The organism is Marinomonas transparens, from assembly GCF_016463975.1.
Lineage (GTDB): Bacteria > Pseudomonadota > Gammaproteobacteria > Pseudomonadales > Marinomonadaceae > Marinomonas > Marinomonas transparens.
The window spans coordinates 57,672-115,167 of record NZ_JAEMNX010000011.1; the positions used below are offsets into that span (position 1 = coordinate 57,672).

At 42.0% G+C, this 57,496-nt stretch carries 57 protein-coding genes and 2 tRNA genes (2 of these 59 only partly in view); 41 read left to right on the top strand and 18 right to left on the bottom strand.

The window, feature by feature from the left end; translation table 11 throughout:
- From I8J31_RS10795 to I8J31_RS10820, 6 genes are all read left to right on the top strand, one after another.
- Positions 1–364: the end of a DUF2797 domain-containing protein gene (locus I8J31_RS10795; RefSeq protein WP_199468572.1), read on the top strand. 461 nt of this gene lie to the left of the window's left edge; the window shows 364 of its 825 coding nt (coding positions 462–825); its start codon lies beyond the left edge, outside the window; the stop codon is at positions 362–364.
- 10 nt (positions 365–374) lie between these two features.
- Positions 375–3,008 carry an aminopeptidase N gene (gene pepN, locus I8J31_RS10800; protein WP_199468573.1) on the top strand — a complete coding sequence of 878 codons (2,634 nt, stop codon included), beginning with the start codon at positions 375–377 and terminating at the stop codon, positions 3,006–3,008.
- Positions 3,009–3,206: 198 nt separating this feature from the next.
- On the top strand, positions 3,207–4,862 hold the full coding sequence (locus tag I8J31_RS10805) for a coiled-coil domain-containing protein (protein ID WP_199468574.1): 1,656 nt from the start codon (positions 3,207–3,209) through the stop codon (positions 4,860–4,862).
- A gap of 146 nt (positions 4,863–5,008) precedes the next feature.
- Positions 5,009–8,743: a methionine synthase gene (gene metH, locus I8J31_RS10810; RefSeq protein WP_199468575.1), complete on the top strand. Its 3,735-nt coding sequence runs from the start codon at positions 5,009–5,011 to the stop codon at positions 8,741–8,743.
- A gap of 103 nt (positions 8,744–8,846) precedes the next feature.
- On the top strand, positions 8,847–9,455 hold the full coding sequence (gene cobO, locus I8J31_RS10815) for a cob(I)yrinic acid a,c-diamide adenosyltransferase (protein ID WP_199468576.1): 609 nt from the start codon (positions 8,847–8,849) through the stop codon (positions 9,453–9,455).
- A gap of 107 nt (positions 9,456–9,562) precedes the next feature.
- Positions 9,563–9,913: a RidA family protein gene (locus I8J31_RS10820; protein ID WP_199468577.1), complete on the top strand. Its 351-nt coding sequence runs from the start codon at positions 9,563–9,565 to the stop codon at positions 9,911–9,913.
- Between the two features lie 77 nt (positions 9,914–9,990).
- On the opposite strand, the gene I8J31_RS10825 is transcribed toward I8J31_RS10820, so the two are convergent.
- A complete protein-coding gene (locus tag I8J31_RS10825) occupies positions 9,991–10,479 on the bottom strand; it encodes a cyclic nucleotide-binding domain-containing protein (protein WP_199468578.1) in 489 nt (162 codons plus the stop codon).
- A 279-nt stretch (positions 10,480–10,758) separates the two neighbouring features.
- Between I8J31_RS10825 and I8J31_RS10830 the strand changes: the two genes are divergently transcribed.
- Positions 10,759–12,345 (top strand): ABC-F family ATPase, encoded by a 1,587-nt coding sequence (locus I8J31_RS10830; RefSeq protein ID WP_199468579.1) that lies wholly within the window; start codon positions 10,759–10,761, stop codon positions 12,343–12,345.
- Positions 12,346–12,445: 100 nt separating this feature from the next.
- Here the strand turns inward: I8J31_RS10830 and I8J31_RS10835 are convergent, their stop codons facing one another.
- From I8J31_RS10835 to I8J31_RS10850, 4 genes are all read right to left on the bottom strand, one after another.
- A complete protein-coding gene (locus I8J31_RS10835) occupies positions 12,446–13,279 on the bottom strand; it encodes an MOSC domain-containing protein (protein ID WP_199468580.1) in 834 nt (277 codons plus the stop codon).
- 110 nt (positions 13,280–13,389) lie between these two features.
- A complete protein-coding gene (locus I8J31_RS10840; protein WP_199468581.1) occupies positions 13,390–14,556 on the bottom strand; it encodes a type III PLP-dependent enzyme in 1,167 nt (388 codons plus the stop codon).
- A gap of 269 nt (positions 14,557–14,825) precedes the next feature.
- Positions 14,826–15,242 carry a DUF6691 family protein gene (locus I8J31_RS10845; RefSeq protein ID WP_199468582.1) on the bottom strand — a complete coding sequence of 139 codons (417 nt, stop codon included), beginning with the start codon at positions 15,240–15,242 and terminating at the stop codon, positions 14,826–14,828.
- Between the two features lie 13 nt (positions 15,243–15,255).
- Entirely contained in the window at positions 15,256–15,732 is a 477-nt protein-coding gene (locus I8J31_RS10850) for a YeeE/YedE family protein (protein WP_438941493.1), read from the bottom strand.
- 132 nt (positions 15,733–15,864) lie between these two features.
- Here I8J31_RS10850 and I8J31_RS10855 point away from each other — a divergent pair, with 132 nt between their 5' ends.
- Both I8J31_RS10855 and I8J31_RS10860 read left to right on the top strand, forming a co-directional pair.
- A complete protein-coding gene (locus I8J31_RS10855) occupies positions 15,865–16,320 on the top strand; it encodes a DUF6942 family protein (RefSeq protein WP_199468584.1) in 456 nt (151 codons plus the stop codon).
- Positions 16,321–16,338: 18 nt separating this feature from the next.
- Positions 16,339–16,782: a tellurite resistance TerB family protein gene (locus tag I8J31_RS10860; protein WP_199468585.1), complete on the top strand. Its 444-nt coding sequence runs from the start codon at positions 16,339–16,341 to the stop codon at positions 16,780–16,782.
- Between the two features lie 51 nt (positions 16,783–16,833).
- On the opposite strand, the gene I8J31_RS10865 is transcribed toward I8J31_RS10860, so the two are convergent.
- Complete coding sequence (locus tag I8J31_RS10865; RefSeq protein ID WP_199468586.1) at positions 16,834–17,418, bottom strand: Fe-Mn family superoxide dismutase; 585 nt, start codon at positions 17,416–17,418, stop codon at positions 16,834–16,836.
- A gap of 157 nt (positions 17,419–17,575) precedes the next feature.
- On the opposite strand from I8J31_RS10865, the gene I8J31_RS10870 reads away from it, so the two are divergent.
- From I8J31_RS10870 to cysN, 3 genes are all read left to right on the top strand, one after another.
- Entirely contained in the window at positions 17,576–18,526 is a 951-nt protein-coding gene (locus I8J31_RS10870) for a hypothetical protein (RefSeq protein WP_199468587.1), read from the top strand.
- Between the two features lie 212 nt (positions 18,527–18,738).
- Entirely contained in the window at positions 18,739–19,644 is a 906-nt protein-coding gene (gene cysD, locus I8J31_RS10875; RefSeq protein WP_199468588.1) for a sulfate adenylyltransferase subunit CysD, read from the top strand.
- A gap of 14 nt (positions 19,645–19,658) precedes the next feature.
- The gene (cysN, locus tag I8J31_RS10880) at positions 19,659–21,272 is read left to right on the top strand and encodes a sulfate adenylyltransferase subunit CysN (protein ID WP_199468589.1); all 1,614 of its coding nucleotides are present in this window, start codon (positions 19,659–19,661) and stop codon (positions 21,270–21,272) included.
- 72 nt (positions 21,273–21,344) lie between these two features.
- Here the strand turns inward: cysN and I8J31_RS10885 are convergent, their stop codons facing one another.
- Both I8J31_RS10885 and I8J31_RS10890 read right to left on the bottom strand, forming a co-directional pair.
- Positions 21,345–22,085, bottom strand: coding sequence for a siderophore-interacting protein (locus I8J31_RS10885; protein WP_199468590.1), 741 nt, complete (start codon positions 22,083–22,085; stop codon positions 21,345–21,347).
- Positions 22,086–22,095: 10 nt separating this feature from the next.
- Complete coding sequence (locus I8J31_RS10890) at positions 22,096–22,533, bottom strand: MarR family winged helix-turn-helix transcriptional regulator (protein WP_199468591.1); 438 nt, start codon at positions 22,531–22,533, stop codon at positions 22,096–22,098.
- Between the two features lie 197 nt (positions 22,534–22,730).
- Between I8J31_RS10890 and I8J31_RS10895 the strand changes: the two genes are divergently transcribed.
- The 13 genes from I8J31_RS10895 (at position 22,731) to nadA (ending at position 33,550) form a co-directional block, all read left to right on the top strand.
- The gene (locus I8J31_RS10895) at positions 22,731–23,222 is read left to right on the top strand and encodes a GreA/GreB family elongation factor (RefSeq protein ID WP_199468592.1); all 492 of its coding nucleotides are present in this window, start codon (positions 22,731–22,733) and stop codon (positions 23,220–23,222) included.
- A 176-nt stretch (positions 23,223–23,398) separates the two neighbouring features.
- Positions 23,399–25,171 carry an aspartate--tRNA ligase gene (gene aspS / locus I8J31_RS10900; protein ID WP_199468593.1) on the top strand — a complete coding sequence of 591 codons (1,773 nt, stop codon included), beginning with the start codon at positions 23,399–23,401 and terminating at the stop codon, positions 25,169–25,171.
- Positions 25,172–25,377: 206 nt separating this feature from the next.
- Entirely contained in the window at positions 25,378–25,956 is a 579-nt protein-coding gene (ruvC, locus tag I8J31_RS10905) for a crossover junction endodeoxyribonuclease RuvC (RefSeq protein WP_199468674.1), read from the top strand.
- Positions 25,953–26,552 carry a Holliday junction branch migration protein RuvA gene (ruvA, locus tag I8J31_RS10910; protein ID WP_199468594.1) on the top strand — a complete coding sequence of 200 codons (600 nt, stop codon included), beginning with the start codon at positions 25,953–25,955 and terminating at the stop codon, positions 26,550–26,552. The genes ruvC and ruvA overlap by 4 nt, the downstream gene beginning before the upstream one ends.
- Positions 26,553–26,558: 6 nt before the next feature.
- A complete protein-coding gene (gene ruvB / locus I8J31_RS10915; RefSeq protein ID WP_199468595.1) occupies positions 26,559–27,572 on the top strand; it encodes a Holliday junction branch migration DNA helicase RuvB in 1,014 nt (337 codons plus the stop codon).
- A 9-nt stretch (positions 27,573–27,581) separates the two neighbouring features.
- The gene (gene tolQ / locus I8J31_RS10920; RefSeq protein ID WP_199468596.1) at positions 27,582–28,262 is read left to right on the top strand and encodes a protein TolQ; all 681 of its coding nucleotides are present in this window, start codon (positions 27,582–27,584) and stop codon (positions 28,260–28,262) included.
- A complete protein-coding gene (tolR, locus tag I8J31_RS10925) occupies positions 28,262–28,690 on the top strand; it encodes a protein TolR (protein ID WP_199468597.1) in 429 nt (142 codons plus the stop codon). Before tolQ ends, tolR begins: the two co-directional genes overlap by 1 nt.
- The gene (gene tolA / locus I8J31_RS10930; protein WP_199468598.1) at positions 28,690–29,652 is read left to right on the top strand and encodes a cell envelope integrity protein TolA; all 963 of its coding nucleotides are present in this window, start codon (positions 28,690–28,692) and stop codon (positions 29,650–29,652) included. The genes tolR and tolA overlap by 1 nt, the downstream gene beginning before the upstream one ends.
- Positions 29,652–30,950: a Tol-Pal system beta propeller repeat protein TolB gene (tolB, locus tag I8J31_RS10935; RefSeq protein ID WP_199468599.1), complete on the top strand. Its 1,299-nt coding sequence runs from the start codon at positions 29,652–29,654 to the stop codon at positions 30,948–30,950. The genes tolA and tolB overlap by 1 nt, the downstream gene beginning before the upstream one ends.
- A 19-nt stretch (positions 30,951–30,969) precedes the next feature.
- The gene (gene pal, locus I8J31_RS10940; protein WP_199468600.1) at positions 30,970–31,554 is read left to right on the top strand and encodes a peptidoglycan-associated lipoprotein Pal; all 585 of its coding nucleotides are present in this window, start codon (positions 30,970–30,972) and stop codon (positions 31,552–31,554) included.
- Positions 31,555–31,568: 14 nt separating this feature from the next.
- Positions 31,569–32,345 carry a tol-pal system protein YbgF gene (gene ybgF / locus I8J31_RS10945; RefSeq protein ID WP_233402711.1) on the top strand — a complete coding sequence of 259 codons (777 nt, stop codon included), beginning with the start codon at positions 31,569–31,571 and terminating at the stop codon, positions 32,343–32,345.
- A 41-nt stretch (positions 32,346–32,386) separates the two neighbouring features.
- Positions 32,387–32,462: transfer RNA gene (locus I8J31_RS10950), tRNA-Lys, on the top strand.
- Positions 32,463–32,503: 41 nt separating this feature from the next.
- Positions 32,504–33,550 (top strand): quinolinate synthase NadA, encoded by a 1,047-nt coding sequence (nadA, locus tag I8J31_RS10955; RefSeq protein WP_199468602.1) that lies wholly within the window; start codon positions 32,504–32,506, stop codon positions 33,548–33,550.
- 32 nt (positions 33,551–33,582) lie between these two features.
- Here nadA and I8J31_RS10960 read toward each other — a convergent pair whose 3' ends face one another.
- On the bottom strand, positions 33,583–35,118 hold the full coding sequence (locus tag I8J31_RS10960) for a coiled-coil domain-containing protein (protein ID WP_199468603.1): 1,536 nt from the start codon (positions 35,116–35,118) through the stop codon (positions 33,583–33,585).
- 109 nt (positions 35,119–35,227) lie between these two features.
- On the opposite strand from I8J31_RS10960, the gene I8J31_RS10965 reads away from it, so the two are divergent.
- On the top strand, positions 35,228–35,794 hold the full coding sequence (locus I8J31_RS10965; RefSeq protein WP_199468604.1) for a nitroreductase family protein: 567 nt from the start codon (positions 35,228–35,230) through the stop codon (positions 35,792–35,794).
- Between the two features lie 92 nt (positions 35,795–35,886).
- Positions 35,887–35,974, top strand: a tRNA-Ser gene (locus I8J31_RS10970).
- Positions 35,975–36,062: 88 nt separating this feature from the next.
- On the opposite strand, the gene I8J31_RS10975 is transcribed toward I8J31_RS10970, so the two are convergent.
- The 3 genes from I8J31_RS10975 to I8J31_RS10985 form a co-directional block, all read right to left on the bottom strand.
- Positions 36,063–36,470: an acyl-CoA thioesterase gene (locus tag I8J31_RS10975; protein WP_199468605.1), complete on the bottom strand. Its 408-nt coding sequence runs from the start codon at positions 36,468–36,470 to the stop codon at positions 36,063–36,065.
- Between the two features lie 43 nt (positions 36,471–36,513).
- The gene (locus I8J31_RS10980; protein WP_233402712.1) at positions 36,514–37,464 is read right to left on the bottom strand and encodes a GGDEF domain-containing protein; all 951 of its coding nucleotides are present in this window, start codon (positions 37,462–37,464) and stop codon (positions 36,514–36,516) included.
- 255 nt (positions 37,465–37,719) lie between these two features.
- On the bottom strand, positions 37,720–38,151 hold the full coding sequence (locus I8J31_RS10985) for a translation initiation factor (RefSeq protein WP_325101197.1): 432 nt from the start codon (positions 38,149–38,151) through the stop codon (positions 37,720–37,722).
- A 50-nt stretch (positions 38,152–38,201) separates the two neighbouring features.
- Here I8J31_RS10985 and I8J31_RS10990 point away from each other — a divergent pair, with 50 nt between their 5' ends.
- Entirely contained in the window at positions 38,202–38,708 is a 507-nt protein-coding gene (locus I8J31_RS10990) for a GNAT family N-acetyltransferase (RefSeq protein ID WP_199468607.1), read from the top strand.
- Here the strand turns inward: I8J31_RS10990 and I8J31_RS10995 are convergent.
- The 3 genes from I8J31_RS10995 to I8J31_RS11005 are packed head-to-tail and all read right to left on the bottom strand — an operon-like array spanning position 38,705 to position 41,021.
- Complete coding sequence (locus I8J31_RS10995; protein WP_199468608.1) at positions 38,705–39,442, bottom strand: pseudouridine synthase; 738 nt, start codon at positions 39,440–39,442, stop codon at positions 38,705–38,707. The genes I8J31_RS10990 and I8J31_RS10995 overlap by 4 nt on opposite strands.
- The gene (locus I8J31_RS11000) at positions 39,439–40,392 is read right to left on the bottom strand and encodes a D-2-hydroxyacid dehydrogenase (RefSeq protein WP_199468609.1); all 954 of its coding nucleotides are present in this window, start codon (positions 40,390–40,392) and stop codon (positions 39,439–39,441) included. The genes I8J31_RS10995 and I8J31_RS11000 overlap by 4 nt, the downstream gene beginning before the upstream one ends.
- Positions 40,389–41,021, bottom strand: coding sequence for an arylesterase (locus tag I8J31_RS11005; RefSeq protein ID WP_199468610.1), 633 nt, complete (start codon positions 41,019–41,021; stop codon positions 40,389–40,391). Before I8J31_RS11005 ends, I8J31_RS11000 begins: the two co-directional genes overlap by 4 nt.
- Positions 41,022–41,047: 26 nt before the next feature.
- Between I8J31_RS11005 and I8J31_RS11010 the strand changes: the two genes are divergently transcribed.
- The 3 genes from I8J31_RS11010 to I8J31_RS11020 are packed head-to-tail and all read left to right on the top strand — an operon-like array spanning position 41,048 to position 46,556.
- A complete protein-coding gene (locus I8J31_RS11010; RefSeq protein WP_199468611.1) occupies positions 41,048–41,731 on the top strand; it encodes an ABC transporter ATP-binding protein in 684 nt (227 codons plus the stop codon).
- Entirely contained in the window at positions 41,728–44,187 is a 2,460-nt protein-coding gene (locus tag I8J31_RS11015) for an ABC transporter permease (protein ID WP_199468612.1), read from the top strand. Before I8J31_RS11010 ends, I8J31_RS11015 begins: the two co-directional genes overlap by 4 nt.
- Before the next feature lie 26 nt (positions 44,188–44,213).
- Positions 44,214–46,556 carry a DNA polymerase II gene (locus I8J31_RS11020; protein WP_199468613.1) on the top strand — a complete coding sequence of 781 codons (2,343 nt, stop codon included), beginning with the start codon at positions 44,214–44,216 and terminating at the stop codon, positions 46,554–46,556.
- Between the two features lie 10 nt (positions 46,557–46,566).
- Here I8J31_RS11020 and I8J31_RS11025 read toward each other — a convergent pair whose 3' ends face one another.
- Positions 46,567–47,337, bottom strand: coding sequence for a TatD family hydrolase (locus I8J31_RS11025; RefSeq protein WP_199468614.1), 771 nt, complete (start codon positions 47,335–47,337; stop codon positions 46,567–46,569).
- Positions 47,334–48,521: an EAL and HDOD domain-containing protein gene (locus tag I8J31_RS11030; RefSeq protein WP_199468615.1), complete on the bottom strand. Its 1,188-nt coding sequence runs from the start codon at positions 48,519–48,521 to the stop codon at positions 47,334–47,336. Before I8J31_RS11030 ends, I8J31_RS11025 begins: the two co-directional genes overlap by 4 nt.
- Before the next feature lie 117 nt (positions 48,522–48,638).
- Here I8J31_RS11030 and I8J31_RS11035 point away from each other — a divergent pair, with 117 nt between their 5' ends.
- From I8J31_RS11035 to I8J31_RS21105, 6 genes are all read left to right on the top strand, one after another.
- Complete coding sequence (locus I8J31_RS11035) at positions 48,639–49,574, top strand: chemotaxis protein CheV (RefSeq protein ID WP_199468616.1); 936 nt, start codon at positions 48,639–48,641, stop codon at positions 49,572–49,574.
- A gap of 90 nt (positions 49,575–49,664) precedes the next feature.
- Positions 49,665–50,465, top strand: a complete 801-nt coding sequence (locus I8J31_RS11040; RefSeq protein WP_199468617.1) for a sulfite exporter TauE/SafE family protein — start codon at positions 49,665–49,667, stop codon at positions 50,463–50,465.
- Positions 50,466–50,604: 139 nt separating this feature from the next.
- Positions 50,605–51,600: a ferrochelatase gene (gene hemH, locus I8J31_RS11045; protein ID WP_199468618.1), complete on the top strand. Its 996-nt coding sequence runs from the start codon at positions 50,605–50,607 to the stop codon at positions 51,598–51,600.
- A gap of 1 nt (position 51,601) precedes the next feature.
- Complete coding sequence (locus I8J31_RS11050; protein WP_199468619.1) at positions 51,602–52,327, top strand: HAD family hydrolase; 726 nt, start codon at positions 51,602–51,604, stop codon at positions 52,325–52,327.
- A gap of 9 nt (positions 52,328–52,336) precedes the next feature.
- Entirely contained in the window at positions 52,337–52,717 is a 381-nt protein-coding gene (locus tag I8J31_RS11055) for a hypothetical protein (protein WP_199468620.1), read from the top strand.
- A gap of 6 nt (positions 52,718–52,723) precedes the next feature.
- A complete protein-coding gene (locus tag I8J31_RS21105; protein ID WP_199468621.1) occupies positions 52,724–53,233 on the top strand; it encodes a DNA topoisomerase family protein in 510 nt (169 codons plus the stop codon).
- Here the strand turns inward: I8J31_RS21105 and I8J31_RS11065 are convergent.
- On the bottom strand, positions 53,230–54,120 hold the full coding sequence (locus I8J31_RS11065) for a TIGR01777 family oxidoreductase (RefSeq protein WP_199468622.1): 891 nt from the start codon (positions 54,118–54,120) through the stop codon (positions 53,230–53,232). The genes I8J31_RS21105 and I8J31_RS11065 overlap by 4 nt on opposite strands.
- A 198-nt stretch (positions 54,121–54,318) precedes the next feature.
- Here I8J31_RS11065 and I8J31_RS11070 point away from each other — a divergent pair, with 198 nt between their 5' ends.
- The 4 genes in view from I8J31_RS11070 to I8J31_RS11085 are tightly spaced (at most 9 nt apart) and all read left to right on the top strand, a layout consistent with a single transcriptional unit that may run on beyond the window.
- The gene (locus I8J31_RS11070; protein WP_199468623.1) at positions 54,319–54,699 is read left to right on the top strand and encodes a sirohydrochlorin chelatase; all 381 of its coding nucleotides are present in this window, start codon (positions 54,319–54,321) and stop codon (positions 54,697–54,699) included.
- Positions 54,700–56,091: a Wadjet anti-phage system protein JetA family protein gene (locus I8J31_RS11075; RefSeq protein WP_199468624.1), complete on the top strand. Its 1,392-nt coding sequence runs from the start codon at positions 54,700–54,702 to the stop codon at positions 56,089–56,091.
- On the top strand, positions 56,091–56,741 hold the full coding sequence (locus tag I8J31_RS11080; RefSeq protein ID WP_199468625.1) for a DUF4194 domain-containing protein: 651 nt from the start codon (positions 56,091–56,093) through the stop codon (positions 56,739–56,741). The genes I8J31_RS11075 and I8J31_RS11080 overlap by 1 nt, the downstream gene beginning before the upstream one ends.
- A gap of 9 nt (positions 56,742–56,750) precedes the next feature.
- Positions 56,751–57,496 carry the 5' portion of an SbcC/MukB-like Walker B domain-containing protein gene (locus I8J31_RS11085; RefSeq protein ID WP_199468626.1) on the top strand. It continues 2,671 nt past the right edge of the window, so the window shows 746 of its 3,417 coding nt (coding positions 1–746); it begins with the start codon at positions 56,751–56,753; its stop codon lies beyond the right edge, outside the window.

Consider the following 57,496-nt stretch of genomic DNA (forward strand, 5'->3'; position numbering starts at 1 on the left):
AACCCTGTTTAAAAGTCAGGTGGCAGATAAAACCAATTGGCGCAATATGCTCAAGGGCTCTAGCATCAGCATGGACCTCGAGCATGAACAAGAGCGTCTGATTGACAGCCTTTATGAAGGGTTAGATTCACTTCAGCATGAGTTCGGTTTGCAATCTATCATCGACTTGTCAGATGAAAATGAAACTCATGAATTTATTTATCCTGTGTTGGAATACCCAACCAAAGTAACCAGTTTAAATGCTGAAAAAACGCCGCTTATAGAAGGCACTTTGATGGGGATAAAAGGGCAGTATTGGATGCTCGATACAGGCGTGATTAATATTCGTAAATACACTGGTTACCAAGCGACATTGACATTTTAGGAGAGAATACATGAAAGAGAGTCAACCCTCGGCGATTTATCTGAAAGACTATACTGCTCCTCCTTTTTTAATTGATAAAACAGAACTTAGCTTTGATCTTGATGAATCAACTACCGTTGTAACGTCTCGCCTGCATATGCGACGTAACCCCGTTTTTGGTGCCTCTACTGTTCCTCTGGTTTTAGACGGTGGCCCAGACGTTAAATTGATCGGTGTGGCGATGGATGATTATGAGTTGCCGCAGGAAGAGTATCGAGTGGTAGATGACCAGCTAATTATTACTGCGACTGCTGATAGCTTTGTTTTAACCTGCGAAACCCTCATTGAACCGCAAAACAATACGCGCCTTGAAGGTCTGTACCGTTCCTCTTCTATGTTTTGTACCCAGTGTGAAGCGGAAGGTTTTCGTCATATCACCTATTACCTAGACCGCCCTGATGTCATGTCGGTTTTCACTACCACCATTATTGCGGACGAAACACGTTATCCAGTCATGCTGTCAAACGGTAATGAAGTTGAGCGCGGTAAAACGGATGAAGGTAAAACAGTCGTTGTTTGGCATGACCCTTTCCCAAAACCCGCTTATTTGTTTGCCCTTGTTGCTGGTGATTTGGCGGTGAAAAATGATGTGTTTATCACGCAAAGTCAGCGTGAAGTGACATTGCAGATTTTTACTGAGAGCCACAATATCGACAAGGTGGACTACGCCATGGAAGCGTTAAAGCGTTCTATGCGTTGGGATGAAGAAACCTATGGTCGCGAATACGATCTTGATATCTTCATGATAGTGGCGGTAGACGATTTCAATATGGGGGCGATGGAAAATAAAGGTTTGAATATCTTTAACTCCTCTTGTCTGTTGGCGAGCCCAGAAACCACAACAGATGATGCGTACTTACGTGTTGAAGCCATTGTCGCCCATGAATACTTCCATAACTGGTCTGGTAACCGTGTCACCTGCCGAGATTGGTTTCAACTGAGCCTAAAAGAAGGTTTTACTGTATTTCGTGATCAAACCTTTTCGGCTGACATGCATTCGGCAACGGTGAAACGAGTGGAAGATGTGTCTTTTCTAAGAACTGCTCAGTTTGCGGAAGACGCTGGCCCAATGGCCCACCCTGTGCGTCCAGCATCTTTCATTGAAATTTCAAATTTTTATACCTTAACTGTTTATGAAAAGGGCGCTGAGATAGTGCGCATGATTCATACTTTGTTAGGCGAAGAAAAATTCCGTGCCGGTTCTGATTTATATTTTGATCGTCACGATGGTCAAGCCGTTACCTGTGATGATTTTGTGGCCGCCATGCAAGATGCTTCGGGGGTTGATCTTTCACAATTCAAGCGTTGGTATTCTCAAGCTGGTACGCCAAAGTTATCTGTAACAGATGCTTTTGATCAAGCGTTAGGCAAGTATTGTGTCACGATAAAACAAGATACCCCAGCAACACCAGGACAACCGACTAAGTTGCCTTTGCACATTCCTGTTCGAATTGGTCTATTGGATGCTAACGGTCAGTCTTTATCATCGAGCCTTGACGGAGCGACTTCAGAAGAGCATGTGTTGCACTTAACAGATGCTGAGCAAAGCTTTGAATTTACCGGTTTGGCAACTCGCCCTGTGCCTTCTCTATTACGGGGCTTCTCGGCACCCGTTAAGTTGGATTACAACTACTCGTCTCAAGATTTACTGTTATTGATGTCCTCAGATAGTGATGGCTTTAATCGCTGGAGTGCCGCGCAACAGTTGGCAGTGAATGAGCTTTCTCAGTTAATTACTCAGGCGATTAAGGGAGAGACTTTAGCGATTGAGTCTCAACTGGTTCATGGCTTTAAAGCATTATTGGCTGATGCCAGTTTAGACCCCGCTATGGTTGCGCTTGTTTTGACCTTGCCGAATCAAGCTTATTTGTCTGAAATATCGACACCTATTTATCCGGCAGAAATTAAGCAGGCTCGTGTCTATTTAAAAACCTTATTAGCCGAAGCGTTATCTGCTGATTTTGAGCGTATTTATCAGCAGCATAGGGTAACAGAGGAGTATCAAGCGGTAGCAGAAGATATTGCCCATCGCTCGTTGAAAAATGTTGCCTTGTCTTATTGGGCAGAAGCAAGCTCTGAGCGTGCTCAACAAGCTGTGTTTGAGCAATTTTCTACTGCCGACAATATGACGGATCAGTTTGCTGCCTTGTCTATTGCTGTTCATTCCCAGCATAATCAAGCAGCAGACATGCTTGCTGCCTTCTATGAACAATGGAAAACAGAGCCCTTGGTGGTCAATAAATGGCTGATGCTAAGTGCAAGTCAAGATAATGCCAATGCTTTATCCATTGTAAAAGGCTTGATGGCGCATCCAGCTTTTGATCTTAAAAACCCAAATAAGGTCCGATCTGTTTTAGGTGGCTTTGGTCAAAATGTGGCAGGATTCCATAAGGAAGATGGCAGCGGTTATCAATTTTTGGCTGATCAAATTATAGTGCTGAATAAACGTAATCCGCAGATTGCCTCAAGGCTTTGCACGCCATTGACGCGTTGGAAAAAACTTAAACCAGAATTAAGTGCGAAAATGAAGTCAGAGCTAGAGCGTATTTTGGCAGAAGATCTGTCAAAAGATGTTTATGAAGTGATTACTAAGAGCCTAGCATAGCTTATCTGAGCTATCTTTTGGCGCTTTTAAAATCCCCAAGAGACTTTGTATCTTGGGGATTTTTTTGTCACTTATTTAGGGACTAAATAAATAATCTAGCTGACGTCTTCTTTGCAATCTATACTTAATTCTGGCATAAGTGGTGGTAGTAGGTGAGTTAACTAATTGTCGACCTTGAGTTTAATTAAGGAGCGAAAAATGAAAGCACGTACGGCTATCTTGATCCCCATTGCCTTAGGTCTAATGGTGTCCGCTTGTAGCACTACATCAGAGCAAAGAACGCAGGCTCAAGAAGCTACGCCAGCACCCCCTGCGAGCAATGACACACCAGCTCAAAATGAGCCAGTTAATTTCAATGCAAGCCGCTTCGATGCAAGTAATGATGAAACCAGTAGCGCCTTGAGGAATGATATAAAAACCAAACAAGCGCAAATTGATTCTCTTGAGCAGCAATTGATTGATAATAAGGTTAAGTTAGCCTCCCTAAATCAAGAATTGGATGCGAAAGACCAACTTATTGCCTCTCTGCAAACTACCTCTTCGAATAGTGCTGAAAACCTCGCGGAATTAGAGAAACAAAAAACCTTGAGAAAGGATCTTGAGTCCCGTTATGCTGCCTTGAAACTTGATAATGACCTACTTAAACGTCGTATTTCACAATTAGAAAATGAAAACACCTCACTAAAGCAACAAATAACCAGTTTAGAGAAAATGCCAACCTCGGAAGATGATGGCTTTAAGCAAAGTTACTTATCTTTATTGGATGAAAATACCTCGTTACAACAAAAATACGCCAATTTAGAAACGGATAATGAGAAGAATCAAAAGCGGCTTACGTCATTAAAAAAAGAGAACTTAATCCTAGGTGGTGCCTTATCTGATGCGCGGGCTCAACATCAAGTATTATGGGATAGAATTCGTGCTTTAAATGAAACAGCAGATAAGAACGCATCGGCTTCTGAACAAGGAGTAGATGTCCCTCAGGCGAATGCCGCAGATCCGGTAATCATTGCACCTGCTCCCTCTGTACCTAGTGAAGAGTCCATGTACGCACAAGAAAATACTCGTTTGCGGGTTAGCTTAGCGGATTTAGAAGCGCAGATAGCCGGGCAGCGCGCGATGATCAAAGAATACCAAAATGAAGCACTTAGATTAGAAGCGGCCCTTGATGAAGGGGCGGCTTATGAGGCTCGTTGGAAAGACCTAGACAGTAAGCTGGTGCTAGCCGAAAAAAATAACACCGCTTTGACCGCTCAGCTGAATGCCGCAGAATCCGAGTTAGCTCGCAGTCAGGCTGAGTTTCAGGCTTTATCGACGCGCCTTAATGGTGTGCTTGATGAATTAAAAGTGAAGGAAAATGACAGTATCTCCATGGCCGCAGAGATGGAGGCGTTACAATCGCAAATTAGTTCGCAATTGCGTAATGTTCAGTGGCAACTCCCTAATGAAATGGCATTGAACAATACCTTTGAAATTCTAGTGACGGCCAATGTACGACCCGCATTAACGGGTCAGACCTATATTGCTGAATTAGTCACAGATAGCGCTATTCAAATGATTAGTGATAGAGAAGTCAGTGCACGAGTCCAAAATGGTCGTTTGCAATGGCGTTGGCGAGTATCTGGGCTTAATGAAAGACCGGAGGCCCAGTTGAACTTGTCTGTTACTCAGCAAATGAATTTTCAAGAGCAAAAAATCATGAGGCAGGTTTATCGAAGCAATGAGACCTTGTCTCTGGTAAATAACAACTTGTTTGACAAATATGGTTACTGGACTGGCGCTATTTTATTGGGTTTGCTTGGCGGTTTCCTTGTCGGCCGTCTAAACAAGCAAAAAAATATCGAAATCGTCTAATGTCGCAATTAGCAGGGGTAACCTTTTAGGTTATCTCTGCGACTCCTTTCCCTCGGATCATTCAATTCCCCATTACTAATTTTCAACGAGAAAAGTTGAGCTTTTCGGTATAGTACGCCTGCATATTCTTTTTTGAGGTGGTGATAGTGGTCAAGTCCGATTCGTATTCTATTATTGAGAAGCGATTAGCTGAAAATATTTTGATTCTTGATGGTGCTATGGGCACCATGATTCAAGACTATCAATTAGAAGAGCAGGATTACCGTGGTGACCGTTTTGCGGATTGGCAAAGTGATTTAAAAGGCAATAATGACCTACTGTCTCTGACTCAGCCTGACATTATCAAGGCCATTTATTCTGGCTACCTTGCTGCTGGCGCAGACATCATTGAAACCAACACCTTTAACGCCAACTATATTTCCATGTTGGATTACCACATGGAAGCGCTTAGCTATGAGTTGAATTTTGAATCGGCTCGCTTAGCACGTCTTGCCGCAGATGAATTTACTCAGCAGAACCCAAATAAACCGCGCTTTGTTGCCGGTGCAGTTGGGCCCACAAGTCGCACCTGTACCATTTCACCTGATGTTAATGATCCTGGCTTTCGTAACATTCATTTTGATGAATTAGTTGAGGCTTATACGGTTTCTGTGGATGGCCTGATAAAGGGCGGTGTAGATATCATCCTTATTGAGACGATTTTCGATACCTTGAATGCCAAAGCGGCGATTTATGCCGTCCTAGATTATTTTGAAAAAACCGGTGTACGTTATCCTATTATGATTTCTGGCACTATTACTGATGCCTCTGGTCGTACTTTATCAGGGCAAACTACCGAAGCGTTCTGGAACTCTATTGCCCATGCTAAGCCTATTTCTGTTGGCTTAAATTGCGCGTTGGGGCCTAAAGACTTACGTCAATACATAGAAGAGCTTTCTCGCATTGCAGATACTCACGTTTCTGCACACCCTAATGCGGGCCTACCTAATGCTTTTGGTGAATATGATGAATCGCCAGAAGAAATGTTGGAAGAAATCCAAGGCTGGGTAGACGCCGGTTTCCTTAATATCATCGGTGGTTGCTGTGGTACTTCTCCAAGTCATATAGAAATCTTTGCTAACGCCTTCGCCGACTCCACGCCTCGTATTATTCCAACGGTAGAAAAGGCTTGTCGTTTATCAGGACTAGAGCCATTCAATATTGATGGTGACAGCTTATTTGTGAACGTGGGTGAGCGAACCAATGTGACGGGTTCGGCCATGTTTAAACGCCTGATTAAAGAAGGTGACTTTGATACTGCCCTTGCTGTGGCTCGTCAACAGGTGGAAAACGGCGCTCAGATTATCGATATCAACATGGATGAAGGCATGTTGGATTCAAAAGCCGCCATGGAACGTTTTCTTAAGTTGATCGCTTCTGAACCCGATATTTCCCGTGTGCCCATCATGTTGGATTCCTCTAAGTGGGACATTCTTGAGGCTGGCTTGAAATGGATTCAGGGTAAAGGCGTGGTTAACTCCATCAGCATGAAAGAAGGGGAAGACAACTTCAGAGAGCAGGCCAGAAAACTAATGAAATACGGTGCTGCCGTTATTGTCATGGCGTTTGATGAAGTGGGGCAGGCGGATACTCGGGAACGTAAAATTGATATTTGCCGACGTTCTTACAAAATTTTGGTGGATGAGGTGGGATACCCACCAGAAGACATTATTTTTGATCCGAATATTTTTGCTATCGCCACCGGTATCGAAGAACACAACCGTTATGCTTTAGACTTTATCGAAGCCACCGGAGACATCACTCGCGAATTGCCCTATGCCAAGGTATCTGGTGGTGTTTCGAACGTGTCTTTCTCCTTCCGTGGTAATAATCCGGTGCGAGAAGCAATTCACGCTGTGTTCTTATATCACGCCATCAAGCAAGGCATGACCATGGGCATAGTCAATGCTGGCCAACTTGCTTTGTACGAGGACATTCCAGTTAAGCTGCGTGATGCCGTTGAAGATGCCGTATTAAATCGCACTCCCGATGCAACCGATAACTTACTTGCCATAGCAGGCGAGTTTGCAGGCAATGGTGAAGTGGCAGAAAAAGAAACCCAAGAATGGCGTGGTTTACCTGTTGCTGATCGCTTAAGTCATGCTCTGGTGAAAGGGATTACGGAGTTTATTGATGAAGATACAGAAGAAGCCCGTCAAGCTTATGCTCGACCATTAGAAGTGATTGAAGGGCCCCTGATGGATGGCATGAGCATTGTCGGAGACTTGTTTGGCTCTGGGAAAATGTTCCTGCCTCAGGTGGTGAAATCCGCCCGTGTGATGAAAAAAGCCGTAGCGTATTTGATGCCTTATATTGAGGAAGAGAAAGCCCGCAATATGGATACCGCATCCTCTAGTAACGGCAAGATTGTGATGGCAACCGTAAAAGGTGATGTGCACGATATTGGTAAAAATATTGTTGGCGTGGTTTTGCAATGTAATAACTTTGAAATTATTGATCTTGGTGTCATGGTGCCCGCTGAAAAAATTCTTCGCACCGCGAAAGAAGAGGGGGCCGACATGATCGGCCTTTCTGGTTTGATTACGCCATCCCTAGACGAAATGGTGCATGTTGCTAAGGAAATGGAGCGTCAAGGCTTTGACCTACCTGTCATGATAGGTGGAGCAACGACTTCGAAAGCTCACACGGCCGTTAAGGTAGAGCAAAACTACAAACGTAACCAAGTGGTTCATGTTACCAATGCTTCTCGTAGTGTGGGTGTTGCGAGTGCCTTATTGAGTAAAGATGTGGAGCGTCGTCAAAAATTCGTTGATGAGATTAAGCTAGATTATGAGAAAACGCGTATTCGGCATAAAGACCGAGTAAAAGCGGGTCGACGTGTTTCCTTGGATAAAGCTCGCCTAAATAAAGCGCCGATTGATTTCTCTCAAGGTATCATGACGCCAAATAATCTAGGCATCACAGTGTTAACCGAGAAAGACATCGATCTTGCAGATTTGAAAGCTTATATCGATTGGACGCCTTTCTTCCAAACGTGGGAATTAGCCGGTGCTTACCCAAGAATTCTCACCGACGAGGTAGTGGGTGAGGAGGCAACGCGAGTGTATAAAGATGCCCTTGAGATGTTGGATGAGGTTATTGAGAATGCTAGCTTGCAGGCAAGAGGCATAGTGGGGCTTTTTCCTGCCAATCAAGTTAATCATGATGATATTGAAATTTATGCGGATGAAAGTCGTTCGGAAGTCATCGAAACCTTGTCCTTTTTGCGCATACAGAATGAACTAACGGCAGCAGGAAAATATAACCATAGTCTGTCCGATTTTATTGCGCCAAAAGACACGGGTATTGCAGATTACATGGGCGCTTTTGCTTGCGCGGCAGGTTTTGGTATTGATCCATTGGTGGCGAAATACGAAGCGGATCATGATGACTATAATTCTATTATGATCAAGGCGATTGCTGACCGTTTGGCCGAAGCCACTGCGGAATACCTGCATGAAAAAGTTCGTAAAGAGATTTGGGGGTATGCCGCCGATGAGAGCTTAAGCAATGCTGAATTGATCAAGGAGAAATATCAAGGTATTCGGCCAGCACCTGGTTACCCAGCTTGTCCTGATCATACTGAAAAGACCAAGCTATGGTCTTTGCTTGATGTGAAAAATAAAATTGATATGGATATTACCGAAAGCTTTGCCATGTTACCGACAGCGGCGGTAAGTGGTTGGTATTTTGCTAATCCAAATAGTACGTATTTTGGTGTGGGTAAAATTGGCCCAGATCAAGTGGACAGTTATGCTGAGCGTAAAGGTATGAGCAAAGACGATGCTGAGCGTTGGTTAGCGCCTAATTTAGGCTATGATCCCGAAGATGATCGAATCTAAATAGATTTTTCTGGTTACTTTTTGACGCATTGTAGTATTGCTTTTCAAGGGCTATTTCTACAGTGCGTTTTCATTTTATCTTTAAATTTGAAGCAGGTTCTCAATGGCTAAAACCATAAAAGACCCAGAGCAGCACAAAAAGCGCATGCAGGCGATTAAAAGCCATGTTGATAAGCGCATTGCGAAAGCTCAAGAGGATAAAGGGACATTTGTTCTACTGACTGGCAATGGCAAAGGCAAATCGAGCTCGGCATTAGGTATGGTGGCCCGTGCTTTGGGTCATGGTATGAAAGTCGGTGTGGTGCAGTTTCTGAAAGGTGAGTGGAATACAGGAGAAATTGATTTTTTCAAACAACAGCAGGGTATTCGCTGGGAAATTATGCCAGCAGGTTTTACTTGGGAAACCCAAAATAGAGAGTCTGATATCGCCTCCTCGCAACAGGCTTGGACACAAGCGATTGAGATGCTTACTGATCCAAGTTTTGACCTTGTGGTTTTGGATGAACTGACTTATCTGCTGCATTACGAGTATCTAAATGAAGATGCTGTGATAGAGGTTCTAATGCAGCGGCCAGAAAATCAACATTTGGTTGTGACAGGGCGAGGTGCTTCAGAAGCTTTAGTTGCGTTAGCGGATACCGTAAGTGAAATTAAAGAAGTAAAACACGCTTTTAAAATAGGCATTAAGGCACAGAAAGGTCTAGAATTTTAGATTTTATTGGTTGTATTCTCTATCCGTTAGAATACATAAAGATATAAACACTGTTCCTTAGTTGTTATTATGTGTTTTTATTTAGTTTCAAAAAAGAAGGGGTAGTTATGTCTATTGAGCGTTTGGAAACAAAACAACGAATGAGCCGTATTGTGAAACACAATGGCACTATTTATTTATGTGGTCAGGTTGCTGCGGATGCGCTAACTGGAATTCAAGAGCAAACTCAGACCATGCTAGATAAAGTGGAAAGCTTGTTGGAGCAGGCTGGTTCTGACAAAGAGCATATTCTTTCTGCGACCATTTACATTCGTGATATGAAAGACTTTGCTGCTATGAACGAAGTTTGGGATGCTTGGGTTCCTGAAGGTTTTGCACCCGCTCGTGCTTGTGTGGAGGCTCGTATGGCAAGGGCTGAACTCTTGGTTGAGATTTCTGTTATCGCCGCAGAAAAATAGTTGCTGCTGAAAAATAGCTTTTGCCAAAAATACCGCTAGTGGGTAAAACAGGCAGTGATATGTATAGCGACTGCCTGTTATTCGTTTTTTACCTTGGCTTCCACAATGACATCACCTAGTGCCGTAATGGTTCTCGCCATATCCCTTGATAAATTCAGCAAGAAAATACCAAAATCAAATGGAAAAGCATCGTGAAAGTCACTGAATAGGTTGCTCGATACTTCCAATAATAATGAATCTTCTAAAGCAACGGCCGTACCCACTCTATCGTGTAATGCTATCATGGCGACAAAACCAACCGCCTCTCCGAAATTGACCACACGAGTATGGCTTGTCTTTTTATTGTGTTGTTTGAAAAAGTCCAGACTGCCGTGCAATACGATATAGAAATTGTCTCCTTTATCACCGTAATGAAATACATCATCTCCTGTTATGACTTTATGGATAGTGCCTTCTGCTAATAAATAGTGAATGGCCTTATCCGATAGCGCGCCGAACACAGAGCCTTTTCTAAGTTCTTGTGGGGAAATGTCATACTCAGCTTCACTTACTAGTACGGTATTCATGGGGTTACTCCCACCAGTTACTGGTCTTGCTTATTTGTTTATAGCTGATTGCTTAGTTTACAGTGTAGGACTTTCCCTACAAAGGTGTGGTTGCATTTTGTTAAGCGATTGCGAGGTTTTGTCAGCATATATGTCCATATATAAGGTTGTGCAAGGTTTTTTCTACACAATATGCCTTTCACTATTAAAGACCTTGAAGGATTTGTGCGATAATGGCGAAAATTTATGTCGGCTTGTTAAACAAGCTACCCCTTTACCCTATATAAGCGGAAGAATGCCTTGCTAGTTACTGCTAATATCACCATGCAATTTGGTGCCAAACCCTTGTTCGAGAATGTGTCTGTAAAGTTTGCTGAAGGTAAACGATATGGTCTGATTGGTGCAAATGGATGTGGTAAGTCCACATTTATGAAAATTCTAGGCGGTGATCTAGAGCCAAGTTCTGGTAATGTTTCTAAAGATCCAAATGAGCGTCTTGGTAAATTGAAACAGGATCAATTTGCCTATGAGGAATATTCGGTAATCGATACTGTCATCATGGGGCACACCGAATTGTGGGCGATCAAGTCTGAAAAAGATGCGATTTACGCTAACCCTAATATGACCGAAGAAGACGGCTTACGTGCTGGCGACCTTGAAGCTGAATTCGCAGAAATGGATGGCTACACTTCCGATGCTCGTGCTGGAGAGCTGTTGCTAGGGGTTGGCATTCCAACGGAACAGCATTATGGCTTGATGAGCGAAGTGGCTCCGGGCCTTAAGTTGCGAGTATTGCTAGCGCAGGCTTTGTTTTCCGATCCCGAAATTTTACTGCTTGACGAGCCAACCAACAACTTGGATATCAATACGATTCGTTGGTTGGAAGGGGTCTTGGTTGAACGTAATTGCACCATGATTATTATTTCCCATGACCGTCACTTTTTGAATTCTGTTTGTACCAATATGGCGGATTTGGATTATGGTGAGTTGCGTCTATTCTCAGGAAATTACGATGAATACATGACCGCAGCGACTCAGGCTCGTGACCGTTTATTATCGGATAATGCGAAGAAAAAGGCGCAAATTAACGAGTTGAAATCGTTTGTTAGTCGTTTCTCTGCTAACGCCTCAAAATCTAAGCAAGCCACTTCTCGCGCTAAGCAGATAGATAAGATTCAGCTTGAGGAAGTCAAACCTTCTAGCCGCCAAAGTCCTTTTATTCGTTTTGAGCAAGAGAAGAAGCTACATCGCCAAGCCGTTCAGGTTGAAAACTTGGCTAAATCTTATGATGAGCAATTGTTCAGTGGTTTGAACATGATGGTTGAAGTCGGTGAGCGTATAGCGGTTATCGGACCAAACGGTATTGGTAAAACTACCCTGCTTAAATGTTTGGTTGGCGATACGGAGCTAACTAAAGGCGAAGTGAAATGGTCTGAGAACGCGAATATTGGCTACTACGCTCAAGATCACGCCCATGAATTTGAGAAAGATGTTGGCCTGATTGAGTGGATGGCACAATGGGGTCAAGAAGCTGATGATGAGCAGGTTATTCGCGGTACACTAGGTCGCTTGTTATTCTCACAAAATGACATTAAAAAATCGGTTAAAGTATTGTCTGGTGGTGAGCAAGGGCGCATGTTGTTTGGCAAGCTCATGTTGCAAAAACCTAATGTTTTGATTATGGATGAGCCAACCAACCATATGGATATGGAATCGATCGAAGCCTTGAACCTAGCCTTAGATCATTACCCTGGCACCTTGATTTTTGTCAGTCATGACCGTGAATTTGTCTCCTCATTGGCAACTCGTATTGTCGAAGTGACAAGTAAAGGTATCGTTGACTTCCATGGTACTTATGACGAATATTTAGCTAAATTAGAGAGTTAATTTTCACTTTCTAAAATACGCCCAGTAAAAAAAAGGGAAGGCCATTAATTTAGCCTTCCCTTTTTTGTTCTAATTGCTGTGTATGACCGTTAACTAAGCACTAACGCCTATCCATATATTTATCAGCTTCTTGGTACTCTAAAATTTCTACTGTATCGTCGACATTAACCTTCCCACTATTGAGTGTGACTAGGTTAAGGCCAAAATGAATGCCTTTATCGAGCAAACGAAACTTGGCTAATGTTTTGAGTGGCTCACCTTTATTACTGCGCTCAGCAGTATCTGGATTAAGGGTGGTAAAGATGCAGCGCTCGCAAGGGCCGACATTTTCAAACTCTACTTCGCCAATTTTGATTCGCTTCCAGCTGTCCTCTTCAAATGCCTGATTGCCTTTGATGACTAGGTTGGGGCGGAACTGTGCCATTTGGATTTGTTCAGGACAGCTGAGGTTAAGAGCGACAAGGGATGCTTCCGTCGTTAATAGAAATGGATGGGTATCTGAAAAAGCAATTGGAACATTAGGTCTACGGCTTCGGAATTGCTTTGATTTTTCACCTAAAAAAACCATCATTACTTCTTCTTCAGCAACCTGACTAAACCATTCATTTGCTTCTTTTGACACAAGTTGTCCATGCATAGAACTACCTAAAATATCTATGTCTTTGTGTTCGTTGGAAAAAGCATCAGAAGTGAGTATTAGTGTACTTGCTATATTAGGGTGTGAAAATAGCCATGTATTGGCGTCAATCAATTCTGCTTTCACTAATGTAAGTGTAGGGTGCTTTCGTCCAGTAATGCATTCACCGTTGGGTTTAACAAGTACATATCTTCTGTCTCCCCAGAGGCCAATTTCTTCAACTTGGCTAGTTTGTAGGGCAATACCTTGAATGGATTTAACGGGGTAGATAGTGATGGCGCTCAGGAAGTTGCTCACAAAGACTCCTTTTCGATTAAGTCTTATTATTGCTTAGTGATGTTTTATTTCCAATAAAAAAGTCCCATAACGTGATGCTATGGGACTTTCGTGTTATCACTTATGACTATTTACAAGTAGTAGGAAGCTAAAGGGGGGAAGCCGTTAAATTCAATGGCACTATAGGTTGTGGTATAGGCGCCAGTCGACAGCCAGTACATACGGTCGCCAATCGCTAAATTTAGCGGCAAGCCATATTTATAATTTTCATACATTATGTCGGCACTGTCACAAGTTGGTCCGGCGATAATAACTTCTTCTAATTCGCCGACTTTATCGACATGAATAGGGTATTTAATAGACTCATCCAGCGTTTCTATTAAGCCAGAGAATTTGCCTACATCGGTAAATATCCAGCGGTTTAACGCTGTGGTTGATTTACGAGAAATTAATACCACTTCACTGACAAGAATGCCTGCATTGGATATCAAAGAGCGTCCAGGTTCTAAGATAATACGAGGCAGTTCTGTGCCAAAATCTTCTTCAAGGAAGCGAGATATTTCTTCAGCGTAGGTCGCGAGATCATTAGTGCGAGCAATATAGTTCGCAGGGAAACCGCCACCCATATTGATCATTTGTAATTCAATATCATCTTCTTCTTTCAGGCGCTCGAAAATTACTTTAACACTGGCAATCGCGGCATCCCATGCGCCTATGTCTCGTTGCTGAGAGCCAACATGGAAGGAAACGCCGTAAGGAATCAAACCAAGTTGTTTTGCTAAAATAAGCAGGTCCATTGCCATGTCTGGGCGACAACCAAATTTGCGCGACAAAGGCCAGTCTGCGGTAACTGTACCTTCAGTTAGGATGCGTACATAAATACGTGAGCCTGGGGCTGCTTTTGCAATGTTGCGCAAATCTGCTTCTGAGTCAGTTGCAAACATACGTACGCCTTTTTCATAAAAATAGCGTACATCTTTGGCTTTTTTAATGGTATTTCCGTAGCTTATTCGGTCAGCGGATACATCGCCAATGGCCAGCAATTTATCTAACTCATAACGAGAAGCGACATCAAAACTTGCCCCACGATCCCTAAGCAGAGTGAGTATTTCTGGGGCGGGGTTCGCTTTGATAGCATAAAAAATATCGGCAATAGGAAAGCCAGAGGTAAGCTCGGTATAAGCTTCATCAATCATCTGAGTATCGATAACAACAAAAGGGGTTTCTTTGGTATCTGCAAAGGCTTTAAAGCGTGCAAAGCGTTCTGGAGAGTAAAAAGAATGAAGGTCAGTAGACATGGCGCATTATTCCTATATAACTTACATAAGCCGATTTAAGTAAAAGCGCCTTTACCTTTCTCCATCCTACTTATTTAGCTGTTACGAATTTGGTCAACAATGACCTTACGCGACGAGCGTAGCAGTTGAAGCGGTGCGGATTATGTTCAGCAATGACGCGGGAGAAACTTAAGGCCGTAAGGCTTTAACGTCAAGTTTTTTTTGTCCTGTTAAGAAAAAACAGAGGCCATTCTAGGTCTCTGTTTTTTGCTGTGTTCTGTAAGAAGCGCTCAATGGCTAATGCGGTTTTGTAACTGATAAATGGCACTGCCTAAGATAAGTGCTGTAATGAAGTAAAAACCTTCAGACGGGTTATTGGTTAAGGCGGTTAATCCAGGCCCCGGGCAATAGCCACTTAGCCCCCAGCCGATACCGAACAGCCCTGAGCCAATGATGAGCTTTTTATCGATATGTCGTAGGCTTGGTATCTGCCAGTCATCCGCTAACAAAGGCTTGATGCGTTTATTTTTGATGGTGTAGCCAATCATACCAACAGCAATAGCGCTCGCCATTACAATCATTAAAGAAGGGTTCCAGTCACCAAAAATGTCTAAGAAACCAAGCACCACAGCTGGGTTGGTCATTTCAGAGAAGGCTAAGCCTAATCCAAATACTAAGCCGGAAATAAGTGCCACTAAAGCATACATATTGGAATCCTTATTATTTTGTCAGGGCGACGGTAATAATCGCAGTGAGCATAAATGTAAGTGTCGCCACAATAGAGCGTGGCGAAAGCCGCGATATACCGCAAACACCGTGTCCGCTTGTACAGCCACCACCAAGTCTAGTGCCATAGCCAACTAACAGACCTGATATTATTAGGAGTAATGGGCTGCGATCATCGGGGAAGGCAACTGTTTGGTTGGTTAGCGTTCCGTAAGCGCCGCCACCAATAATTAACCCAATCAGAAATAATAGTGGTATCCAGCGCTTTCGAGTAAAAAGTAATTGAGTAAGGATGCCGCTAATTCCCAGTATTTTTCCCTTTATTAAAAGGTAAGCAGTTGCAGTAAGCCCAATCAAAAGGCCACCTACCAATGGGTTGAGTATTGAATCCATTTTGTTTCCTATGCGTTTTATATTTGAAGGGTATGATCTTTTGGGTAGTTTAATACATGTATATAAGTAAATACTAATATTATGGCGGTGATTTTTGTAGAAAAAGGTAACTCTCTAATAGAAGCTTATTATTTTCATTGTCTTTTCCCATTAGGAGACTGACAATTACCATGATATCAGGATACTCTTGGTATATATTGAGGAGATCAGATGGGACATCTTTGGCTAGGCGCTACGCCTGCTACAGCGCAATTTATTTTTCTCTTACCTAACAAGCCAGTGTTACCTGATGACTATGTCGGAGAGTATTTACACTTTCCTGATATGGCTCTTTTAACCGAATTAAACGGTAATCATTGGCGTAAAATATTTACCATTATGGCGAAGCTTGTCGTTCCAATGGAGAGTCATTGGCGAGACTATCGTGATAAAGAATTATTTAAACAGACGGCGATTGTTTTTTCTGTTGATCAGCTAAAAGAAGCCAGAGGAAAGACATTTATTGTCGGCAATGGCTTTCGAGAGGTGCTACCTATAGAAGGAACATTTGAAGTACTGGGAAGTAAGCAGCTCGCTTATGTGGCGACGGATAGAATTTGGTGTCCTTATTTAGATTATCGACAGTTCCCTAATATCTTAATTGCTGCACTCCGTGAGTGCATATAAAACAGCTTTGGAGATTTCATGTTACAGGCATTAAAAAAACTTTTTATTCTTCCAGTAGAGCAGGGTGAGCAAATATCCTATCAAAGAGCTGTCGCAGCCCTAATGATGGAGGTTATGCTTGCTGACCATCAAGTCGATGTGAACGAAGTAGCGCAAGTAAAAAGCTTTCTTAATGAAGTAACAGATCTTGGTGACGATATTGATGCTTTATATGAAGAGGCATTTTCTAGTGTTGATGAGGCAAATGACCTTTATCAGTTTACTAAAGTGATTAATGAAGCCGCTTCGCTTGAACAAAAGATGGAGTTGTTAAAAGGCTTGTGGCGCGTTGCTTTAGCGGATGGCAATATTGATGCCTATGAGGATCACCGAATTAGAAGAATTAGTGAATTGCTATTTATGCCTCATTCAGAGTTTATTCAGGCCAAGTTAGCAGTCCAGGGTGAAATGAAAAGCACATAAGAAAAAACGCGGCATGAGCCGCGTTTTTTTGACTGGTCTAAGTATGAAAACTTAAGCTGCGAAGTTTGCTGCCGCAAATTCCCAGTTAGCGAGTGCCCAGAAGCCTTTTAGGTAATCAGGACGAACATTGCGATAATCAATGTAATAAGCGTGTTCCCATAGATCAACAGTGATGATCGCTGTTTGACCATTAGTCATGGGCGTGCCAGCGTTACTTGTGTTGACTATGTCTAAAGAACCATCCGCATTTTTGACTAGCCAAGTCCAGCTCGCGCCGAAGTTGTTAACGGCTTTGTCATTGAATGCTGCTTGGAAGTCTGCAAAAGAACCCCATTTTGCGTTGATCGCATCCGCTAGAGCACCCGTTGGCTCTGCACCGCCATTTGGGCTTAAGCTATTCCAAAAGAAAGTGTGATTCCAGATTTGAGCCGCGTTGTTAAACACTGGGCCAGCAGGAGCTGAAGAAATGATATCTTCAAGAGATTTGCCTTCGTATTCAGATCCTGGAACCAGACCGTTTAGCTTCACAACGTAAGTGTTGTGATGTTTGCCGTGATGGTACTCAAGGGTCTCAACAGACATGTGAGGCTCAAGTGCATCTTTAGCGTAAGGAAGAGCGGGTAATTCAAAAGCCATTTCAATTCTCCTTGCTTTTTAATTAACGAAAAATGCTTGTTATCAAGCAGTTAATGGTGATTATATAGTAGCACCGAACTTATTAAGATAATATTATTTAAGTATGGCTAGACGCCAAGTTCCATAATTTTTGTTTATAGCGAAGATGTAAAAATCCATGCAAAGAGACGACGATGTTGAGATTCCAAGCCTGACGTTAGATCAAGATGAAGTCAGTGAAAGACGCCCTAGTATAAAAACCGAAAAAACTCGGACCGCCCCTTCTCCGACAAGACCTGCCCATGCTCCGACGGTCGTACATAAAAAGACTAGCTTAACTGGGGTTTATTTATTATTGATGCTCATACTATCGGCTTCTATGGGAGTCGGTTATTGGTTGTGGCTACAAAATATGCAGTTGCGCAATGAACTGTATGGCGCAAAGAGTGAAATCAAAAATTTGGATCATCAATTACTTGCTGCAGACGTGTCCGCTGATAAACAAGGGGAAACCTTAGAAGAGATTCTTAAGAAGCATGAAAGTGAGATTCGTAAGCTCTGGGGAGTCTCCTATGATACGAATCGTAAGGCGATTGCTGCTAATAAATCCGTGGCCAGCGAGTTGGATAAGAAGCTATTAAGTCTTAAAGATTCCGTTTCTACTCAATCTAAGCTGATTGCCATTCAAAGTGATGCGTTTAATGATGTTGAGGCAGGCTATAACAAGCTGATTCCATCGGTTGCTTCCTTAGAAGAAAAAGTAGAACCGCTACCTGACAGACTTTCTCAATTAACGATAGCTCAGGAGATACAAGCCAAGCAGCTTGCATCAACGGATCAAAAGGTCAGCAACCAAGCAGCTCAATATCAAGCACAGAAAACGAGCTTAGATCAACTCTCGAAAGACCTTGCTAATCTTCAAAACGCAGTGGCCGCTGCTGCGGAGAATACAAAAGTTGATACTGTGAATGATACGGCATTAGCGGATGTGCAAAGTACTCTAAGTAAGCATCAGGATGCGATTAACTCCAGCGATGCATTTAGAACTCAGGTTAATGCTGAGATCATTCGTTTACGTAAGCAAATTAATCAGCTTATGCTGGAGCAACAGCTCAATGCTCAGCCGTAAAAATTAGCATTATATAAAAAGGCCGATTGTTCGGCCTTTTTAATGCCTGAAATACGCCTCAGAGACGTTTACTATATGTTTATAGAGGCTTTATCTATAAAGCTTTTTTAATATACATATGCAACTAAAGTCTAGATGGTTTGGTTTTTATAACTTAAAGGCATGTTATAATTTTTGAAAATGCTGAAGCCTTACAACAGAGATGGAAAATTATGACAGAGGCAAGACTGACACACTTAAAACAGCTAGAAGCCGAAAGTATTCATATTATTCGTGAAGTAGCTGCTGAATTCGATAACCCTGTAATGCTTTATTCAATTGGTAAAGATTCTGCTGTTATGCTGCATCTTACTATGAAAGCATTTTATCCAGGCAAACCGCCATTTCCTTTGATGCATGTTGATACTGGCTGGAAATTCAAAGAAATGATTCGTTTTCGTGATGAGCTGGTTGCCAAGCTTGGTTTAGAGCTTATTGTTCATCAAAATCAAGAAGGAATTGATCAAGGCATTGGTCCTTTTACCCATGGCAGCTCAAAACATACTGATGTGATGAAAACGCAAGGGTTAAAACAAGCGCTCGATAAATATGGCTTTGATGCCGCTTTTGGTGGTGCCCGTCGTGACGAAGAAAAATCTCGTGCTAAAGAACGCGTGTATTCTTTTCGTGACAAGCAACATCGTTGGGACCCCAAAAACCAACGTCCAGAATTGTGGAATACCTACAACGGCAAAGTAAATAAGGGCGAAAGCATTCGTGTTTTTCCATTATCTAACTGGACTGAGCTAGATATCTGGCAATACATCTACTTAGAGAGTATTCCAATTGTTCCTCTTTACTTCTCTGCGAAACGACCAGTTGTTGAACGTGATGGAACCTTAATCATGGTTGATGATGATCGTATGCCATTAAACGGTGAAGTACCTGAAATGAAATCCGTTCGTTTTCGTACTTTGGGTTGTTATCCACTGACGGGGGCGGTTGAATCTGATGCTGCGACCTTGCCTGAAATTATTCAGGAAATGTTGCTAACCACCAGTTCAGAGCGCCAAGGGCGAATGATTGACCATGATTCCTCAGGATCCATGGAAGAGAAGAAGAAACAGGGCTATTTCTAAGTTTGGAGTAAAGAATGTCTCACCAGTCAGAATTGATCAGCCAAGACATACTTGGTTATTTGAAACAACATGAAGAAAAAGATCTGCTTCGCCTTCTTACCTGTGGCAACGTGGATGATGGTAAAAGTACCTTAATTGGTCGCTTGCTGCATGATTCTAAACTGATCTATGAAGATCACTTGGATGCTGTTAAGCGTGATAGTAAAAAATCCGGCACACAAGGTGAAGAAATTGACCTCGCGTTACTAGTGGATGGGCTTCAGGCTGAGCGGGAGCAGGGCATTACCATTGATGTGGCTTACCGTTATTTCTCCACGGAAAAGCGTAAATTCATCATTGCTGATACACCTGGACACGAGCAATACACCCGTAACATGGCGACAGGTGCATCCACTTGTGACCTTGCTATTATCTTAATTGATGCCCGCTACGGTGTTCAGACTCAAACTCGTCGCCATTCGTATATTGCTGCATTATTGGGTATTAAGCACGTCGTTGTGGCTATCAATAAAATGGATTTGGTTGATTTTTCTGAACAGAAATACAATGAAATTCAAGCAGACTACCTTGCCTTTACCAAGCAACTGGCTGAACGCGAGCCCGAAGATATTCAATTTGTTCCTATGTCGGCACTACGTGGTGATAATGTTGTAAATGTTTCTGAAAGTACGCCTTGGTATAAGGGCTTGCCCTTGATGGCTATTTTAGAGACAGTGCAAATTAACCGCGATGTAAAAAGGGATGCTTTCCGTTTTCCTGTGCAGTATGTAAATCGTCCAAATTTGGACTTCCGTGGTTTCTCTGGAACTATTGCCGCAGGCGTTGTTATGCCGGGCGATGAGATTGTCGCTTTGCCTTCAGGTAAGAAATCTAAAGTGGCTGAAATAGTGACTTATGATGGCAATCTTGCATCTGCAAAGGCGGGGCAAGCGGTGACTATTACCTTAGAGGATGAGATTGATATCAGTCGTGGTGATATGTTGTCACACCCAGATCAAGAGCCTCTTATTGCTGCAACGCTTCGTGCTTCTATTGTTTGGATGGCCGATCACCCATTGGTGCCAGGTAAGTTGTACGACTTTAAGTTGGGCACACAAACCGTACCCGGCAAAGTGCACCACTTTAATCACCGTATTGATGTTAATACGCTTGAACATAGCGTTATAGATGCTCTTGAATTAAATGGTATTGGTGATTGTATTATTGAATTTGATGCACCAGTGGTATTTGATGAATATCAAAATAGTCGTTTAACGGGTGCTTTGATTATTATAGATCGTTTAACCAACGTCACTGTTGGTGCTGGTATGGTTGAGGAAGCCGTTGCGGATCTTGATCAAGATTCTGTGGTTAGTGCTGAAGACCGTGCGGCTCGTCTTGGTCAGAAACCTGCGGTGATTGCTTTACCTACAGGGATACTTGAGCAAGGTGATGCTCTAGAGCGCCAATTATTGCGTCAAGGTGTTGTTGTCTTGGTGAAAGCGAATGCAACAGCAGCGGAAGCGGCATTGATTAGATCAACTGGTGTGGCGCTATTAATTGCTGATGCAGCCATTGCAGACTCTGAAATTACTGAGGCATCAATAGACGATGTGATTGAACAAATTGTTGAAAGTCTTCGTCTTTAAAAGACGTGAATGAGCAAAACGAAAAAAGCCAGCTACTTAGCTGGCTTTTTTTATATATAAATTAATAAATTTTTAGAGAGCTTGCTCGGCGTCGTCACGTTTAGCTATCTTGTGCTGATCTTCGTTGACGCCCAGTTTCCAGTAGCTAGAAATATAGAGGTTATCTCTTGAGACATCTTTCTCTTTCTTAAAGAAATCACGCAGTGCTTTCATGCTATTAAATTCGCAGGCAGCCCAGACAGAAGCCACGCCATCCAACCAATCAAGAGATTTTACTTCCTCTAGTATGGCGTTTGCGTCTGTTCCAGGGTGTGGATTAATGACCCATTTTATTTCTATATTAGCTGGGTGTTTTAATGGCTGAATATCTTCTTTTGAGACGACCTCTATAACGGCATAGCCTTTAGCATTATCAGGAAGTTCTTCTAGATTGACGCTAATGGCAGGTAGGGCCGTCATATCGCCAACCAATAGTTGCCAATCAGACGAAGCGTCGGTGTTTTTTTTGGGGCCTGGACCTCCGATAATAATAGTATCATTTGCCTGCGCTTGTTGGGCCCAAGTAGAAGCTGGGCCGCCGTCTTCATGGAGCATAAAATCAATATCGATTTCTTCAGTGCTTTGATTGCGAATAGTATAAGTCCGCATTAATGGTTTACCCCCACCATTTGGGAAGATGAGCTTAACGTAGCCGCCTTCCTGACCTTCAGCAATTGTTTTTACGTTTTCACCGCCTAATGTTACGCGAAGCATGTTAGGTGTTACTTGTGCTTTGCGAATCACGGTAAATTCTCTCGGTTGTGGTCTGCTCATTTTTGATTCCTTAATCTTGGGTTGTTGGTTTATTTAAGTTTTTCAGCATTGTTTCTGCAGTGCTAATAAAATTTTCTATTTGTTCCGTTGTTAATGTTTCTGACATTTTTTTGCGGGTGATTTTGTCTACTTGTTGAACCCTATCCATTATTTCAATGCCAGCCTCAGTTAGGTTTAATAGTTGGCTTCGGTGGTTGTTTGGAGATTGTTTTTTTTCAATGTAATGATCATTTAATAAGTCCTTGATAATGCGTGCTACTTGGGATTTATCTAGCCCCAATCGTTTTGATATATCGGTCGCACTACAATCCTCAATATGTTGAATGCATTTCAGTGCGCGGATATGGGCGAACGGCACGATAATGCCTGACTCAATCGCAGTCTGTTTCATTTTGCCTTTATAGCTATGTATGAGTTTATGTAGGGCTTCGCCAAGCTTATCTGTCACAATTATCACCTTCATATGAGAATGGTTATCAATCTATAGTTTTTGGTTGACTAAGTCAACCGAGAATCAAGTAAATCATTTAAAGGCTCATTCATTTCTTATTTCATGCTTAAAGTGTTCTTTTGACTTTGCTTTGTCAGTCGAATCACTACAATGCAAGCTACTATGGAAATAATGAGTGGCTGAAGTCTAGATTTATGAATAAGAGAAGGGTAAAGGAAGCAATAACAAATGCTTTGTTAAAGCGTTTTGAAACAGCAAAATTGGCCGCGCAACAGGCTCATGGTGCAGCGACGAACGAGGAAAGTGTCGCTGAGAATAAATACGACACGTTTGGCTTAGAAGCTTCTTATTTGGCCCATGGACAATCCCAGCGTGTACTTGAATGTGAAGCGGATTGGCTTATTTATGACAGGAAAGAATGCATAGGACTTGAAAGTGATGCTGCAATTGGAATATGGACTTTGGTTGAGCTTCAACTGCTAAATCTCACTACACCTAGCAGCAAATACTTTTTTGTATCGCCTTGTGCTGGAGGTTTGACGGTTAAGGTGGGGGAGCAAAGCATTTATTTGGTGACCACATCGAGCCCAGTTGGAAAAAAATTAATTGGCAAAAACATAGGGGATGAAATTACTTTGCTTCAAGGAGGCGTGCAAATTGACTATGAGGTAGTCGCTGTAAGCTAAAGCTATTTCAGATAAACAATTTTCTCTCTGGCTCTAGAGAGTCTATCTGTGTTCGCATATAATGCTTTGCCTTAAAATATTCTGTTTTTTTGTTTGCTACGTTGAAATGGTTGAAAACAAGAAGGCGATTAAAGAACACATCACTCTCTTACTGAGACAGTAATAGGAAAGAAATTATGCGCAGCCATTATTGCGGCGAGTTAAATGCTTCTAACATTTCACAAGAAATCACTTTATGCGGTTGGGTTCATCGCCGTCGCGACCATGGTGGCGTTATCTTTCTAGATATTCGTGATCGTGAAGGTATTACTCAGGTTGTTTTCGACCCAGATCGTGCTGAAAGCTTTGCTTTGGCAGATAGCGTTCGTAATGAGTTTGTTGTTAAGTTAAATGGTTTGGTTCGAGCTCGCCCTGAGGGCACAGTTAACCCAAATATGAATACAGGTGAAATCGAAGTTTTAGGGACTGATCTTGAAATTTTGAATGCTGCCCAAACACCACCATTCCAGCTTGATGAGCACCAATCCGTTGGTGAAGATATTCGTTTAAAGAACCGCTTCATCGACTTGCGTCGTCCAGAAGTGCAAGCGAAGATGCGGTTCCGTTCTAAAGTAACGTCTGTATTACGTCGTTACCTAGATGATAATGGCTTTCTTGATATTGAAACACCCATTCTGACTCGCGCAACACCGGAAGGTGCGCGTGATTACTTGGTACCAAGTCGTACCCAGCAAGGTAGCTTCTTTGCGCTTCCTCAGTCTCCACAGCTGTTTAAGCAGCTTTTGATGGTGTCTGGATTTGATCGTTATTACCAAATCGCGAAATGTTTCCGTGATGAAGATTTACGTGCTGATCGCCAACCTGAATTTACTCAAGTAGATATTGAAACTTCCTTCATGGGTGAAGAACAAATCATGGCGATGACAGAAGACATGATTGTTGGCTTATTTAAAGAGCTCATGGATGTGGATCTGGGGACTTTCCCACGTATGCCTTATGCTGAAGCCATGGAAACCTATGGTAGTGACAAACCAGATCTGCGTATTCCATTAACGATTGTGACGGTTTCTGACTTAATGGCTGAGGTCGATTTTAAAGTCTTCTCTGGTCCTGCAAAAGACCCTAAAGGTCGTGTTGCCGCATTAAAAGTACCGGGTGGTGCTTCGCTGACTCGTAAACTCATTGATGAATACACTAAGTTTGTTGGTATTTACGGTGCAAAAGGCTTGGCTTATATCAAGGTCAATGATAAATCCAACCTTGAAGAAGGTTTGCAGTCCCCAATTGTTAAGTTCTTGCCTGTTGAAGTGCGTGCGGCCTTGCTTGAGCGTCTTGACGCGCAAGATGGTGACTTAATCTTTTTTGGTGCTGACTCAGAAAAAGTTGTTAACGAAGCGCTAGGTGCATTGCGTTGCAAGCTAGGTGAAGACATGGATCTTTACACTTGCAAATGGGCGCCACTTTGGGTGGTTGACTTCCCAATGTTTGAACAGACAAGTGATGGCGGTATTACTGCTATCCATCACCCATTTACTGCGCCTTCTTGTTCTCCAGAAGAGCTTAAAGCCAATCCATTAACGGCTTTGTCACAAGCTTATGACATGGTCTTGAATGGCACTGAACTGGGTGGTGGGTCTATTCGTATTCACCAGTCTTCGATGCAAGAAACCGTATTTGAATTGCTAAACATCAGCGAAGAAGAGCAAGAAGAGAAATTTGGCTTCTTATTGGATGCATTGAAATTTGGTGCGCCGCCACATGGTGGTCTGGCATTCGGTTTAGACCGTCTAGTTATGTTAATGACTGATTCTAGCTCTATCCGTGATGTTATCGCTTTCCCTAAAACGCAGAGTGCTACTTGTTTGTTAACTCAGGCACCAGGTGAAGTAAGTGAAAAGCAATTAAAAGAACTAAGCATTAGAGTAAGAAAACCTGTTGTAGAAGGTTAATGTCACTCTTTTGATAAAACCCCTAATGACTTAGGTTTTTAGGGGTTTTTTATTGTCTTAGATCTTGAGACCGATTGATTAGTCAACAAAAAATAAAGATTACGGCTAAGAGATTGAAAAATATCCGTAAACTTTTCTCTATTGGGTATTTTTTTGTTGTTTTGGATTGCATACTCATTGAATGACTGTTGAAATATACAGTAATGATGGAATGGCATAGGCTAACAGTGAAGAGCACAAGAATATTAGCCATAGACCCTGGCTCAAGAATTACCGGCTTTGGCATCATCGATGTCACAAATGGAAAGTCTATTTATGTGAATAGTGGTTGCATCCGCTTACCGGATGAGGCTTTATCTGTGCGCCTCAAGGATATTTTTAATAGTGTTACGGCTTTACTTGAAGAGTACAAACCTAACGAATTTGCCATTGAAGAGGTATTTTTAGCAAAAAATGCCAACTCGGCTCTTAAGCTAGGTCAAGCTCGTGGCTCTGCTATTGTCGCTGCCGCGCTACAAGATTTGTTTGTCCATGAGTATGCCGCTCGGCGAGTCAAACAGTCTGTTGTGGGCAATGGTAATGCGGATAAAAGCCAAGTACAGGCAATGATACAGTTATTGTTAAAGTTACCTTCGCCGCCACAAGCTGATGCGGCAGATGCCTTAGCTATTGCCCTATGTCATGCTAATACTCGAACTTCTAATGGTTTAGAATATGGGGTTGGTAAAAGAGCAGGGCGCACTGCTAAACGCTGGACTGAATTAGATGTAAGGAAAACTTTGTGATCGGACGAATTGTCGGCACTTTAATAGAAAAAACGCCGCCTGAATTGCTGATTGATGTGGGTGGTATTGGTTACGAGCTTAGTGCTTCTATGACCACCATATATGACTTACCGCCTGTGGGCGGCTTGGTAACGCTTTATACTCATTTCCAAGTGAAAGAAGACTCCCAGACGCTGTATGGCTTTTTTGATAAGAGTGAGCGAGCTTTATTCCGTATCTTAATTAAAGTGAATGGCATCGGCCCCAAAATGGCTCTTGCTGTTTTGTCTAGCATGTCATCAGAGGAGCTTATTGCCAATGTGCAGGACTCTGATGTTACTGCATTAACTCGTATACCAGGTGTCGGTAAGAAAACGGCTGAACGTCTGATCATTGAATTGCGAGATAAACTCGGACAGGCGGCTAAAAACGATTTATTTTCTACTCCCGCCGTGCTTCGTCAAGTGCAAGCTGACCCAAGGCAAGAAGCGGAGGCTGCGCTTATTTCTTTAGGTTATAAGCCTCAAGAAGCTGCCAAAGCGGTTGCTAGTGTGCCTGTTGATGCAGCGAATAGTGAAGAGGTGATTAAAGCCGCACTGAAAGGAATGCTTAGGTAGCCTGTTATGATTGAGCAAGATCGTATTATCAGCGCAGAACTAAAGGGTAATGATCGTCAAGTTGACCGTGCTATTCGCCCTCAGGCATTAGCAGAATACATTGGTCAGCCAATAGTAAGAGAGCAAATGGATATTTTTATCCAAGCCGCTTTACAGCGCAGTGAACCTCTTGATCATACGCTTATTTTCGGTCCTCCAGGGTTAGGGAAAACCACCCTTGCTAATATCATAGCTAACGAGATGGAAACAGAGATCAAAACCACCTCTGGACCGGTGCTTGAAAGAGCAGGGGATCTTGCCGCTTTACTTACCAATCTTAGCGAAGGTGATGTGCTCTTTATTGATGAGATTCATCGTTTGAGCCCAGCTATTGAAGAAATTCTTTATCCTGCAATGGAAGACTATCAATTAGACATTATGATTGGTGAGGGACCAGCTGCACGATCAATTAAAATTGAACTCCCGCCCTTTACGCTTGTCGGAGCAACCACTCGTGCAGGCATGCTAACGTCACCGTTACGAGATCGTTTTGGCATAGTGCAACGATTGGAATTTTATGATGTGCAGTCATTAACGACGATCGTGGCTCGATCTGCTGGAAAAATGGGCATGCAACTGGACGAATCTGGTAGCTTTGAAGTGGCGAGAAGGTCTCGTGGAACACCGCGAATAGCGAATCGGCTATTGCGTCGAGTCAGAGACGTTGCGCAAGTTAATGGTGACAATTTAGTCGGGCAAAAAGTTGCTCAACGCGCGCTAGATATGTTAAGTGTAGACAGTCAGGGATTTGATCATCTAGACAGACGTATGTTATTGACTATGATAGAAAAGTTCGACGGAAGACCCGTAGGACTTGAGAGTGTTTCTGCGGCCCTTGGTGAAGACAAAGATACCATTGAAGATGTAATAGAGCCGTTTCTGATTCAGCAAGGCTTTATTATTAGAACACCGCGCGGTCGACAGGTTACAAAACGCGCTTATGAACATTTTAATTACCAATTACCGTCAGATTTTAAATAGAGGTTACTAATGTCAATTTGGGGACTGATCGCCAGTGCTAGTCTTGTGGTTCAACTGGTTATGTTGATCTTGCTAGCGGCTTCCATTTTTTCGTGGATTGTTATTTTCCAACGGGTGCGCATTCTTAAGCAAGCCAAAAAAATACGTGCTGAGTTTGAAGACCAATTTTGGTCTGGTATCGATTTAAGTAAATTGTATCGTCACCTAACGCAAGAGGGACGTACAGCACAAGGTATGGAGAACATTTTCACTTCAGGCATAAAAGAGTTTACTCGTTTGCGTCAAAGCCAAAATGTTGACCCAGATGCCATTATGGAAGGTGTGCAGCGTGCCATGCGTGTTGCGCTTTATCGTGAAGAAGAAAAGCTTGATCAGCACTTACCCTTCCTCGCTACAGTTGGCTCGACAAGTCCTTATATAGGCTTATTTGGTACTGTGTGGGGCATTATGCATTCATTTATTGGTTTGGCCGAAGTTCAGCAAGCAACCTTAGCCACGGTGGCCCCAGGTATAGCTGAAGCTCTTATTGCAACGGCAATCGGTTTGGCTGCTGCTATTCCAGCGGTTATTGCCTATAACCGTTTTTCTACCAGTGCAGAGTCTCTCGGCTCTAGCTATGAGAATTTTGCCGATGAGTTTTCTAGTGTGCTGCACCGTAAAGTGCATGTTCAAGGGGGAGGAGTAGCATAGTGGCTCGCTCCAGAAGAAGAAATAAACGTCGTCCAATGAGCGACATCAATGTTGTTCCATATATTGATGTTATGTTGGTATTGCTGGTCATTTTTATGATCACGGCGCCCTTGTTAACACAAGGTGTGGATGTGGAATTACCAAGTGCGAATGCGGCCCCCATTGAAGATACTGAAACCGATGTGATGATTGCTTCTATTGATTCTAAAGGCAGTTATTATTTGGATATTGGCGGTGAGCAAGTCGATATCAGTTTAGACTTATTACAGGATAGAGTTCGCAAGGTATTAGCTCAAAACCCTAAAATATCTGTTTTGGTAAGAGGGGATAAAAATGTACCTTATGGTGATGTCATTGGCCTTATGGTTGCTTTACAAGGTGCGGGAGTGCCAAATGTTGGCTTGGTGACTGAGCCGGGCGAGAATTAATGAAAGGTTTTCGTAAGGATGGCTATGGTCTTCCGGTGTTGCTTGCCATTGGTCTGCATGCCGCTATCATTGTTGCGGGTTTAATCTCGGTTGATTTTTCTTCTAAGGATGCCCCTATTCCCAAAAGGCCGCCTATTGTTAATGCAAGCATTGTAGACGTTTCGCAAACCATTATAGGCAAACGGGAAGCAGAGAAAAAAGCCGCACAGAAAAGAAAGGCGGCGTTAACTGAGAAAAAGAAAAAAGCCGAAGAGCAAAAAAGAAAGAAAAATGCGCAACGTAAAGCGCTAGAAGAAAAAAAGAAAAAGCTTGCGCAAGCGAAAGCCAAAGAAAAGGCAGAAAAGGAAAAGAAATTAAAGCAACAAGCCCGTGAGAAAAAACAACGGGAAGAAAAGGCAAAAGCCCTTAAGCTTAAAGAAGAAAAAGAAAAAAAACGCTTAGCTGAAATAAAATCTAAAGAGTTGGCTAAGAAAAAAGCGCAAGAGTTAGAAGAGCAGCGCAAAAAAGAAGCGGCTAAAGTGGAAGCTGCACGTATTGCTGAAGAAGAACGCAAGCGCCAAGAAGAGACGGCTCGTGAGGCAGAAAAACAACGTCTCGCGGAAGAGGCCGCAAGCAAGGCAGCCGCGGAAGAGCTAGCTAAGCAGCAGGCCTTTGAAGAAGCGCAAATGGTACAGTCTATTAGCGGCCTAATTAACAATAGGGTAACGGCGGCTTGGATACGACCTCCTAATGCACGCAACGGTATGATTACTCACCTGCGCATTTATTTTTTACCTAATGGTGAAGTAAGAGATGTTGAAGTAACCAAATCAAGTGGCGATGGTTTGTTTGATCAAAGGGCTGCTGATGCGGTTAAAAAAGTACGTCAAATTGAAGAGCTTGCTGATGTTGACTCCTATATATTTGAAAGAAACTTTCGCCAAGTTGATTTGATTTTTAATCCACAAGATTTGAGAAATTGATGATGTTGAAAAAGTGGTTGTATATAACCTTTATGAGTTTGCTGTTTACCGCTTCTGCTAAAGCGCAATTGGTGATTGAGATAACCAGTGGTGCGGATCAGTTGCTACCTATCGCTGTTGTGCCTTTTGGCTATGATGGTCTTGGTGCTTTACCTGAAGATGTTGCGCAAATTATTGAAGATGATTTGAAACGGAGTGGTTTGTTTCAGGCAATTCCTCGGGGCAATATGCTGAGTATGCCTTCGAAAGAAGCGGATGTGTTTTATCGTGACTGGCGTTTGTTAAAAAGCGACTATGTGGTTATTGGTACGGTTAAGAAGCTAACTAATGGCCAATATCGAATCGGTTTTGAGTTGCTTAATGTGTTGAGTCAAAAGCCTGTAGAAAAGCATGCGTCGATTGATGTCAGTCCGACAAACTTTAGAGATGCAGCCCATTACATTAGCGATAAGGTATACGAGCTACTAACAGGGTCCCGAGGAGCATTTAGTACGCGAATTTTATATGTGACTGCCGAAGGTGATAGAAGCGCACCAACCTTTAAATTACAAGTGGCCGATGCCGATGGGCATCGCCCTCAGGTCATTGTTGAGTCTAAAGAGCCAATTTTGTCACCTTCATGGAGTCAAGATGGTCGTAATATTGCTTATGTCATGTTTAGAAACCGTCGCCCTAATATTTTTATACAAGAATTGGCAACGGGAAAAAGACAAAAAATTGCTCAATTCAGAGGCTTAAATGGGGCACCAGCTTGGTCTCCTGATGGTAAGAAACTTGCTTTGGTTTTATCTAAAGATAATAATCCAGAGGTCTATACTCTTGATATTGCTACACAAAAATTAGAGCGTATGACAAATCATTATGCTATTGATACTGAACCAAGCTGGGAACCAGATGGTAAGGGAATTATTTTTACATCTGACCGAGGTGGAAGCCCACAAATATATCGGTTAGATGTGAGAAGTAAGCGTGTTGAAAGGGTTACTTTTGAAGGGGTCTCAAATACCAGAGCACGAATGACACCTGATGGTCGCTATATTGTTACCATTCAAAAGAACGACGGAAATTATCATGTTGCATTACAGGATATGAAAACAGGTCGTGTACAAACTTTAACAGAGACTTACTTAGATGAATCGCCAAGCATTGCGCCAAATGGTAGCATGGTGATATATGCCACAACCTATGAAGGGAAGGGTATCTTAGCCGTAGTATCCGTTGATGGACTTGTTAAATATAGGTTACCATCAGCAGACGGTGATGTACGAGAGCCATCTTGGTCCCCGTATTTCAAATAAAGACATTGAGGAGTGAATAATGAGTGTAAATAAACTAGGTAAGTTTGCTGTAATTGGGTTGTCTGCAGCGGTTATTGCAGGTTGTAGCACAACGGCAACGGATACAGATACTTCAACGACTGCTGAAGATGCAACGTCAACTGAGCAAGCAGATACTACAGCAAGCTCTGATGCATCATTCGGCGCAGGCGAAGAAAGTGCACCAACTAGTGTTATCGTTGAAGATACTGCATCGACTGAAGAAGTGGTTGATAAAATGGCTTCTTTAGCAGGTGTTGCAACTGTTTTCTACTTTGATTTTGATAAATCAATTGTTCGTCCTGAATCTCGTGAAGCGCTAGCTAAACACGCTCAGTATCTTGTCGCTAATCCAGAGGCTCGCGTTACCCTAGAAGGTCATGCTGATGAGCGTGGTACTCGTGAGTACAATATGGCTCTTGGTGAGCGTCGTGCTAAAGCGGTTAGTCGCTACTTAACTATACAAGGTGTTGCTGCTTCTCAAATCGAATCAGTTAGCTTTGGTGAAGAAGTTCCAGTGGCATTTTCTCATGACGATAATGCTTGGCAGTTAAACCGTCGAGTTGAAGTTCGTTACGAAAAATGATCTCTAGAAAAATAATGTTTCGCTCCTTTGCAGTGGTGCTGTGCTCAACAGCACCACTTGTAATGGCTGCTGATAGTCAACAGCCCACCACTGCACTTTCACCAAGTGCAGCTGCGGAGCTACTTTTTCAATTAGAAACGCTTCAACAAGAAGTGCAATACCTCAATGGGAAATTGGAAGAGCAGGAGCATGAACTAAAACAGATGAAAGCACGCCAAAGAGATAGATATATAGATCTTGATAAGCGTATTTCTTTGTTGATGTCATCTTCAGTGAAAAAAGAGCCTGTTGCCGTTACTGCAGTGCCTTCCGCCAAACCGACAGCGACACCAGCGCTTACTATTGTTAAGGTGAATAAGCAAGAACCACTCTTTTCATCTCCTCCAATAGCACCGATAAGCTTACAGCCTGTCTCGCCACAAGCACAAGATGCTTACAACAATGCCTATAACTTTATTCGTCAGAAACAATATGAGTCTGCTAATTCGGCTTTTACTCAGTTTGTAAAAGATTTTCCTGATAACTCATTAACAGGAAATGGTTATTATTGGTTAGGCGAACTTAAGTTGGTATTAGGTGAGCCTAATGAGGCTTTAACCTCTTTCTCAACCGTTATTAACAAGTTCCCAGGTCATAGCAAAGAGCCTGATGCACTTTATAAACTCGGTATTGTTAGTGACCAAGTCGGTGATTCAGCGAAAGCCAAGTCTTACTTACAAGACGTCATTAAGCGTTTCCCTGAAGGCAATACTGCTAAGTTGGCAACAAATTATTTATCTAATATAAAATAATTTGCATTCCTCTACGGGATCGGTATTATACGCATCCCGTTGGGTCGTTAGCTCAGTTGGTAGAGCAGTTGACTTTTAATCAATTGGTCACTGGTTCGAATCCAGTACGACCCACCACAACACCTCATACCACTCCCAGTTTCTTAAGGGGTAATGATATGTCCGAATTTTTCGATAAGGTAGCACTTCGAGAAACAGTTCAAAAACATCTATTTTCAGCTGAACAGACACTCAAGACCCCAGTCGTAGATAATCAAGAATTGCGTGATGAAATCAAGTCATTACTGATTCAAAAAAATGCTGTCCTAGTGGCTCACTATTATACTGATGATGCTATTCAAGAGCTTGCTGAAGAAACGGGCGGCGTTATCGCTGATTCGCTTGAAATGGCTAGATTTGGAGCCAATCATGAGGCGCAGACACTTGTCGTCGCTGGCGTTAAATTTATGGGTGAAACGGCTAAAATATTAAGCCCTGAAAAAAACATATTAATGCCAACACTAGAAGCGACATGCTCTTTAGATATTGGTTGTCCCATTGAAGAATTTTCTGCATTTTGTGATCAATATCCAGATCGTAAAGTCGTTGTTTATGCCAATACGTCTGCTGCGGTGAAAGCTCGTGCTGATTGGGTAGTAACTTCTAGCATTGCATTACAGGTTGTGGAGCATTTAACAGAGCAAGGCGAAAAAATCATTTGGGCGCCAGATCAGCATCTTGGTGGCTATATTCAACGTGAAACAGGCGCTGATATGATTCTTTGGGATGGAGCCTGTATTGTTCATGAGGAATTTAAAGCAAAAGGTATTTTAGATTTAAAATCTATTTATTCTGATGCTGCTATTCTTGTACATCCTGAATCTCCTGAGTCGGTAGTAGAAATTGCTGATGTTGTGGGCTCAACGTCCCAACTATTGAACGCAACAAAGCAAATGAGTAACGACACTTTTATTGTTGCAACAGATCGCGGTATTTTTTATAAGATGCGACAAGCATCACCTAGTAAGCGCTTTGTTGAGGCGCCGACAGGCGGTTCTGGAGCGACTTGTCGTAGTTGTGCTCATTGCCCTTGGATGGCGCTAAATAGCTTGGAAATGCTGCGTAATGCTTTGAAGTATAATTCTGGTCAAATCCATGTTGCAGAAGAAACTAGAGTTAAAGGGCTTATTCCATTACAGCGTATGCTGGACTTTCAGGTCAAATAATCTATTAAGACTGCGCTTAGATTTTCACTAGACTAACTGTTTTTTAAGGTCTCTAGGTACTTGATTTCTAAATCCGTATAGGAGACTTGCAAACGGTCATATTCGAGGCTTTTTTTATTGAATGTGACTTTTAGTTTCTGTAAATCAGCGTTAGCAGCTTGCTCCAGTACTTTTTCTTTTAGTTCTGTTACTGCCTGCACTAATTTTCTATTTTTCTCTCTTTGCTCAATTAAAGGTTGGTGTGAACTGGTTTTAGAGTTGTGGCGGCTGTCTTTAGTGGCTTCGATCTCTTGCTTTAGTTGTTCATTTTTTCCTTCTGCTATTTCTAATTCTTGAACTAATAACGTCACGCATGTTTCTGACTCTTGAAGTAGACGTTCTAGCATTTTTACATCTTTGTCTTGTTCTAATAAATTTTCACTTTTTCCTTGCTCAAGAGCTGTATCCAAACCATCACGAAGAGAGACTAAGGTTTCTTTTTTGCTTGCATTAAGTGTTTGAAGGGTGCTAGTTGCTGTTTCGTTTTTATTGGCCAGCTGTGTTTCAATTTCTATTAATCGAGCTTCTTTTGCAGCTAGGTCTTCATTTAGAGAGGCGATGGTCTGACTAGAGGCTTTTAATTCTTCTTCTAATTGCAGTGTTAAAGATTGTGATTCTTCGCACATACGTTCCATTTTACTCAAGGCAACCCTTTTCATTTCTGCTACTTCTGCGTGTCTATTGTTTTTATGGGCTCTATCTAGTTCATTTTTTAATTGCTCAATAACCATAGTTTGACGTTTAGATAGGTTATTCAATGTGGCTATCTGTTTAAGTGTCGGATGCTGAAGGCGATCTTTCTCATTAGCAATAATTTTTGGTGTTTGTAGATCGAATGGTTTTAATGTTCCATTTTGTTTACCTTGTTGCTCTACTAGTAGTTTAATTTGACTTTGTAATTTGATGATTTCGAGTTGTAATTTTTGCTGTTCCTTTTTCTTCATTTGAAGCTGCTCAAGGCGTTTCTCCGCCCGTCTAATGTTTTTACGCAAATCCTCGTTGAGCATAAATTGACTTTGAGATAGGGTTTCTTTGGTGACTAATCGCTCTCCCATAAGGAAAAATTCAGCACTGGTATCCTTAAGTGTTTTATCAAGGTCTTCGATTTTTCTTTCCTTGAGCCTTGAGGGTTGGACCGCAAACAGTAAGCTTGAAAGAAAGCGGTTTAAAATAGGTTTTGGATGATCACTCACCTCATTTAAAAGAATGGCTCTTTCTGCTTTTAATATTGTTCCCCAGAGCTTAAATCTGTTTATGTGAGCCGGGGAAGCTGGCTTTAAATGGCCTGTGGCCATGATCGAATTAGCAGCAAATTCTATTTGTTGATCAAGATAATGAACTAGGTGTTTATAATCTTCAGCTCCAGCAATTTGTTCTTCAGAAAGGGGAGGGGATTGAGTATTTTGCGACCTAGGTGCTTGTTGTTTAAGTTGCTTTTTTAGTGGGTTAGAGAGCCACAGCAAAAAGGCACTAGCAATTAGCATAAAGGTACTGAATTCAAGTAGGGTCCAAATTAGCCACTTTGCCATAAAAATCTCCTAAACCTTAAGACAAGCAATATGGTATCTACTATTATCACCCTGTTAAGGTAGAAGAAGTATAAACACCAACTATTATGTTAGCGGGTAAAAAAAGATTATGGGAAAAGAATTCATTCGTTTTATGCGTAATCGTGTTTCTCAAGCAGCTCTCGAAGCACCTTCTCCTAGTGAAGAAGAGTGGCAATTGGTTCTTGATGCTGCAAGTCGTGCAGCCGATCACGGCAACCTCAAACCATGGCGTTTTCGTATTTACGAAGGGGAAGGGCGTGCTAAGCTTGGACAAATATATTGGCATCATGCTTGTTCTGGAATGGGCTCGATAGCTGATAGTAAGAAAGACACCTTTATTAAAAAGGCCTATCGATCTCCAGCCGTTTTACTAGTTTATGCGCATATTCAAGAACACCCCAAAGTCCCAGCTATTGAGCAAGTCATGGCGGTTGCTGCATCGGCACAACAGATATTACTTGGTTTAAATGCGTTAGGTTATGGTGCCATGTGGCGCACTGGTCCAGCTTGTTTTACGCAAGAAACAAAAGCGTTATTGTCTCTTGGTAATAGGGATCAAATAGTGGGGCTCATTTATGTTGGCACGCCGATGAAAGAAGCGAAAGTTGTTGGAGATACTAAGTTGGAATCTCATTTAGAATGGGTAACAGATTAATTTTTAAGGCTTATTTCTTAAAAATGGTTGCAATATAAAACGCTGCTAATTATTATACGCGCACAAATTACACGGAATGTGATTGATCGTTTGGTGAGCTGTCCGAGTGGCCGAAGGAGCACGCCTGGAAAGCGTGTATGTCGTAAGGCATCAAGAGTTCGAATCTCTTGCTCACCGCCATATTCGTCTGATAAGGTTTATCTTGTCAAGACACAAAAAATCCGTTTTAGAGCAATTCTAAAACGGATTTTTTGTACCTAAAGAATAATTATTCCTCAAATAAGGCATTAAGTTCTTCATAAACAATAGGCCGGCCTTCCTTGGTAATGGAAGCGACTATCATTTTTGCTTTGAGAATGAGCTGCCCATCACTACGATATAAATCTTGGTAAAAGGCTGTTTTTAATTTAGAGACACTTTCAACGTTTGTTTCTATATAAAAACTGTCACCACTGATTAATGATTTCTTGTATTCTAATTCGGCTTTTATAAGAACAAGGTGAACACCTTGTGCCGTAATTTTAGCAAAATCTAAACCTTTGGTTTTGATAAACGAATGACGAGCATGCTCTAAATAGTTCTGATAGACAGAATTATTAACGATGCCCTGCATATCACATTCGTAATCTCTTACTTCTAAAGTCATACGTTTATCTTGTTTTCCCTTATCTTCCATAATTAACCTTTAAAGTCAGCGAGCTAGAACCTGATGGAACGGTCTAATGATTCACGATGCGGTTTTTACCTGTTTGTTTAGCATGGTCTAAATTGTTTTGCACTCTTGTAATCAACTGCTCTGAGCTTTCCTCTCCAAGTAAAGTTGCAACACCAATTGATATGGTAATTTGTTTAAGAAGTGTTTTGGTATTTTTATAACGAATTTTTTGTGAAGAGACTTCTTTTCTTATCTTTTCTGCAAACTGAGAGGCTAGGCTGAGCTCCATTTCACTCACAATAATAACAAACTTCCCTCCTTCAAGCCGCGCAATAAAGGCTTTTTCAGGGAGTAAAGAGTGCAATAAGCGGGCAATATAGCGAATAAGAGAAGTGCCAACTCGCTTGTCATATTCGGCATTAACAAGGCCTAAATTATCTATATCTATCAATAATAAAGTGAGGTCATCTTCTGCATAGGGTAGGTAAGCAAATAACTGGCGTTCAAAACCTTTTCTATTTGCTAGTTGCGTCATAGGGTCTATTTCAACATCTTGGCGCATTTTGGCAAGTTCAATTTTTAATTGTTCTAGTTCTTCTTGAGCTTCCAACAAAGAGCGATTAAAAGATTCCGTCGCTTTATTTACTTTAATAGTTTCTTTCTCTAGGTAGTTAACTACTTTTTCTAAATGATCTGGCTTATTGGCTGTCTTTAGCACTTTACGTGTTTTGAAAAGTGTCTGTTCGAAGTTGCTAACGTCTTTAGATATTTTTTTTGTGCTAGATTCTAGATCATTTGCTACATCATTTAAACGCGGGCTTTGACTAATGGAATGATGACGTTCATTAGGTAGAACAAATTCATAAAACAACTCTTTAGATACAAAATCAGGAAGAATAGAAAATTTTCTGAGGGTGCTATCGATGGCTTGATTTAGTTGTGGTGTTCTATTTGAAGCATATTCATACCAAATACCATAGTTATATGGCGTTGGGGCAATATTTAGCTTTGTCATTAATGGCAAAGCCGTGCGCATTAATCGATTTACTTGTTGAATATTTTTTCGGAACATCTATGCCTCAATTGACAGAATAGACCGCTAGGACGTCCCATTTCTTTAGCGGATATACAATACGGTTATAATGGAGCTAAAAAGCCCTGTAAAATGCGTATAATCGATATTATAGATATTTCATTAGAAATTCTTGCCTGTTCTCTTAATAGAGGGGGTTGAGTTCTGGGAAAATGTAACCAACCGTAATCTTATGTTTTATCCTGTAATTTTGCTGGAGAAACCTTCCTTCAAAAGAAGCTCTTTAATTTTTTGTCGATTATCTCCTTGAATTTCAATTGCCCCATCTTTAACTGCACCGCCCGTGCCACATTGGGCTTTGAGTTTTTTTCCTAAGATTTTCATATCATCAAGAGTCAGAGCTAACCCCTGCACTAGGGTGACGCCCTTACCTTTTCTACCTTTTGTTTCAAGTTTAATTGAAACCTTGCCATCACCTAATATTTGGTTTTGCTGACAATTGCAGTTTTCTAAGGCTTGTTCACACTCTGGGCAGAGTCGGCCTTGGTCTGTGGAGTACACTAAATTGCTCTTTTTCATTACCTTACCTATGCTCAAAATTTTGATGGATTTTATCACTTCTGCCATTATTAGATCAGAAAAAATAATGACAATTTTTCTACATTTCATTGATTGCTGCTCTAGACTAATAGGTGAAATGATCTGTGATGCGTGCGCGTATGAGTAATAAATTAATAATTCGACAAGCTACTGAGGCGGATATAGAAGAGATATTGCTCTTTGAGTTTCGTAATCGGGAGTGGTTTGCTCAATACTTTCCGACACAAGCCCTATGCAGGCAAACAGAAATGCATTTCAAGCGCTTACTTAGAGGAAGGTTTTCAGCACTACATTACCTTGTTTTCTTACATGATGAAGCTTTAATTGGGCGTTTTACCGGACAAGTACTAGATGAAAAAAAACATTCTCTGGAAATTTCCTATCGTGTCGAAAAAACTTATACCAATCAGGGGGTCGCTAGATATGTATTGCGGCGCCTATTGCTCATCTGGGCATGCCTTGGCATCAAAGAAGTATATGCCAATGTAGCGGATCATAACCAAGCTTCCGCTAAAGTGCTTACCTCCTGCGGCTTTGAAATGACAGGGGTAGAGGAAAAAGCCTTAAAGCTAAACTCAGGGATACACGATTGTTTGATTTTTAAATGGGTTTCAATTGGGGATTAGCAAATAGCCTCATAGCGGTAAGCAGAAAGCCTGTCGAGAACCGTTGTTATTTTTTTATCAAAACCAGCGTTTAACATTTTAACTTCCTTTGTCGCTGGGTGTGTAAATTCAAGCTTTGAGGCGTGTAACATTAATCTATAATCTTCAGACCAAATATCCTTAATTACCTTATTAATATGGCGACAGCCATAACGACTATCACCAACTAGTGGGTGTAGCTGATGTTTGAAATGTCGTCTGATTTGGTGGGTTCTGCCTTGTTTTGGAGTGACTTCAAGCCAGCTTAAACGCGTGTTGTCATAGCGGCTGACAGGAACAGGAAGCTGGTATTGTGCCAATGACAGGAAGCTCGTCTCTGCAGCTTTTTCAGTGCCTACTATTTTGAATCGAGAGCGGCCTTTTTTTTCATTTAATTTGGCTAGAGGGTAATCTATTACCCCACTTTTATCGCAAAAACCACGAACCAAACAGTGATAGGTTTTCCTAGTTTGTGACTCGGCAAATTGTGCCGCTAACTGGCGAGCGATATCAGGACTAAAAGCCATGACTAATACACCGGAAGTACCTCGATCAAGCCGGTGAACAGGAAAGACCCATTGCCCCGTTTGGTCTCTTAATCGTTGTACGACGGCGTCTTCTTCCTCTTTTGCTAATTCTGTTCGATGAACTAATAAACCAGCAGGCTTATTTACCGCGATTAAATGTTCATCTTGAAATAATATCTCTAAGCTCATGATGTTTTTTCAGCACCTAAAGAAACGATGTAGGTGCTGATTTTTTGCATTGCAATATCTACCAGCTTCTGCATGGCTTCATCGCTGGCCCAAGCAATATGAGGTGTTAGCAAAAAATTTGGGCGTTTGGTTAGGGCTTGAAATGGGTGATCTAGTGGCATAGGTTCTTGTGTCGCAACATCAAATGCCGCGCCAGCAATGCTTTGATTTTCTAGTGCATTTTTCAGCGCTTCTTCATTAACCAAGCCGCCACGGCTAATATTAAGTAACAAGCTGCTTGGCTTCATCAAGGCAAATTCATCATAAGAAATCAGATCTCTTGTGTCATCAGTAAGAGGGCAGTGCAAGCTCACTACATCGGCCGTTTTAAGGGCCTCTTCGAAACTTAAATAGCCTTCTCGGATCGTTTGTGCTCCTTTACGCTCCGCGAGCACAACCTTCATGCCAAATGCTAAGGCGATGTTCGAGACGCCTTGTCCTAACATACCGCCACCTATGATGGTCATAGTACTGCCTGCTAGGTCCTTGATTGGGTAATCAAGAAAGCAAAAGTGTTTAGAGTCAGCCCATTTGCCAGATCTTACATCCTCCAAATAAGAAACAAGGTTTCTTCGCAACGCTAATAATAGTGAAAAGGTGTGTTCTGGTACGCTAATATTGGAATAACCTGCCACGTTTTGAACCGCTATCTGGCGCTTCAAGCAAGCTTCTAGATCCACATTGTTGATTCCAGTAGCCATTACTTGCACGAGTTTTAGTTGCTGGGCTGCATTAATGGAGTCTGCGTTTAATACCGCCTTGTTGGAAAGAATAATATCGGCGTCTTTTATCCGTTCATTCACTTGATCAATGTGTGTGCTTTCATATTCAACAACCTCGGTAATTTGCTCTGGGTAGTGAACTTGGATATGGTTAGGAAATGAATTTCTGTCTAAAAAAACGGCTTTCATTTATTTTCCTTAATTCTATTTAATAGGGGGTACAGATAGGGAAAAACATTTTTCAATACAACAGGTTGACCCTTTTTATTAGGGTGTAACCCATCGCTTTGCATCAAGTCTTTATTGAGTGCAACGCCTTGTAACATAAAGGGTAAATAGGCCAATTTGTATTTTTCTGCGATCTTCTTGTATAGATTAAAAAACATTTCCGTATAACGCTTTCCGTAGTTTTGAGGAATTTGATTACCAATCAAAAGTACCTGTGCGTCTGCTTGATGTGCTTGCTCGATCATTTTTTCAAGATTGCTAGTGGTCTGACTCAAAGGGTAACCTCGTAAAGCATCATTAGCACCCAGCTCTAAAATAACCCATTGTGGCTTATGTTCTAAAAGAAGAGGAGGGAAGCGAGATAAACCGCCTTGGGTAGTTTCACCACTAACACTGGCATTTACTACGCTAATGTCAGGGTGAGATTGAGATAGTTGATTTTTGAGTAAACTAACCCAACCATCTTGTTGTCTTAGATTATAAGCCGCGCTTAAGCTATCTCCCATAACAAGTAGACGAGATGCAGATGCTGGGTTGCTAAAAGCGATAATAATGAACGAACACAACAAAAGTTGTCTTTTAAAAAACATATAAACCCTTTTTAGAGTAAATTACCATGATGACAAACACTGCGATAAAAGTGAGTAATTTAACTCATACCGTTACTTCAAATACAGGTGATTTAACCATATTGAAAGGAATTAATATGGAAATCAAGGAAGGCGAGTCTGTCGCAATCGTTGGCTCTTCAGGATCAGGTAAATCTACCCTATTAGGCTTGCTCGCTGGACTTGATGTTAACACTTCCGGAGACATATCTCTTTATGAACACGCCTTTTCTAGTTTGGATGAAGAAAAAAGAGCCTTAATACGCGGTCAATATGTTGGCTTTATTTTTCAATCTTTTCATCTACTACCAAGCCTTCAAGCAATTGAAAACGTTATGTTACCTGCGGAGTTAAAAGGTGATAAAGATGCCCGTAAAAAAGCGGAAGTCTTGCTCGATAAAGTAGGGCTGTCTCACCGTCTGACCCATTACCCAAATCAGTTATCGGGCGGTGAACAGCAACGAGTCGCCATTGCTCGGGCTTTCGCCTCTAGTCCCAAAATACTCTTTGCTGATGAGCCAACAGGAAACCTTGATGAGGAAAATGGCAAAATTATTATTGAGCTACTTTTCGACCTTAATCAATCTCAAGGTACCACTTTGGTTATGGTGACTCATGATAACCAACTCGCCAAGCAGTGTAGTCGTCAGTTGATTATGTCTGCTGGCCAACTTGCGGAAAAAACATTATGAGTTTTGCTTTACGTTTAATGCTGAGGGATATTCGTAGCGGAGATATTCTTACCTTGGTAATGGCACTGATCATTTCGGTCAGTACAGTGACCTCTATTGGTTTATTTATCGATAGGTTGCAGCTTTCCTTTGAGCAGGAGTCTGCAAACTTACTGGCAGCGGATCGTTTAATCCGATCCGATGGCGTGATGCCAGTTGAATGGCAAAAGAAAGCCCAAAATTTATCATTAAAGCAAGCAGAGCGAACCTCTTTTACCACCATGATGTTTGCTGGTGATACTTTACAGCTCACTCAAATGAGCGCGGTAACGGATAGTTATCCGCTTAAAGGCGCTTATTTAGTTGATGATACTTTGTTTGGAACAGGGAAGAATTCGACTGAGCCTCCAAAACCTGGACAAGTTTGGTTATCATCTCGTCTCGCGAGCTTATTGAATATCGCCATAGGTGACCAAGTTGAAGTCGGCGAAGCCAGGTTTGTTGTTACTAAGTATTTAGTGAGAGACCCAGGCTCCAGTGCTTCGAGCTTTTCTATATCGCCTCGTGCTGTCATGAATATAGCGGATCTTGCTGCAACACAAGTCATTATTCCCGGTAGCCGAGTGCGCTATTCGCTTTTATTGGCTGGGGATAGAGCGGCTCTAAATGACTACGAAGATTGGATTACTCCTCAATTAAACGATGGGCAGCGCTGGCAAACCCCAACCCAAAAAGGCAATCGTATTGGTGACACCATAGGAAAGGCAGAGTCCTTCTTGTTGTTAGCCGGTACCTTAGCGGTTGTCATGTCTGGTGTGGCCATGGCATTGGCTTCAGCACGGTTTGTTAAACGCCATCTAATGCAAGTTGCGATTTTAAAAACCTTAGGAGCGACACCTAGGTTATTAATGGGGATTTTTTTCGTCCAGCTCTTTATTCTTTTTATTGTCGGCGCATTAGTAGGGTTAGCAGCTGGCTGGGGAATTCAAGGGATTATTTCCTCTTTGTTGTCTGGATTAATGTCGACCACCTTACCTGAACCTTCTATTAGTCGCTTATGGTTGGGTCTAGCAACGGGGTTTGTTTCTATGCTGGCGTTTTGTCTGCCGCTAATGCTGCGCCTGATAAATATTTCACCTTTGTCGGTATTACAACCTAGTGCAAAGATAGAGCAAAATACCTTGCTTATTTACTGCGTTGGCTTTGCTGGTATGTATGGGCTTATGTGTTTGTATACTCAAGGTTTTTTATTGCCCAGTATCATGACATTAGCGATAGCGGGTATTGGCATTGTGGTGGCCGGATTAGGCTGGCTGGCCTTTAGATTAGGACGCTCTTTAACGTCAGGAGCGACCAGTGGTTGGCAAATAGGCCTTGCTTCTCTTTATCGCCGACTAATTCCAAACCTCTTCCAATTATTGATATTCACTCTAATTATTATGCTGGGGCTTATCTTGGTTGGAGTGAAATCCAGTCTAGTAGCAGATTGGCAGCAGCAATTACCAGATGATGCGCCTAACCATTATTTGTTTAATGTACAAGTTGATCAAATTGACCAAATCGACAAAGAAACCGATCAACTTGGTGTTATTAGGTCCGATTGGTACCCGATGGTTCGAGGTCGTGTCATATCGGAAAATGGGAAAAGCATTCAAGAACTTTACCCTGAAGGCACAGATGAGCCGGATCTCTATGAACGAGAGCTAAACCTTACTTGGGCAAGCACTTTGGGTAAGGGCAATACACTGACCTCCGGTGATTTTACTGCTGATGGCTTGTCCATCGAGCAGAGAGTGGCAGAGGAGGCAAACCTTAGTATTGGAGATAAGCTTACGATAAATATTGGCGGTAATATCGTGACCTTACCTATTACCTCAGTTCGTACAGTGGATTGGGGGTCGATGCAACCGAACTTCTTCCTCATTTTGCCAAAAGAAGCGCTGCAAGATTACCCAGCTAATTTTGTGAGCAGTTTGTTTATTGCTGATGATAACGCACAGCCTTTCTATAAAGCGATGTCGCAATTTCCCACCGTCTCAATCCTGAATGTAGGGGACATCTTAAAACAGATACAAACCATCATAGGGCAATTGTCTCAGGCGATTCAGTTGGTATTACTTTGTATATTGAGTGCAGGCGCTTTGGTTTTATTGGCTAGCGTACGCTCTACCTTGGAAGAGCGTTTAGAAGAAGGGGCCTTGTTACGAGTCTTAGGTGCAAGAAAGACCTTGGTACAACAGGCGCTTTTTGTCGAGTTTGGTGCGCTTGGGTTATTTTCAGGTTTGATCGCCGCGGCTGGTGCTGAAGCCTGTTTATATGGTTTACAAGTATTTGTCTTTAAGTCTCCCGCAAGTTGGCATCCATTGCTCTGGGGATTAGGGCCATTAATTGGTATTTGTGTTATTTGTGCCATTGGTATATTTGCCAGCAGGACTGTGTTAAAAGTGCCTCCCATGCTTTTGTTGCGTGATCTTTAGGTTCTTTTTTAGCTAGGCTATTTTAAATGTTTGTAGAAAAAAGTGGCTACATTGTCAGCCGTCATACGCGTGAAGTGAATGGCCAGCTTGAAATGAGTCTTTTTATAAAGACGTCTGAAGGAACGGTCAAAGTCCTTCCTGATAAACAATTCTGCGTATTTTTTACCGACGCCCCAGTCGATGTTTTACAAAGGGACGTATCGGGCATCCAGCTTGTTGAGTCTCATTATCAGTCATTTGATGGTCAGCTTGTGACCTTGGTGCAAAGTCGCAGTCTTACGCTCCACCAGCAGATGATTGCTTTGGTTAAAAAAGCCGGTTACTTGGTGTTTGAGGAGGATATTAAGGCTCATAACCGTTATCTTATGGAGCGAAATATTCGCGGTGCCGTAAGGTTTATTGGTATTCCTGATCCTGCCCGGCAAATTTATACTCAAGCACGTGTAATTACTGGGCATTACCAACCAAATTGGAAGGTTTGGTCGCTCGATATAGAAACTTCTGTCTCTAGCAATACTTTGCTTTCCATTGGCATTACGGCAACGGATCAGCGCATTGCTTTTGTGGTGACAGATCAAGCAACTGACTCGCCTTTTATTCAACGTTTTAATGATGAAAAAAGCTTGTTACTGGCTTTTATTCGATATGTAAAAAAACATTCTCCAGATATTTTTATTGGCTGGAACCTGATTGGCTTTGATTTGCACTTTATCGACCAGCGCTGCCAAGTGCTTGGTATTCGACCCGCTTTTGGGGTGAATGGGGAAAGTTGGAATATCCGCTCTTCTGATATGCAAGGTAAGTACTTTGCCAGTATTCCCGGACGCGTTGCGTTGGATGGTATTACCTTATTAAGGGTTGGGGGCTATCACTTCGAGTCTTTTAGCCTCAACAATGTCAGTAAAGAAATCCTTGATGATGGCAAGTTGCTGCATGGTGGCGACCGTTGGCAGGAAATAGAGCGATTACACAGGGAAGACCTAGACGCCTTTGTCGCCTACAACCTGCAAGACTGTGATCTTGTATTGCGCATTTTTGACAAACTAAAACTTATTGAATTACAGCAAACGCGGGTCGATTTGACGGGGATCCCGTTGGAACAAACTGGTGGCTCTGTGGCGGCCTTTGAAAACCTGTACTTACCAAGATTGCATAAATCGGGTTGGGTTGCTCCTGCATGGACAGAAGACCCATTTGTCGCCAGTCCGGGCGGCTTTGTCATGTCGTCTATTCCTGGCTTGTACAAGAACGTCTTGGTATTTGACTTTAAGAGCCTGTACCCGAGCATTATCCGCACTTTTCACATTGACCCTTTAGCACGGATTGTTGCCGCGGATAGCAAGCACGGTTCTTTAAATAACTCGAATAAATTAGTACCGGGGTATTTGGGTGCAAGCTTTGATCGGCAACAGGCGATCCTTCCCTTATTGGTCGGTGAGCTTGCTCAGGCAAGAGAAGAGGCAAAGAGATTAGATAATGGTATTTTGAGTTACGCCATCAAAATTATTATGAATTCTTTTTACGGTGTATTAGGCTCAAATGTTTGTCGTTTTTATCATGCTGAGTTGGCGAGTTCTATTACCATGCGCGGACATGAGCTATTAGGCAAAACAAAAATCTGGATGGAGGAGCGTGATGCAAAAGTCATTTATGGCGATACCGACTCGCTGTTTGTGACCTTCAATAGGGATCAAGAAGACCCTCATGCATTAGGGCAAGCGTTATGTGAGCAAATCAACGCTTGTTTGACCGCATGGTGTCAGGACTATGCTCAGCTTGATTCTTACCTAGAGTTAGAGTTTGAGCGTGTCTACGATCGTTTTTTTATGCCAACCATTCGAGGACAGGAAGAAGGCAGCAAGAAACGTTACGCAGGTAAATCAAAAGGGGAATTAGTTTTTAAAGGATTAGAGGCAGCAAGAACCGATTGGACTCAGCTTGCACGGCAATTTCAACGCACTCTTTTCGAAAAGGTCTTCAATGATGAAAACCCTGTTGCCTTTATACAAGAGACCATTTCCAAGTTACGAGCAGGTGATTACGATGAGCTTTTGGTTTATAGCAAGCAACTAAGTCGCCCTTTGTCGTCCTATACTAAGAACAAACCACCTCATGTCAGAGCCGCCGCTATGATAGATCAAAAAAGAGCAGAATTGGGGCAGCCACTTGAATATGACAAAGGTAGAAAACGTGTCCATTACTTTTATCAGCGTTCTGGTATCCTTCCTTATGAAGGGCCAAGTGATTTGGTGGACTTAGATTACGAACATTATATAGAAAAGCAAATTGAACCTATTGCGGATAGCATCTTGCCTTTTTTTAAAACCAACATGGCGAGCCTTCTTTCACAGCAGATATCTTTACTTTAATTGCATCAGGCTAGATGCCAAACAGTGCTTTAGTATTGTTGGTGGTTCGCTGTGTGAGCTCCTCAATAGAAATCCCTTTAAGACGAGCCACTTCCTGTGCAACAAAAGGCAGGTATTTGGGGTGATTCTTTTTCGGCCTTGGACGAATATTTCTAGGTAGAAGGTAGGGAGCATCGGTTTCTAAGAGCAATTTATCTAATGGGATATGTGGAACGGATGCTTGTAAACCTTGTCCCCTACGTTCATCGCATACCCACCCAGTAATGCCAATAGATAAGCCTAACGCTAAATAATTATCTAACTCAGCACGACTGCCAGTAAAGCAATGGATAACGGATTTCTTAGCCAATTCTGGGCAAGTTCTAAGGCGGGAAACCATCGCTTGATGGGCGTCTCTTTCGTGTAAATAGAGCGGTAGCTTATATTCATGGGCAAGCTCTATTTGCGCATCAAAAGCATAAAATTGCTCATCTGGAGTTGAATAATTACGATTAAAATCCAAGCCTGTTTCTCCAATCGCAACTGGTCTGATATGCCGAATTAATTCGGCAAAATGATTGCTGCTTTGGCTTTTCCAGGTGTTTGCTTGATGTGGATGGCAGCCAAGAGTGTTCCACATAGAAGGCTGATTCTTACATAGCAGCTGGAGTTGTTTGCTTTCCTCTAAATCAGACGCGATACAAACCATACCGTTCACGTTCGCGGCTCGCATTTCTGTTAGGGTTTTATCTAGATCATCAAGAAATATACGGTGATTTATATTTACGCCTATATCTATCATAAAGCCGTCATTGCCCGCGCTGTTTTTAAACTTTCAATGTATAGGTCTTTGAGGTTTTCTTTTGAAATGTTTTTATTTGCTAGAGAATCAAAAGGGATAAGCTCCCAATGTCCTGCCTCAAATGCTTCTATTAATTTCAACACCCCCCCTAAACTTCCTTTATGTTCTAGCAAGGCGGACTGTATGTTTGCATTGATAGGGAGCTCTTTTAACAATTCTGTTAACTCTTCATCAAAGAAACTTGGAAGATAAGAGAAAATACCCATTAAAAAAGCACCTTCAACCTTAGGGAAAAGGGCCGCAGAGACACTTTGACAAAAGCAGGCCCTTGAAACAGCCATAGAAAATAAACAAGCTGGTTTGCCTGTGATACTGCCTAACATAGCCAAACTGACCCATTGAGTTAAATCTTTAAAGCCTATGATTTCAACCGCGCGATAAACATCAGGAATCGTAAACTGACGTATATGTTGTTTAATATGGGTCAGTTTAATAATACGAAAAGTGAGTAGGGGGTCTCTCTTTATGCATTCAGCGACCTCATGAAAGGAGGCGTTTTTATTATTAACTATGTTTAGTACGTCAATTAAAATCGCCTTGTAGGAAAGGATTCGCTTACCAGTAACAGGCATTTTCTTTTTGATAAAATCACCGCTGAACCAGCCCGTTTTCATTTTTTCTTTAAGTCGACTAAATTGATAAGAATGGTCTATTTGGTTAACCCAAAGGCTTTTCTGGGATAGCAAAGGGTGTTCTCCGCGCTTGATAATAGCATCTATGTCCAAGTCCCCTAAATTGAAGAGGGCATATGAAAATAATGTTAAAAAATCTGCGGAATAAGAGGCTGGATCAGGATTTATTATGCCTAGTTGATTACCATCGAGGACAAACTTAGATAATTCTTCTATATTATCTTCTTCAGATAGTTCGTTTGAATGTAGAAAAATAACCAGAGGAAACTCTGCTGGTAAGGGAATAGAATCGAGCGCCCCTAAGCTGCTCTGAATAAAAACCACTTTTTGTTGAGTAATCTCAGCAAGGTTAACGTCAATGAAGAGAGTGCTAAGAAATGAGCCGTCAGATGTGTTGGTTGTGTTATCGGGATGTAATAAATGGTAAGCAGTTGTATCTGATTGACAATTCACAACGGCTTTACGACAAAAAAGTACATCATTATTCTTCATTTCTATCCCTTGCTGGAAGACTATTATTGATAAAAAAATACTGTAACACTCAGCCGAATACAATATCATGGTTATAATGGATTAAAGACCTCATATAGACAATGTTGGAGTAATTGTATGGCAAGCATGCTAGACGCCGTAGATCAGAGAACCAAGTTAGTTGGCGAAAACCGTTTGGAACTACTAATGTTTCGCCTTGGTCGTATACAAACCTTTGCAATAAATGTCTTTAAGGTTCAAGAAGTGGTAATGCTTCCAAAGCTGAATTTAATGCCCCATAGACATCCATCTGTTGCAGGCGTAACACATTTTCGTAACCGTACTATTCCGGTCATCGATTTGTCTGCATCAGTAGGGATGAAACCTATCGATAACACTCAACCATGTAATTTGATCGTTACAGAATACAATCAGACAATTCAAGGCTTTATGGTTGGCGAAGTAGACCGTATCATTAACATGAACTGGAATGAAATCTTACCGCCACCAGACGGCGCAGGTAGGCAACATTATCTAACCGCTATTACTCGTGTTAACGAACGCATTGTTGAAATTATTGATGTGGAAAAAGTATTAGCTGAAATATCACCGCGAGATAGCACTATTAGTGATGATGTGATTGATAGTGACTTGCTGTCCATGGCGAAAGATCTAGAAGTCCTGATAGTTGATGATTCATCTGTTGCTCGTCATCAAGTACGCACAACACTTGAGTTTCTAGGAATCCAAGTTCATGAGGCACCAAATGGAAAACGAGGGTTGGAACTACTGAAAAGATGGTCCGCTGCCGGTGAAATTGTTCCAGAAAAGCTTCTGATGATGATTACCGACGCTGAAATGCCAGAAATGGATGGCTACCGATTAACGAGAGAGATACGAGAAGACCCGAACCTAAAAGGCCTACATATTGTTTTACATACCTCACTAAGTGGTAACTTTAATAAGGCGATGGTGCAAAAGGTCGGTTGTGACGATTTCCTATCTAAGTTCCAGCCTGATAAGTTAGCTGCCCTTATTCAAGATAGGATGCGTGATGTTATTTATCGTGAGTAAGAACTGTCTTGATCATTGCTTAATATTTAAAGAACAGGCCTAGGCCTGTTTTTTATTTTTAAACGACTTTTATTAAACGACAACAGGTACATGATGCAAGCAGAATGGTTTTTACTATTAATGTTACTTGGCGCAGGGAGTGGGGCTGTAAATGGAGTCATTGGCTTCTGTTCTATGCTAATTGTCGTGCCAGTCTTATATTTTTTCGCGCCATTTTTTGAATTTGATTTTTCAAATATGCTGTTACCTATCGTTGCGACCTGTATTGCGGCTTTTACTCCTACATATCTATACCAGTGGGTCAGGGCAATGAAAGAAGGTAAAGTAGCTTTTCAGAAACTTATTGATTTTGCTCCTGGTGTTGCTATGGGTGGAATTATTGGCGCACAACTGATGTCTTTAATTAACTGGCCTGTATTCTTTGTATGTTTTTCTATTGTGTCTTTAATGGCTTGTTTTAATTTTGTGCTTCAAATAATAAAGCCTGAGCAGCGACAAGTTGCCAGTCCATTAGCACGCTTACCAATCGGGCTATCTATTGGAGCGCTATCCTTGTTATCAGCTAACTCGGGGAAAACACTCTCTGAAAGCCTATTTTTTGCTCAGCCTTGTCCGGTAGAACAACGCCAAGCTACCGCAACTGGGTTGGCTGTCTTTGCCTCTATTGCTGCAGTAGTGGGGTTTGCTTTTCCTGCGGTTGCCTTTGATAAGCTAAATTTGTCCGGTTTTGCAGGAGCCATTCACCTACCTTCCTTTGTAGTCCTATCGCTGAGTCACTTTGTCTTCTACTGGCTCTGTCAGAGCAAAGGAAATACATTAGACAAGGGGGTTTTGACCGTAAGTTTAATCGTTTTTTTAATCGTTTCGTTATTGAGAATAGGGTTCTTTTAGTACGGAACACTATCTTACCATTAGTAAAATAGAACATTTGATCTTTGTTGTTGCATTTCGCTCAGGTAGTTTGTTTTTTTATTTTTAGCCCCCATTCATTTATCCCAATGCAGCAGTCATTTCTTAAATAAGGTTTGTCATGAAAAAAACCAGTAACTATGGTGTATTAATAATTAACTTGGGCACACCTGATGCACCAAGTGCTCCAGCTGTACGCCGCTTTTTGAGAGAGTTTCTTTCAGACCCTCGTGTTGTAGATTTAAACCCACTTTTATGGAAGCCTATTCTGAATTTAATCATTCTTACTGTAAGGCCTTCCAAAGTAGCAAAGGTCTATCAGCAGGTATGGATGGATGAAGGCTCTCCATTACTGGTACTGAGTGAACGTTTAAGAGATCAGCTAAAAACTAAGCTTAATGACACAAGGGGTAATGAGATTCCTATTGAGCTGGCGATGACTTATGGAAATCCAAGTATTGAAGACGGCGCGAATAAACTTCGTCAGGCCGGTGTTAAAAACATACTTGTGATACCTATGTACCCTCAGTTTTCTGGTACCACAACCGCTGCTGCCTATGATCGCTTAATGTTTTCGTTAAAGTCTTGCCCCCATTGGCCTGGATTACACTTACTACACGATTACGCAGATCACCCTCTGTATATCAAAGCGTTAGCTAATTCCATAAGAGCACAGTGGGATAAGCAAGGAGAACGAAGGCACCTTGTTTTGTCTTATCATGGCATTCCTAAGCGCTATGTTTCTAATGGTGACCCTTATGCTCGTCGCTGTGAAATAACAAGCCGCTTGGTGGCAGAGGCATTAGACTTAGGTGACCATGAATGGACTCATGTCTATCAGTCTCGATTTGGTCGTGAAGAATGGCTTAAGCCCTATGCCGATAAAACTCTAAAAGCACTACCATCCATGGGGATCAAAAAGATCAATGTCATTAGCCCAGCCTTTTCTATCGATTGCATAGAAACGTTGGAAGAAGTGACGTTAGAGCTAGGCGACGAATTTAAACATAGCGGCGGTATAGCGTTTGATTATATTCCAGCCTTAAATGACGGCTTAGATCATGTTGCACTGTATCTTGATTTAATCAAACAAAATACCAAACAATGGACCATGTGATATGAGTTCGACAGGAAATAACCCTATTCAAACCATTGCCTTTGACGCTGATGATACCTTGTGGCGAAATGAAGAAATTTTCCTTCATGCGCAAGATAAATTTATTGAGATGCTCTTACCTTATCATGATGAGGCTTTCATACGCTCTCATCTTAATGGCATTCAAATTAGAAATTTACAGCACTTTGGGTATGGCATTAAAGGCTTTACCCTCTCCATGATAGAAACCTCTATTGAGCTTACTGAAGGGCGTATTAGCGGTACAGAAATTCATCAAATAATTCAGCTTGCTAGGAAGATGTTAGCTTCACCTGTGGAGCTTTTGCCGGGAGTGGAACAGGTTTTAGCAGAGCTAAAAGGGAAGTTTCGTTTAATGGTAATTACCAAAGGCGATTTACTTGATCAAGAAGGAAAATTAACTCGGTCTGAGCTTGCTGATTACTTTGATATTATCGAAATTGTTAGCGATAAAACTCCATACACTTACCAGCAAATACTGAAGCGCTATCAAATATTACCCGAGAGTTTCCTGATGGTTGGGAATTCTTTGAAATCTGATATTTTACCTATTTTAGATATAGGGGCTCATGCTTTGCATATCCCTTATCACAGTACTTGGGATCATGAACAGGTCGAAAAAGAGGTGCTATTGCAATACCCTCAATTGGAAGTGCTAGATAATATCTCTCAATTTACTCATTGGTTGGATCAGTCATTTAAAAAATAAGGTTTTAATATGCAATATATGAAGCTTCTTATTGGCTCTCTTATTTTAATTTCCAGTTTGTTGTATGCAGAAGAAAGCGCTGTCGACAAAACAAAGGACAGCGCCGTTGAACTATGGAAGAACGCCAAAGAAGCTACCGTTGAGTTAGTCGGTAAAGCGTCAGAAAAAGCCTCTGCTGTTGGGGAAAAAGCGTCTGAGACAGGTAGCAAAGCATCCAGCAATGTTAAAGCAACAGGAATTATTGTTTGGGATGTGCTGAAAGAAGCCGGTGCAGCTACGGCACAAAGCGCTAAAAAGGGCATGGAAAAAATTCGCCAGCTTGGTGACGAGAAAAGCGACAAGGAAAAATGTAATGAAGACCATGCACCTTGTTATAAAGGAAAAGAGTAATCATCAGTGCCAGATAACGAGAATAATAAGCCAAGCAAATCTAGTCACTGGGAACAGGAGTTTCTAGAACAAGATGATGCTCATATAAAAACGGCACAAGTGCGCTATCGTTGCCCAAAGTGTGACAGCTTACTGAAACTGAAAGAAGGTGCCAATGGTGCTTTTTGGGGTTGTGAGTCCTATCCAACTTGTGACTACACAGCAAATAATGAAGCGGGAAAACCGGTTAGAGCAAAACGCTTCCTGTGTCCTGCTTGCCAGTCGCCGTTAAGGAAAAGAGCCTTCAAAGATAATGTTTTTTGGGGGTGTTCAAGCTATCCAGATTGTAAGGTCACTGTAGAAGATGGCAGCGGCACACCATCAAGCACCAAGAAATACCCTTGCCGTTCCTGCGGCCACTATCTGGTGCGTAAGAAAAGCCGTAACGGCTATTTTTGGGGCTGCATTACTTACCCAGATTGCACCAACACACTCAATGACGACAAGGGGCTCCCAGTCTTGAGAAAGAAGCGCTAATAAATCTGATGTTTTTGTTCAATATCTTCAAGTGCCTTATCTAGATTGGCAAACTCAAATTGGAAGCCTTGTTGCTCTAACCTCTGAGGAATGATTTTAGGACCATGGGTTAATAGACTCGCCATTTCACCTAGAGCAAGATCCAATACCCATTTCGGCATAGGCATAAAAGCAGGGCGTTTTAACGCTCTTGCATACTGCTTGGCAAAATCTTTTTGTTGAATGGCTTGAGGGGAAACGAAGTTGTAGGTACCAATATAACGGTCATCGTTTATCGCGGCGATAACCCCTTTGATAACATCTCGCTGATGAATCCATGGAAACCATTGCTTGCCACTGGCAATAGGTCCACCCAAACCGCATAAAAAAGGTAAACGCATTTTTTCTAGCGCACCGCCAGCTCCAAGCACCACACCTAATCTAAAAATCACCACGCGAGACGCCCCTTCAGTAAAGGTCTGCGCAGCGTTTTCCCAATCACGGCAAAGGTCGTGGGCAAAGCCACCACTCGGTGTTGCGTTTTCCGTGAAAACATCGTCGATCGATACACCATAAAAACCAACAGCAGACATAGATATGACGAGTTTTGGTGCTTGCTTCAGTTTTTTTCTAACGGTATTCGTTAATGTAATACGGCTATCGTAGAGGGTTTTCTTACGTTTCTTCGTCCAAGGTTTGCTCGCAATACTTTCTCCCGCTAGGTTAATAAAAGCATCCATTTGGCTATCAAGAGAGTCCAGTGATTCTAGCGTTATCTGATTTATTGAATCATCTAGGCGATTATCTTTTTGCCTGACTAGGGCCGTAATTTGATGCCCAGATTTTAGCAATTCAGGCAATAGAGATTGGCCGATAAAGCCTGTGGCTCCTGAAATGAGAATCTTCATAATTTCTATCCTGAGTGATGAGCTACTGTCCTAGGTACGTAGAAAAAGTGAAATAGGATCAAGGGCTTCCATTAATACAGGTGATATTTTCATAATCTGCAATTATTGTGGCAGAGATTTCAAAGTTTTTGGGGTTGGATCTTCTTTTTCTTAAGTAGGATGGCTAGAATGGGGTAACTAGAAACATTAGGTATCAAAATGCTACGTAAAGAATACGATCACATCATACTTCTTGCTCATGGAAGTCCTGATCCTATTTGGAAACAACCCTTCGAGTCTTTATACAATCAAATCACTTTGTCTTATGGGGCTAACAATGTCAGCCTTGCCTTTATGGAGCTGACTATACCGACGTTAGAAGAAACCGTTGCAAGCCTTGATAAAGAAATAACTAGAATCGCCGTGTTACCTCTTTTTCTCGCTGTGGGTCGTCACCTACGTCAGGATGTACCAGCACAGATAGAAGCATTACAAACTGACCGTTTACAAATTGATTTGCTTCCTCCTATTGGGGACGACGCTGCAGTCAAAGAAGCTATGCAAATGGCTATTGCTAAATATCTTGGTAAGGTTGAATAAATGTTATTTAAGCATCTCCCTGATGAAATATTTCAGGCGCTAAGTGGCTCCAACAAAATATTAATAGAAGCGGTCTTATATGATCTGGCTGAAGTGTTTTATGACCATGCCGAAGACCCAATAAAAGACAAGTCAACCATTATAGAATCGATAGAGGATACGCTTCATAAGTTGGATACTCTATCGTGGCAAGAAGAACAAAAGGAGTCCTTTGATTCTCCTAAAACCATTCATGATTATGCTCTACGTATTTACCATCGTTTGGTCAATACAGGCTGGCTAGTAGAAGAGCAGGAACTCTACCGTGTGAGCGTTTTAATGACGCCGCAGATCTCTATGCTGTTACGCTCTTTAGTTGAAATTAGCAGCCATGGTAAACGAAATTATGGCGCGACGGTGCTGAGTATACTAAGTAACCTTGAATCAGTGGCTAAGCACCCTAAAGAACGTGGGGTGACCTTAAGCCAATCGGCAGAAGCTTCACGAGATTTCTCTGCGCACCTCAACCAAATATTATTGGGTATCCGTAGTTTGCAACAAGAGTTGTTTGCTAGCCGTGACCCTAAGGCGATTGTTGCTGGTTTCTTTGACCTGTTTGTCGAAGGTATTTTGATTGCCGACTATAAAACCATTAAAACCAGTAACAACCCATTTCGTTTTCGTCGACAAATTCTAGAGCACGCACAAGAGTTTCTAAGCAACCCAGAAACCATGGGGCAGGTGGCTCAGTGTTATATGGACCAACAATTGATTAGTATGGCCGAAGCGCAAGCTTTGGTTGAAAAAGACTGCCGGGACATTATTCTTACCTTCAGCAATATCGAGCAACGTTTAGAGCGCATTGATGAATATCGCTATCGATTGGAAAAGCGTGCTGCCGATACGGCCCGTTATATGGATAGCTCTCGTCCTGGTATGGCGAATAAGGTCGCAGGGATCATTGCTGATGTGGCAAAATTCGATAGCCTACCAGTATTGAAGCAGGTAATAGGTGCCAAGTTTGTTGGCATGGAATCCGCAGCCCAACCCACAAAACGCCGAGAGCCACCGCCACCGCGTATTATGACACCAACAGAAGTGTCTGCTGAAGCAATTAAAGTTCGAGATCAGCAACGTCGTTTCCATGAGGCTCGTCAGGTTACCATTCCTAAACTACAGAGCTATTTAGAACGTCAAATGGAGACAAAAGACGATAAGCACATTCTTGATTTCAGCATAGAGTCGGTGGAAGACTTTGTTTGCTTTGATCATTTACGTTATGTGGGCTCTCTTGGGGTTAGTGCAAAAAAGATCGAAAATTCATTTGAAATACAATTTACCGACCAGTTTTTGGATGTGCATAATTTTGTTGAATGCCGCGAATTCAATGTGGTACGTAGGAGCAGGGCGTAATGCTTAAAGAGCTAAAAAAAGTGGTTGAGGAATCCGGCAAAGATGCCCAAGAGTTTCAACAAACAGCAAACTTTGTTATCGCGAATCAATTTGCCAGTGCCTACAAGCACGGGCAACGTAAGCATTATCTGCTAGTTGAGTCCTATCAGGATTACTTTAGTAACTTGTTTGATGCATTAGGCATGAAGCTCTATATCAATGAAAATGAGCGTTTAGCTGGCGTCTTACCTATTCAACGGGAGGCTTTTGTTCGTTTGAAAGCGGACGAAACTTTATTTTTACTTGTGCTGCGTCAAATTTATGAAGAAAAAATTGAAAACTTTGAAGTGGACAATGGCTTTGTTGCAACCAATACCCACACTATTTTAGATCGGTACGTTCAGCTGGTGAAACGTGAGATTCCAAGTGAAACTCGCTTCAAAGACATATTAGCTTTACTAAGCCGTCATGGTGTTTTGATTCGTGGTAAGTCCTATGAAGAGGACAGCAAGAATGTAATGATTAATATCACCCCTGTAGTGCGCCTCATTGTGACAGAAGCTTATTTAAGGCAGCTAGAGTCATTTAATGGTACGGACCCAGACGAAGATGACATAGAGTCGGACTCGGAGCAAAATCTAGAGTTAGCACAAGAAACCACTCAGGACTAGGCCTAAAATATGAAAAAGCTCAATCGAATCGTATTGATAAATTGGTACCTACTGGGTGCAGAAGAAATTAATATTCGTGGCAATACGGCGATTATCGGCCCTACCGGGTCAGGTAAATCTTCCTTGCTGGATGCGATCCAAACGGTATTGACTGGCGCGAGTAAACGTCATCTTAATTACAACGCCAGTGCCAACGATGGTAAAGCCAGCGGTCGTAGTATCCGCTCTTATATTTTGGGTATGATAGATTCAGGTCAAGCGAATGCAAAGGTATTTGGCACTCAGCCTCGTCAAGATGCCATTAGCTATTTGGGCTTAGTATTCGAAGACAGCACCACAGGTAAAGAGTCCACAGTAGGATTAGCCCTGAGTGCTTCTTTGGCTTCTCCGGAAGAAGATATCCTTGGTCGTTTTGTCTTACCAAATTACGGCGTAAGAAAGAGCGACTTTATCGATGCAATGGAAGGTAAGAGTTATCAAGCCAAGCCCTGGATCGAAGTCCGTGAGACGATGAAGAAAATCTGTTTAGACCCTTATATAAAATCAGGCAGTGCTTCTGCGACACAATATATTAATCGCTATTTGGAAGAGTTAAGCCCAAGTGCAGATCAACTAATTACCCTTGATAGCTTTTTGAAGAACTTCAAGAATGCCCTTAAATTTGTCCCGATTGCTTCCCCAACTCGTTTTGTTCAGGACTTTGTCTTGGCTGAAGCGCCGTTAAAGGTTGGCGCCTATCAAAAATCTCTCCATGA

What these genes read in the sequence shown, in the direction of transcription:
- pepN (WP_199468573.1), top strand. Translation starts at nt 375, where the DNA reads ATGAAAGAGAGTCAACCCTCGGCGATTTATCTGAAAGACTATACTGCT.
- I8J31_RS10820 (WP_199468577.1), top strand. Translation starts at nt 9,563, where the DNA reads ATGTCTATTGAGCGTTTGGAAACAAAACAACGAATGAGCCGTATTGTG.
- ybgF (WP_233402711.1), top strand. Translation starts at nt 31,569, where the DNA reads ATGTTTCGCTCCTTTGCAGTGGTGCTGTGCTCAACAGCACCACTTGTA.
- I8J31_RS10805 (WP_199468574.1), top strand. Translation starts at nt 3,207, where the DNA reads ATGAAAGCACGTACGGCTATCTTGATCCCCATTGCCTTAGGTCTAATG.
- aspS (WP_199468593.1), top strand. Translation starts at nt 23,399, where the DNA reads ATGCGCAGCCATTATTGCGGCGAGTTAAATGCTTCTAACATTTCACAA.
- I8J31_RS11010 (WP_199468611.1), top strand. Translation starts at nt 41,048, where the DNA reads ATGATGACAAACACTGCGATAAAAGTGAGTAATTTAACTCATACCGTT.
- ruvB (WP_199468595.1), top strand. Translation starts at nt 26,559, where the DNA reads ATGATTGAGCAAGATCGTATTATCAGCGCAGAACTAAAGGGTAATGAT.
- I8J31_RS10990 (WP_199468607.1), top strand. Translation starts at nt 38,202, where the DNA reads ATGAGTAATAAATTAATAATTCGACAAGCTACTGAGGCGGATATAGAA.
- nadA (WP_199468602.1), top strand. Translation starts at nt 32,504, where the DNA reads ATGTCCGAATTTTTCGATAAGGTAGCACTTCGAGAAACAGTTCAAAAA.
- I8J31_RS10985 (WP_325101197.1), bottom strand. Translation starts at nt 38,151, where the DNA reads ATGAAATGTAGAAAAATTGTCATTATTTTTTCTGATCTAATAATGGCA.
- I8J31_RS11070 (WP_199468623.1), top strand. Translation starts at nt 54,319, where the DNA reads ATGCTACGTAAAGAATACGATCACATCATACTTCTTGCTCATGGAAGT.
- I8J31_RS11080 (WP_199468625.1), top strand. Translation starts at nt 56,091, where the DNA reads ATGCTTAAAGAGCTAAAAAAAGTGGTTGAGGAATCCGGCAAAGATGCC.
- I8J31_RS10995 (WP_199468608.1), bottom strand. Translation starts at nt 39,442, where the DNA reads ATGAGCTTAGAGATATTATTTCAAGATGAACATTTAATCGCGGTAAAT.
- tolQ (WP_199468596.1), top strand. Translation starts at nt 27,582, where the DNA reads ATGTCAATTTGGGGACTGATCGCCAGTGCTAGTCTTGTGGTTCAACTG.
- I8J31_RS11050 (WP_199468619.1), top strand. Translation starts at nt 51,602, where the DNA reads ATGAGTTCGACAGGAAATAACCCTATTCAAACCATTGCCTTTGACGCT.
- I8J31_RS11015 (WP_199468612.1), top strand. Translation starts at nt 41,728, where the DNA reads ATGAGTTTTGCTTTACGTTTAATGCTGAGGGATATTCGTAGCGGAGAT.
- I8J31_RS11040 (WP_199468617.1), top strand. Translation starts at nt 49,665, where the DNA reads ATGATGCAAGCAGAATGGTTTTTACTATTAATGTTACTTGGCGCAGGG.
- tolB (WP_199468599.1), top strand. Translation starts at nt 29,652, where the DNA reads ATGATGTTGAAAAAGTGGTTGTATATAACCTTTATGAGTTTGCTGTTT.
- cysN (WP_199468589.1), top strand. Translation starts at nt 19,659, where the DNA reads ATGTCTCACCAGTCAGAATTGATCAGCCAAGACATACTTGGTTATTTG.
- I8J31_RS10965 (WP_199468604.1), top strand. Translation starts at nt 35,228, where the DNA reads ATGGGAAAAGAATTCATTCGTTTTATGCGTAATCGTGTTTCTCAAGCA.
- cobO (WP_199468576.1), top strand. Translation starts at nt 8,847, where the DNA reads ATGGCTAAAACCATAAAAGACCCAGAGCAGCACAAAAAGCGCATGCAG.
- I8J31_RS11030 (WP_199468615.1), bottom strand. Translation starts at nt 48,521, where the DNA reads ATGAAGAATAATGATGTACTTTTTTGTCGTAAAGCCGTTGTGAATTGT.
- I8J31_RS11075 (WP_199468624.1), top strand. Translation starts at nt 54,700, where the DNA reads ATGTTATTTAAGCATCTCCCTGATGAAATATTTCAGGCGCTAAGTGGC.
- I8J31_RS10845 (WP_199468582.1), bottom strand. Translation starts at nt 15,242, where the DNA reads ATGTATGCTTTAGTGGCACTTATTTCCGGCTTAGTATTTGGATTAGGC.
- I8J31_RS11065 (WP_199468622.1), bottom strand. Translation starts at nt 54,120, where the DNA reads ATGAAGATTCTCATTTCAGGAGCCACAGGCTTTATCGGCCAATCTCTA.
- I8J31_RS11025 (WP_199468614.1), bottom strand. Translation starts at nt 47,337, where the DNA reads ATGATAGATATAGGCGTAAATATAAATCACCGTATATTTCTTGATGAT.
- hemH (WP_199468618.1), top strand. Translation starts at nt 50,605, where the DNA reads ATGAAAAAAACCAGTAACTATGGTGTATTAATAATTAACTTGGGCACA.
- pal (WP_199468600.1), top strand. Translation starts at nt 30,970, where the DNA reads ATGAGTGTAAATAAACTAGGTAAGTTTGCTGTAATTGGGTTGTCTGCA.
- I8J31_RS10865 (WP_199468586.1), bottom strand. Translation starts at nt 17,418, where the DNA reads ATGGCTTTTGAATTACCCGCTCTTCCTTACGCTAAAGATGCACTTGAG.
- ruvC (WP_199468674.1), top strand. Translation starts at nt 25,378, where the DNA reads ATGGAATGGCATAGGCTAACAGTGAAGAGCACAAGAATATTAGCCATA.
- I8J31_RS10825 (WP_199468578.1), bottom strand. Translation starts at nt 10,479, where the DNA reads ATGAATACCGTACTAGTAAGTGAAGCTGAGTATGACATTTCCCCACAA.
- I8J31_RS10895 (WP_199468592.1), top strand. Translation starts at nt 22,731, where the DNA reads ATGAATAAGAGAAGGGTAAAGGAAGCAATAACAAATGCTTTGTTAAAG.
- I8J31_RS10840 (WP_199468581.1), bottom strand. Translation starts at nt 14,556, where the DNA reads ATGTCTACTGACCTTCATTCTTTTTACTCTCCAGAACGCTTTGCACGC.
- I8J31_RS10855 (WP_199468584.1), top strand. Translation starts at nt 15,865, where the DNA reads ATGGGACATCTTTGGCTAGGCGCTACGCCTGCTACAGCGCAATTTATT.
- I8J31_RS11020 (WP_199468613.1), top strand. Translation starts at nt 44,214, where the DNA reads ATGTTTGTAGAAAAAAGTGGCTACATTGTCAGCCGTCATACGCGTGAA.
- I8J31_RS11000 (WP_199468609.1), bottom strand. Translation starts at nt 40,392, where the DNA reads ATGAAAGCCGTTTTTTTAGACAGAAATTCATTTCCTAACCATATCCAA.
- I8J31_RS11035 (WP_199468616.1), top strand. Translation starts at nt 48,639, where the DNA reads ATGGCAAGCATGCTAGACGCCGTAGATCAGAGAACCAAGTTAGTTGGC.
- I8J31_RS11005 (WP_199468610.1), bottom strand. Translation starts at nt 41,021, where the DNA reads ATGTTTTTTAAAAGACAACTTTTGTTGTGTTCGTTCATTATTATCGCT.
- I8J31_RS10870 (WP_199468587.1), top strand. Translation starts at nt 17,576, where the DNA reads ATGCAAAGAGACGACGATGTTGAGATTCCAAGCCTGACGTTAGATCAA.
- I8J31_RS10975 (WP_199468605.1), bottom strand. Translation starts at nt 36,470, where the DNA reads ATGGAAGATAAGGGAAAACAAGATAAACGTATGACTTTAGAAGTAAGA.
- cysD (WP_199468588.1), top strand. Translation starts at nt 18,739, where the DNA reads ATGACAGAGGCAAGACTGACACACTTAAAACAGCTAGAAGCCGAAAGT.
- I8J31_RS10860 (WP_199468585.1), top strand. Translation starts at nt 16,339, where the DNA reads ATGTTACAGGCATTAAAAAAACTTTTTATTCTTCCAGTAGAGCAGGGT.
- I8J31_RS10980 (WP_233402712.1), bottom strand. Translation starts at nt 37,464, where the DNA reads ATGACAAAGCTAAATATTGCCCCAACGCCATATAACTATGGTATTTGG.
- I8J31_RS11055 (WP_199468620.1), top strand. Translation starts at nt 52,337, where the DNA reads ATGCAATATATGAAGCTTCTTATTGGCTCTCTTATTTTAATTTCCAGT.
- I8J31_RS10960 (WP_199468603.1), bottom strand. Translation starts at nt 35,118, where the DNA reads ATGGCAAAGTGGCTAATTTGGACCCTACTTGAATTCAGTACCTTTATG.
- tolA (WP_199468598.1), top strand. Translation starts at nt 28,690, where the DNA reads ATGAAAGGTTTTCGTAAGGATGGCTATGGTCTTCCGGTGTTGCTTGCC.
- I8J31_RS10885 (WP_199468590.1), bottom strand. Translation starts at nt 22,085, where the DNA reads ATGAGCAGACCACAACCGAGAGAATTTACCGTGATTCGCAAAGCACAA.